The organism is Legionella sheltonii (assembly GCF_026191355.1).
GTDB classification, from domain to species: Bacteria; Pseudomonadota; Gammaproteobacteria; order Legionellales; family Legionellaceae; genus Legionella; species Legionella sheltonii.
Genome location: NZ_JAPHOQ010000015.1, coordinates 57,672 through 115,342, shown reverse-complemented (window position 1 = coordinate 115,342; position 57,671 = coordinate 57,672). Strand labels below are relative to the sequence as shown.

The window sequence follows — 57,671 nt, the reverse complement described above, 5'->3', positions numbered from 1 at the left end:
CGAATATGAGGCGCCTCTTGTACCAAAGGACTATTGGCAAATCGTTCATCATTTAATGCATCGCTAATAATTAATGGTTCATGTTTTTTTATTGTTACATTACAAAAAGAAATGTTTTTGGGGGTTTGTTTTACCTTTAAACCATGTTGTGATTTAAACCATTGCCTTTTTTCATCAAGAAATGCGATATAACAAATGGGTATATTAAATAAATCAATTGCAAGACGCACCAATCGGTCATAACTTTCTTCTGGACCCGTATCCATAATTTTTAATGACTGAAGTGCATCAAGGCGTTTATTCTCAAACTCTTGGGTAGTTTCTATTTCTTTCAATTTCGATGCCATAGTAACTCTCTGTTTCTATTATCTAATATCATATTAGATGCGCTGTACTAGTTCTCTATATAATCATTATAGATTAAATATGAACTACATTTTTTGCATTGGACATAATTCATGGTACTATCCATTTAACCTTAATTTGGGCTGTTAAAAATGTTCACAATGCAAAACAAACAGGAGCATAGACGATTAAGTAAAGTTGACGCACATGGTGAGTATGCACTATTTCCAGGGGTTACAGTGGTATCCGCCTGCTATCCTGAACATAAAGAATTTTGTGAAACTATCCATAAAGCCTTAAAAAACAATCCTTTGATTATGCAGCATTTTTCTCCCCTACCTGCCAATAGTTATCATATGACCACAATGAGTTTAGAGACGGAACAACAAGTAGGCGGCATATGGGAGCAATTTATTACTAATAACTTGTCTCACTACAAAAAAATAAAACAAGCTCTTCAAAAAACTCCTATTACCCCTTCCATTGAAAAGATGGAAGTCAACATTGGTCGGACAATTTCACTTGCTGTAAATTTACCCAGAGAGCATGTCATACAAATTGAAGAAATAGCAAAAGCGTTGAGTATTGAAGAAACAATTCCTAAGATCTTTCATATTACATTGGCTTATTCACGATCTAATAAGATTTCTATAGAGATTTCGGAACAACTTAAAGCGGAGATAACTAGAGAACTCAATCAAATTCTCGAAAAAACGATACTTCCAATAAAAATTGCTGAAGCCAAACTTTGCTATTTCAATGATATGAAGGCTTTTCTTCCTTGGGATGCTGAGCATAATCCATTTACCCAATCCAAACAGCATGTAGCTGTTTACATGCAAGTTAATGAAGAGAGCACAGAAGAATTTCAAAAAGAAGCGCTACATGAAACGAGTTTTTCTACTTAAAAATCATTTCTGTTGAAATAAACATTTTGATCTTATATTGTTGCTCCTTATACCATGAATTAGGGAGTTTTCATGAAAAATCATTCTGGGATATTTAGGTTAAGTGATTATGAGGTTCTTGAATATCTCGTTAAACACGTAGATTTGGAGATTGATCTCTCTAAAAGTCCAATTCAATCCAAAGCATTATTAACTATTGAGCCCAATCCCAAATCCTCATCTCACTCGGTTGATCTTGAGTTGGATGGAGAAAATATGCTCTTAGAATCTATTTTACTCGATGGTAAAAAACTGTCTCAAGACGACTATGAAATAACAAAAGACTCTATAATTATCAAAAACATCCCCCAAGGTCGCGCGTTTACACTCGAAACAGTGACTCGTTTAGGGGAGAATACGGATCTTTTTGGCTTATATGAAACAGAGGGAACAATTCTGGTTAAAGCTGAAACCGAAGGACTACGTCGTGTTCTTTATTGTCATGATCGGCCTGATAATTTAGCCACCTACAAAACAACAATTATAGCTAAAAAGGAAGACTATCCCGTATTACTTTCCAATGGATCACTCATTGGACAAAACAATCTCGATAATGGGTTACACAGCGTAACCTGGCTGGATAAAGTTCCCAAACCGAGCTATCTTTTTGCCTTGGTTGCTGGAAAACTAAAAAAATCAGTAGCTTATTTCAAAACCCGATCTGAGCGTGAATTACCAATTGAATTTTATGTACCCCCTGCAGCTACCGCAAAATGTGATTTCGCTAAAGAAGTTTTAAAAGAAGCAATGCGTTGGGAAGAAGAAGTCTTTAATCTGGAATGTGAATTACCACAACATATGGTAGCTGGCGTCGATAAATATGCTTCAGGTGCTTCAGAACCGACTGGCTTAAACTTATTCAATACTGCAAATTTATTTGCCACACCCGAAACTCGAACTGATGCTGATTTTCTCCGTGTCTTAGAGGTTGTTGCTCATGAATATTTTCATTATTGGACAGGTGATCGAGTAACCATCCGCGAGTGGTTTAATTTGCCATTTAAAGAAGGTTTAACTACGTTTCGAGCAGCAATGTTTCGGGAACGCTTGTTTGGAACCGACTTAATTCGGATGTTAGACGGAAAAAATTTTGATGAGCGTGCTCCAAGGCAAAATACATACACCAATGTTAGAAGTCTATATACCGCCGCTGCTTATGAAAAAAGTGCTGATATTTTTCGCATGATGATGCTATTTCTTGGTGAAAAAAGTTTTTATGAAGGAATGACCCAATTTTTAAAAACTAATGATGGTGGTGCCGTAACTTTGGAAGATGTATTGGACTCATTGAGTGAATCAACGGGTAAAAATATGGGCTCTTTCTTGTCCTGGTTTACTGAATCCGGTATTCCTCAATTAATGGTTACTGATGAGTATGATGAAAATACAAAATGTTATACATTAAAATTTAAAACCAAGGATGGGAAAGGTAGACCGATACCTGTTGTTGTCGGATTACTCGATAAAGATGGAAAAGAAATTCATGGTGATACAACCATAATAATTGATAAGCCTGAAATGGAATTTCACTTCAATCATGTTGATTTACGCCCTACTCCATCATTATTACGCAGCTTTTCGGCTCCTGTTCAACTTGAATTTGAATATAATTCAGAACAGCTTCTTCAATTAATGCAACATGACAGCAATTTATATAATCGTTGTGAGGCAGCAAATAAATTGATCACCAAGATGGTTAAGGAATATTGCTTGGGTAATTCGCTTAAACTCACCCCTGATTTTTTTAACACCTATCGAAAATTAATCCTCGAGGCATCTAGTTCATTAAATCATTGGATTTTTGCCGAACTAATATCCATACCTACAGAAGAAATTTTATTTTCCAACCTGCAAGACCAGGATTTTGAAAAAATTGCAGAAGCACGTCGACTTATTCAAGTCCAGCTTGCAAAAGAATTAAAGAACGATATTTTGTTAATGCAAAAAAATCTAGATAAATTACCTGCATCCAACAACTCACCTTTTAAATCATTTGATATCGTGTCTGCTGGCATAAGACGATTAAGGCAGGTTTGTCATACTTATTTAATTTCTGTACAACCTGAAAAAACAGAGAGTTCTTTAATAGAACAATTCAATAGTTCCTTAGGTAAAAACATGACCGACTGCCTCTCTGCGCTTATTTTGCTTATCAACAATAATTGCAGCCAATCGGGCAACCTCTTACAACGTTTTTATGATTACTGGCAAGGGGATGCCGGAGCTGTTAATTATTGGTTTAACGTGCAGACAGCAGCACACTCAGAGCATGTTGTAAAACTTGTGGAACAGTTAATGCAACATCCCGCTTTTGATTTATCTAATCCTAATAAAGTATATGCTTTACTTGGCACATTCATTAAAAATCCTTATGGTTTTCATGCTGCTTCAGGAAAAGGCTATCAATTAATCGTTGACGTCATCCTAAAATTGGAAAAAATTAATCCAACATTAGCTGCCCGGGTGGCTGAAGAATTCAATGGCTGGGAGAAGTACGATAAGAAAAGACAGCAAATGATGTTAAGTCAATTAGAATTCATGAGTATTCATGCGACAACTGATGATGTGAGAAACATGGCAAAAAAGGGGTTAGACAAGCGGAAGGCTGATCCACCTATTCCCATAGAACATATGTTTTTTTGTCCTTGCACCTCAGCAAATTCAGGTGCTTTGCATAAAGAAGAAGAAAAAACTTGTTCATACGATAATTAAGACAAAGTGCTAATCCATTTCTACATTGAATTCGCTGTATGGCGAAAAATATTCGCAAGGCGGATAAGGGGATAATTGCATCACCCTCACCCCTGCCCCTCTCCCACCTGTAGGATAGGGGATCTCTTAATCAGCGGCTCTATCGAATTTTTCCACCTCATTAAGGTAAAAATGTACCCTTCTCCCTATGGGGAGATAGTGCCCGCAGGGGCGGGTGAGGGAGAGATTGCGTCATCCTCACTCCGGTCTCTTGCCTACTTTGGGGAAAGGGAACTTATAATTAAGATTTTATAATTTTAAAAAAACTTCAGCACAACACTCAGGGGCAGTTTTCTTATCTATCCCCAATTCATCTTTACTTCGCTCTTGTTGCCGTTTTGCAGTAAAAAAAGCCGATATACTGCTAGAAAAATATTTTTCTGGAAGATAAGGTTTCCCAAAATGAGTATAAGCTGGTTTTCCTTCTAATACCCCCTGATTTAATAATGCACCTGGAACAGCCTGGGCTACATACTCAGCAGCTGCGGCAGCTTCATTACCAGTGACATTGGCCCGTATAAAAACATGCTCAAACTCAGGATTAGTTACAGTCAACTCAGGTTTTTTAAGTTTTTCAAATAAACTACTCGTTAAAATAATTTTAAATTGATTCTTACATGCATCTTGATGTTTTTTATAAACCTCAATTATTTCTGTTAAATAAGCATCAAGATTTTCAATACCAGGGTGTAGACCAAGACGAACTTCAATATTGGGATGCTTGGGAAGTACATCAAGTAAACTGTTTAAAAAAGTACTATCAATTACCAAGGGCTGAGTAGTACTACTTACAAAAGCAAATGAATTTCCTTCAGTGATTTGCAAAGTTTTCCGTGTCTTCAGAATTCGATCTCGTTCTGCATCTAATCTCTGTTCAAGATCTGTATCATTCACTGCGGGTTTTATGGCAAGGGCATTGTCAATACTCAGATGGCCAACAATATGTATTTTACTTTTGTCATTAATTTGAAAGTCTGCTACAGCCTGCTCCAATGGCAAAGCCCATTGCACATTTGGCTTGTTTTTTAGAATAGGTAAAAAATCCCATAAGTCATGGTTATCTGGCTTAAACATAAACTCATAAGCCATAAGTACAGGCACATCCTCTAATGCCGATGCGATTTGAAAAGGAACTTTATTGCTCACCGAGGGAACACCACAATATACTTGCTCAACCTTCTCCATTTCCAAGTATTTTATTACCCTATTAAGTTGCTCTTCATTGCAGGTACTCACTGCAAAAGAGTTATTTTCAGTTGTAATTAATTCGGGTAATGATATTTTAGTGGTTACTAAATTTGATTTAAAAACAGCGACTCGATCCTGTGCGGTTTTAGTTAATGAAATCAGTAAAACCTCATGCTTACCGTGAGACTCTAGGACTCTGATCGTATTTAATGCTAAGTCAGTATCTCCAGCACTACTAATAAAAAAAGCAAGTTTCATATAGTTTGTTACCAAGGTTATTAAATGAGCAATGATATCAAAAGAAAATCTGAAAGTCCTGAGTCAGAACTTGCATTTTCGTCAATGAGATGAACTGCTTAAGTTTTCTGAACTTAAGCATACACAGGGGCAATGTATCATTTAATTCCATTGTCTTTTAAAAAACCAAGTGCTTCTGCAACTTTTTTATTCATAAAACGTTTAGGTAATAACATGGGCAATATCCAATCTGCGAAGAGATTAGGAACCAAAACATAACTCGTTTTAGGATGTGGGTTAGATAAAATTTTATTTACAAGCTCGCCTACTTTTTTAGCTGGTAAAGCAGAGAGCTCTACTTTATGATAAATATAGCTTTTAAATTTTAGAAGAGACTTCGCATAAATAGACTGCCTCAGCGTATCCTCACTGACTTGATCTTCATTTTTATGCCAAATGGGAGTATCAACCATTCCAGGTCTAATAAGAACTACATCAATACCATAAATCATCAATTCAATGCGCAAAGTATCTGAAAATGCTTCCACTCCATATTTTGAAATAGAATAGGGACCAAAAAAAGGCCTACAAATTGTTCCGGATATAGATCCTATGTTGATGATTTTCCCCGGGGATCCTTCCAGTGTTTTATCGGATCCAAGCAAAGAGATGAACTCTTGGGTTACCCTAATTTGCCCAATAACATTTACTTCAAATTGACGGCGAAACGCATCAAGGGGCAATTCGGTCAATGGGCCAACAACAGCAACGCCTGCATTATTAATTAATCCCCAAAGTTTTTTTCCCTGTAATTGTGTACGAACTTCTTGTGCTGCTTTTTTAACTGCTATTTCATCAGTTATATCAAACAGAAGAGGAACAAAAAGAGTACCCAGCTCTTTTGTTATTCTTAATGCATCCTCTTCATTACGAACACTTCCAAAAACGCGAATATTATGAGTAACTAACTCTTGAGCAATAGCAAATCCAATTCCAGATGAAACACCAGTAACCACAGCAGATCGCATCTTTTTAGCTCCTTTGCTTGCTTGAATCTCAATTAAATGATTAGTGGAGAAGATTTAAGCGTTTTGCTTTTATCGAATAAATATCTGTATGTTGTAAGCACTCTATTTTTATGCATTAAACCAATATTTTCCATTTGTTGATGCATTTTATGATTCACTTCACCAATCCATTTCATCTCATACTCCGTGTACCTGAATTTTGGAGATTTATTTATTTTCTTTAATAATTCGATAGTTAAGTAAACAGTAATTCCTGTTTTTTGAAACTCTGGGATGATGGCATAAATTAAACCCATTATTTTGTTACAGGGTTTAAAATGTTTCAAACAAAACAGTTTCACAATTTGTACAATACCAAACTTCCCATTTAAATATTTAATTAATTGATTTAAATCTGGAATAGAAAACAATGCAGCTATTGGACGCTGTTGATATTGAGCTAATAAAACCAGTGGATTATTCCCAAATAGCAACATTTTTCTTAGCATATCAATTACAAGATCAGACTCAACTGGTCCATTAAGCCCTAAATCCAGTTTATCTACATAAAGCATCTTTGTAAAATCATAGGAACATTTTTTGAAGTTATTTGTATCAATCTGTTGAATCGAAAAGTCAGGATTATTTTCATATTCAGAATTAATTTTATGCCAGATTGGTTCTAAGGATGTATCTAAAGCGATGCTATAACCTAATTGATGATAAAACTCTTGAAATCCGTATGCTTCAAACAATTCTTGATAATAAGGTAGATTATAATTCATAAGGTAGGGTGGGTTCTGAAAACCTTCAACCAGTAATCCCCACCATCTGTCTTGTTCTCCGAAATTAATCGGCCCATCCATGGCTTCAATCCCCTGGAATTGAAGCCAGTCTTTTGCCGCATCAAAAAGAATTTTCGCAGCTTGATGATCGTAAATGCAGTCAAAAAAGCCTATTCCCCCCACTAAATAATTACCCGCAATAACTTGATATTGCAAATTAATAAAAGCGGCAATTCGACCAACTAGCTCACCCCGTGTATCACGTAAAATCCAACGTTGAATCCACCCATGTCGAAATGTATTGTTCCGTTGTGGATCAAATACATCATCGATGTCTTTATTCAAGGGGCGGATGTAATCAGCATTATTTTTGTTTATTTTCACATTAACTCGAATAAAATCCTTAGCATCTTTGGTAGTCTGGACTCTAGCTAACTTAAATTGCCCCATAATGATCTCCCTTTAAAAATAAGGAAGCGGGCCTATTTAAAATAAAAGAAGAAAGCTTATGGAAAAAAACAGCACAACATCTGAGCATTGATTTGCAGCCTGCTTTTTCTGCAAAGAATATAAGTTGAATATAAATTTTGTTAACAGAATACGGGTGTTCTGTGAATAGAGTCTTCATCACATGTCACATGCCCATACATTTCATATAGATGAGTATAGTTGATATTTATAACTTTGTTATCTTAAAGAAAATTAAGAGTTCAGTATGAGAAAATCGAGCTCTATCCGAGCTCGATTATTTAGTTCTTTTGCAGTTTTAGCTATTCATGTTCTGGGTGCACAACAAATATACCCGGTGCGTTCCGCAAGTATTCGTTATAATCCATTCCATAACCAAAAATATAGTGATCTTCTACTTGTAAACCTACAAAATCAGCCTTTTGAAGACCATTTACAACGCGCTTCCTATATTTATCAACCAAAACCGCGCTGTATACTTTTTCCGCGCCCAGTTTTTTTACTTCATCAATAATTGCAGCTAATGTGATGCCACCGTCAAGAATATCATCAACCACAAGAACAGTTCTTCCCTTTAAATTAGCCGAAGGTTTCGCTTTCCACACGATATCGCCTCCCGTTGTCTCGCCCTGATAACGGGTTGCATGGACATAGTCTACTTCTAGCGGAAAGTCCAAACGTGGCAATAAATTGCCTAAAAGAACTAAACCACCTACCATAACACAAAGAAGGACTGGATTTTGCTCTTGCAATTCTTTATGTATATTTATCGCCATACGATCAAGAGCGGCTTCAACTTCATTTGTAGTAAACAAGCAAGTTGACTTCTCATACACTTTTTTAATTTTATCTGGAATAGTCATTATTTGAATCCTTGGGACAAAGAGTGGGATATAAGGGAACGTTCATTTAATCTTTTATTTTTCCTGTGCCAGGAAAAGGGCTAACTTTACTTCCATAACCTGGATTATCTTTAACTTTAGCTGTTCCTTGTTTTGTCACTTCATCAATACGATAAATTGAGTGCATGGGAATAAATGTTCTCTTTACACCGTTAAATTCAATTTTTAATCGTTCTTCAGAAGGGTCAACAACCAATGCAGTTTGTTCACCAAACACCAGTTCTTCAACCTCGAGAAACCCAAACATGTCACTTTCTTTAACAGAGCGAGCATAAATTTCATAAATTGCCTCTTGATTAGCAAAAGTGATTCTGAATATTGTTTTTTTATTCATAAAATTAACCTGTTCTTATGACAAAGCGAAGTATACAAAAATAAGGGGACACTGTTCAAATTAAATTAACATGAGTTAATTAGCGTCTGAACTCGCATTTCATCCGATAAATGCTAACCTTTAAATTATTAAGAGTTTATTGGGGATAATATACTATGACACGAAACAAGCAGGAACAACCTATCCAATTTAATGAAATGATTTTTTTTCAAAATCTAGTTCCCGGCAAACAGCAATCTCCTTTAATCGATCATTATCGATCCAATGTTCTTGATGAGGAAAGGGATGAGCATATCAAGCAGCAGCGAAATGCGCTACTGATGGAGTTCCCTCCAATTCTTTCTTTTCGCGATGAGAAACAGAAAAAAAAATTCTATGATGATGAGGCAAAAAATTGTCAGCAATTTTGTTGTGGTGGTATGAACCCATTGAGTGCTGCATTTATAAGAGACATTGCTTTTGTCCCTAAAGATGATTATGTGTATTCTTCTGGAAATGGTGAACTCTATCAGGGAAGTCAAAAAGAAATAGGCAGCGCAATAAAAGAAGGTATCAGTCAAGTACCTTTTGGCAGTTCAGGTCAAAAAGAACTAATGGATAGTTTAAAAACCTTCGACGCAACAGCCACTCAAAGAAGTCAATCGACTGACTCCATAGAAACAGAATCTCCTACTTTAGGAGAGATGAAAAGCCCAAATCCGTTTAATATAACACCCAAACCCAAGGATCAGAAATAACATTCCATATAAATGACCACTCTGGATCAAGGGGTGTCCAAATTGAGAATATTTTATACCTGGGCTTAACACTTGATCGTTCTCTCAAGTTTTTGATATCCCATATGAGCTATTCATACATCATTTGATTTTATCTGATCGACGCAAACGAGATACTTGGGAAGAAAAAATAACAGGCTGCAATGGAGCCTGATAATCTTTTATCGGCTCTTCAACTGGTTTATATTGCAAATTAGGTTGTATAGCCTGATATTTTTGAGCAATATAACAATAAAATCCTGAAGGGAAAGGCCAAAGCATCTTGCCTATTTCATCCAGAAAAGTAAATTTTTTAATTAGTGATGAGTTATTGACTGGCGGGATATAACAAAAATTACTTAAAGAATACTGTCTATACCCTCTTTGTAAAAAAATTCGATTTATGTTGAATGGGGTTCTCATTTTAACTTTTTGATCGCTATAACAATGTAATAATCCAGTTTTTATTGCCCCACCCCAAAGGCTCCAAGGGTTAATACTTAATAAAACAACAAAGCCCATGGGATTAAGAACGCGATCGATTTCATCGATTAGACTCAAGCTGTTACTAAAAGGTTCCAGGGTAAGTGGGGCAATAATACAATCCACACTATTACGGTCGAGTGGAAGTTGATTTAAAGCACATTTAATTTGCACTTTATTAGCCAATAAAAAAGGAGAAGCAATCCATTTATGAGTGTAATTGAATTTTTTTAGCCAAATGTTATCGCCGCAATTTCCTAATTGCAGTAATGTATCGCCATGTGAATAATCACTTTCAGATTCAAGATTAACTAAAAACTCATGGGCTGCAAAAAGGCCCAGGGGTGATTGGAACCATTTATTCAGGGCGCGATATTGTTTTAATTGTCGTTCAATCAACAAAATAATGCCTTTTAAAATAGTGAATCCTGAATTAAACTACAATACAACGAGTTTCTTATACATACAATCCATTTTCTTTTTTTGAACTTAAATATCTTCCGTTGAGGTTGTTGACAGCTCATAAGACTGAGTCAAAATGGCCTGGATAGTCGAATTGTCCAGAGATGCTATTTAAATAAAAGGTATGATTGTTTTGGCATTGTTTTCGTCCAACCTGCACAACGTAAACAGCAATGTTGACTGAAACACGTGATTTTATTAAATGGATTAACTATAGTTAATATTATTATGAGCTGATAGAAACCTATGTTAGGAACGGATGAATTAAAATTACATGGAATAGGACAGCTATTTGTTCTTGAAAAGTTGTTAGATAGAGCTCAAGCTGTCGAATTCTGCAAACAAGCAGCTGCAGAAAAAATCTCTTTGGTTCAATATCTTGTAAAAAATAACATTTTATCAGCCACACAAATTGCACTTGCAGCGTCGCGAAATTTTGGCGTTCCCATTCTAGATCTTGACTGCATTGAAGTCGATTCTATCCCCGTGAATCTGGTTAATGAGAAATTAATTCGTCGACATTCAATGGTTCCCTTATTTTACCGAGGCAATAATTTATACCTGGCAACAGAGGATCCAAGTATCCAAGCATCTTTAAAAGAAATTCAATTCCATACTGGGCTTAATACTCATGCAATTGTCGTAGAGGCTGATAAGCTGAGCGCGCTAATTGATCACTTACTCACATTACAAGAAACTCAGGGTTTATCCGAGTTTGTTGGGGGGGAAAGTGATGAATTTGATGGGCTTATCATTAATGAGGAAGAAGAGCACGAAACAAATATAGCAACGTCACTCACCGAAGATGCTCCCATTGTAAAATTCGTCAATAAAATACTTCTTGATGCCATTAAACAAGGAGCATCCGACATACATTTTGAACCCTACGAGAAAGAGTATCGCATACGCTATCGACAAGATGGTATTTTACACGAAATTGCCACACCGCCAGGAAGTTTGGCTACGCGAATTACGGCTCGCATAAAAATCATGTCCAACTTAGATATTTCAGAAAGGCGAATCCCTCAGGATGGGGGCTTTAAAATGAAAATATCCAAAACTCGATCCATCGATTTTCGCGTAAGCACCTGCCCTACTACTTCAGGTGAAAAAGTGGTTATGCGGATCTTAGATCCTGGCTCAGCAAAACTTGGTATTGAGGCTTTAGGTTTTAGCCCGAACCAAAAAGAACATTTTGTCCGCTCTATTGAACGTCCTCAAGGTATGATTCTAGTGACAGGTCCCACCGGTAGTGGTAAAACGGTAACCTTGTATACCGCATTGAATATACTTAATACTAAAGAAGTTAATATCTCTACAGCTGAAGACCCAGTTGAAATTAAAGTGCCAGGGATCAATCAGGTTAATATTAATCCCAAAGCAGGTTTAACCTTTTCCAATGCGTTACGATCGTTTTTACGTCAAGACCCTGACATCATCATGGTTGGTGAGATACGTGATTTGGAAACCGCGGAAATAGCAGTTAAAGCAGCACAAACAGGACACTTAGTACTCTCAACATTGCATACAAACAGTGCAGCTGAAACACTGAACCGTTTGGTGAATATGGGGATTGCAACTTTTAATGTTGCCAGTTCAGTAACACTTATTATTGCACAACGTTTAGCTCGAAAATTATGTGAGCATTGTAAAGTATTGAGAGATGACTTCAATAAGCCAGGCTTGCTGGAATTAGGTTTTACTGAAGCAGATTTAGATGGAATTAAATTATATAAAGCTGGAGGATGTCCTAAATGTACCAATGGATACCGCGGTAGAATAGGTTTATTTGAAGTATTGCCTATGACCAGAACACTTGGCCAGGTAATCATGTCTGGAGGAAATTCCTTAGATATATTAAAGATTGCTCAGGAAGAAGGCATGATTACTATTTATCAATCTGGGCTTGAGAAGATAAAACAAGGTATTACAACTATAGAGGAAGTCAATCGGGTAACCGTTGATTAACTACACAAAAAATGAAAAAAAATGCCAATACTACTTTAACTTTTCATTACACAGGCGTTAATAAAGCGGCTCAAAAAATAAATGGCGATATCGACGCCAGAAGTCTTGCTTTAGCTAAAGTAGAATTACGCAGACAAGGAATTATTGTAAGTAAAATTGCTAAAAAACGCGCCCCTTTTTTCAATTTCAAAAGCAAAAAAATCAAGTCGGGTGATATTACGGTATTTAGTCGCCAACTGGCTACAATGATAGAGTCTGGGATTCCTTTAGTGCAATCTTTTGATATTGTTGCAAAAGGACAGTCAAATAAACGGCTTAAGGAATTAATTGAAAATATTAAACACGATGTTGAAACAGGATTAACCCTCTCAGAAGCATTGATGAAACATCCGGCTCATTTTAACGAATTATTTTGCAATTTGGTGGAAGCCGGAGAAAAATCAGGTTCTCTTGATATCATGCTCGATAAAGTCGCCACATATAAGGAAAAAATTGAAACAATCAAGAAGAAAATTAAAAAAGCGTTGACTTATCCTATGGCTGTTATGGTTGTCGCTCTGATTGTTACGACGGGATTACTTATTTTTGTTGTTCCTCAATTTGAATCATTATTTAAAGGTTTTGGTGCTGATCTACCTGCTATGACCCAAGCAGTAGTGAGCATGTCCAAATTTTTTCAATCCTTTTGGTATTTAATTTTTGGCGCACTAGGTGGGGGGATTTACGCGTTTATTTATGCAGAAAAGCACTCCCCTCAATTTGCACAAAATGTGGATAGAACTTTATTAAAGTTACCCGTTATTGGTCCTATTATTGAGAAAGCTGCAATCGCTCGATTTTCAAGAACACTATCGATTACTTTTGCTGCAGGTTTGCCTTTAGTTGAGGCACTTAAATCGGTGGCAGGAGCGACAGGAAATATTATTTTCGCCAAAGCCACTGATCAAATTAGAGAAGAGGTATCAACGGGGCAACAAATGAATAAAGCCATGGAAAACACTCAATTATTCCCCAACATGGTAATCCAGATGGTAGCCATTGGAGAAGAGTCAGGTGCTTTAGAAAAAATGTTAAGTAAGGTTGCTGATTTTTATGAAGAAGATGTGGATAATGCTGTCGATTCACTGAGTAGTTTATTAGAACCTGTTATTATGGTTGTTTTAGGTGTTTTGGTAGGTGGACTTGTTGTTGCAATGTATTTACCCATTTTCAAACTGGGATCTGCAATATAAGACGCTCATTATATTTCTTTGTAGTCTAGGGGATAAATGTCACTCACTTCCATTAAGTAAAAAAGAACTCTCCTCTCCCATTCGTGGGGGGTGTGATGAGGGCACATGAACTAAAACTAATACCCTTATCCGCCCTATCGAGCACCTTTTCCCCATGGGGAAAAGGTAAATGATTATCTTAATGTCAGTGTGCCTATCACCCAAGCTGCAATATTTTATGTGGGATCAATAATGATATATGACCTAATCATCAATCATACTTGGTTTATGTATGTCGTAGTTGCCCTTTTTTCCCTGGCTGTGGGCAGTTTACTCAATGTCATCATTTATCGCCTGCCTATTATGTTGGAAAGAGAATGGAAGCAACAATATAATGAGCTAGCGGGTATCAAGGAAGAGGAACAAAAACCGATTAATTTATTTTTTCCAAGATCATTTTGCCCTTCATGTAAAACCATGGTTAAGGCCTGGCAAAATATCCCTGTTTTAAGTTATTTATTTTTGCGTGGGCGCTGTTATCAGTGTAAAAATCCTATTTCTGTTCGCTATCCTTTAATCGAACTAGGTACAATGGTTCTTTCCCTATACGCGAGCTGGCATTTTGGCTTTACGTTACAACTCATTTTTGTATTGGCTGCGATTTGGATTTTAATTTGCTTATTTTTCATTGACTTAGATTATCAAATTTTACCAGACAGCCTAACTTTGAGCCTGTTATGGATAGGACTTATTGCCAATACGGAAAATCTATTTGCGCCCCTGCCTCAAGCAGTACTCAGTGCAGCTGGAGGTTATATAGGACTATGGTTATTTATAAAAATATTTTATTTATGTACTGGTAAGATTGGCATGGGCAATGGCGATTTTAAATTGTTTGCTGCCTTTGGAGCCTGGTTTGGTTGGGTATTTTTGCCGTTAATTCTTCTTCTTTCCTCAATAAGTGGTACAATTATTGGTTTATTGTATTTGCATTTGCAAAATAAATCCAAAGATACCACGATTCCTTTTGGTCCTTTTTTATGTATCAGTGGATTAATTTCTTTATTTTGGGGGCATAGTATCGTGAACTGGTATTTGCATCTTTGGATGTAAGATGGCAATCAGTTCCCAGGTATGTCTGAACATTTAATAAATTCTACCCAATACAGCTGTTCATTAATGCAGAATGACCCTTTAAATAAGATGAAGAACAGGATTCATAAATGCCCTATCAAGTTATTTTATTTGACTTAGACGACACACTTATCGATTTTGCATACTCCCAACGAGCGGGCTTAAAAAATATATATGAACTATATTACTCATCAGTTGAATATCCAATTTTTGAGCGTCTTTATAAAGAAATAAATACCCATCTATGGAATCAAGTTGGCGCCAAAAGCAATGCGCTCACCCCACGCGAAGTAAGATTGTTACGGTTTATACAATTAAATCAAAAAATTCCAAGTTCTGCTTCTGCAGAAGAAATAGCGGCAGAATATGATTTAAATCTTAGCGTGCATGCTCACTGGATACCCAATGTTAAAACCGCCATTGAGTTTTTACATCACAAAGGACATATTTTAGGCATTATCACCAATGGTTACGTTGAACAGCAGGGAAAAAAGCAGCAACGCCTTCAACTAAATAACTGGTTTGACTGTTATATTGTCTCTGATGAGGTTGGTGTTGCAAAACCTAATGTTGAAATCTTTAATATTGCCCTGCAAGAAATTGCGAACAAGCACAAACTATCAATTAACAAACGCTCCATATTAATGGTTGGTGACTCAATGGTTAACGATGGGTACGGAGCACGAAATTTTGGGATTGATTATTGCTTTATTAATAATCAATCATTAGTTAACATGTCTTTAGAGGCTCCCGTTAAATACAACATCCGTTCAGTTGCGCATTTACCTGCATGCATAGGATACGAAACAGAGTATGAGCAATTTTTAAAATCATCTGTGACTGAGGAAGTAGGCGTATAATTCTAAGGGATGGATATGGATATTAATTTAATAGTATTTGCTGCGCCAATATTTCTTATTTTAATCGGTATCGAATTTTTCTTAAAATCAGAAACGTATCAATTCAACGACTCCATAAATAATTTCAGTACGGGCATCTTTGAGCAAATTGCTACACTGCCAGCAAGAGGACTCATAATTTTCGGTTATTACTATATCTACGAACATAGTGCTCTTTTTTCTATTAACCCTCACTTTATTGGTTCTTGGATTATACTTTGGCTTTGCGTAGACTTTTGTTACTACTGGTATCATCGGACAAGTCACCGATGCAATTTCTTTTGGATAGGACACTCTGTTCATCATCAAAGTGAGCGTTTTAATTTATCGGTTGCCTTAAGGCAAGGCTATTGGCAAACCCTTACATCCTGGATTTTTTATCTACCTTTGGCCTTTATTGGTTTTCCGACTTGGATGTTCTTAATCGTTTCTTCTTGCAATACGATTTATCAGTTTTGGATTCATACGCAATCAATCAACAAAATGGGATGGTTTGAAACCCTCTTCAATACCCCTTCTCATCATAGAGTACATCATGGTAAAAACCCACAATATATAGACAAAAACTACGCGGGAAGTTTAATTATCTGGGATAAACTGTTTGGAACTTTCGAACCAGAAAATATTCCTGCTGAGTACGGAGTTACTGAACCATTAGACTCATGGAACCCTTTTTATGCAAATATTAAAGTGATTAAGGATGTATTGTATTATGGAAAAAACCTGAAAAATAAGCTGGATGTCATCCGTGCTTTTCTTATGCCTCCGGAGTGGATAATAAATCGCTTACAACAAGAGAATATAAACATCCCTAAACGAATCGTTCAGCAAAAAAACAGCAAATCACCTAAATTTTACATGTTATTCAACACCGCTCTTGCAATCGTCTTATATGCCTATCTTTCATTAATATTTACATTGAATTCATTGAATTCATGGCTTCTTGGAGTTTTCATATTATTTACCCTCTATATTCTTGGAGCGGTCGCCAATGGAAAACAAAAAATTTTAATTACTGAGATAATGCGTTCGATTTTAATCTTATTTATTTTGATTGCATCAAATATGCATCTATTTTTATCTTTGGCCTTAATGATATTGTTTTTATTCATTAATCTAAGTTTGTTCTATTTTGAGTTCCTCAAAAATCAGCAGTATACCAACTCCATTTCAGCATAAATAAAAGGATTAACTCGTTCAACTCAACCGAATACAGGTTTTATATACTATACTAAAAACAGTTAATAAATATTTAATATTTGTTTTCCTGCGGTCAATTCATAGTTCGATGGGGTAAAGATGAAGTGTTTTTTTTTCTAAAAAGTACTTTATTTACGAGGTAAAAACTAAAAAGGCATTATTTTAGGAGACCTCTATGAGAGTTGGCGAATACTGTAACAGGGATGTAGTGGTTATCAATAGCAATGAATCGGTAAAAAACGCTGCAGAGCTCATGCGTACCCACCATGTCGGAGATTTGGTTTTAGTTGAAGAACATAATAACCAAAAAATACCCATAGGCATTGTTACCGATCGTGATTTAGTCATTGAAGTTATGGCAGTAGGAGTTCAACCAGAGTCACTATTAGTCCGAGATATTCTCACCGAGCCTTTTAGCTGTGTTTTTGAAAACGATAGTCTTTTTGATGCACTAGAAATAATGCATTCCAAAAGAATTCGTCGCTTACCTGTTATCAGTGAAAACAAAACGCTTATAGGCATAATTACCTTAGATGATCTTATTGAAATTCTGACTGAAACAATGACCCATATAGTTGATGTAGTTAAGCTTCAACAAAAAAAAGAAGCGAGACAAAGAACATAGCTTTAAAAAACGATATTGATGTCTGTGATATAAGGAGCAAGCAATGAACAATTCAGTACATTTTCCTATAAAAATTGTATTCAATAATCTAAGGCACTCTCGAGCTATTGAGGGTAATGTTCGTAAGCATGCTGAAAAATTAGGAACGTATTGTGATCGGATTATGAGTTGTAACGTAGGGATTGAAACGCATCGACATCATAATAAAGGGAAAATTTATCATATACGTATCGATCTTTCGGTCCCCAACGCAGAACTCGTAGTAAATCGTGATCTTGCAGATAATCATGCACATGAAGACGTCTATGTCGCAATAAGAGATGCTTTTCTAGCCATGACACGACAACTTAAGAAATATGTTCACAAACAGCGAGGAAAAGTAAAATACCATGAACTACCACCAGTAGGACTAATTCGCGAAATCGCACCTGTTGCGGATTACGGTTTTATTGAAACCATTGATGGAAGAAGACTCCGCTTTACCAGTAAAAGTGTCATTGATTATGATTTCAGTAAATTAGAAGTCGGAAAAAGAGTTCTCTTTGTTGAAGCCAAAAGCAACGATGGTCCCGCAGCGAGCACTGTTTACGTACAATAATTAACTTTGATGGAAAAGACATTCTGTCTTTTCCATCAAAAATCTTAAATTCTTATCTTGCATGTACTAATCTCAGGCCATACCACCATCGATTCCGAGCACTTTTCCTGTAATATAAGATGCCTTATCCGAAGCCAAAAAAACAATAGTATGAGCGACTTCCTCAGGAAGACCTGCACGTTTTAAAGGTACCATCTCGAGAAAAGCTGCTTTATTTTCCTCAGTGCCTGTAAAGCGCTCAAACATATCTGTACTAATCGGGCCAGGAGCAACTGCGTTGACGCGAACATTAGCTGCAGCGGCCTCAAGTGCGGCGACTTTTGTAAACCCTTCCACTGCATGCTTTGTTGCACAATAAATCGATGCACCTGGCACTCCGGTGTGACCGGCGATTGATGAAAGATTAATGATACATCCAGAACCTTGTTCCATCATCACTTTAAGCTCATATTTAAGGCACAAAAAGACACCGAGTACGTTTGTGTCAAAGGTAGCCTGATAGTTTTCCAAAGTCTCATCAATAATCGAAACCGGTTGTCCCTCTGTGCCAGCATTATTCACAGCAACGTCCAACCCCCCAAAACGTTTGATTGTAGTGTCTATAAGGGATTTTACTTCTTCTTCATAACGAACGTCAGCTCGAATGAACACAACATCAACTCCACTAGTGCGTAGCTCTTTTGCTAAAGACTCCCCTATTTCGTTTTTACGGCCAGAAATTACGATATTTGCACCTTCTTGCGCAAAAGCAAAAGCAGTTGCTCTACCAATTCCAGCAAGAGCACCTGTAATTAGAACCGTTCTCTTTTTCATTTTAAATTCCCTTTTGTATTGAAAACATCATTCCATCGAGTATAGTACAAATAAATTCAAAGTCTCATCACGTGGTATATTATTGTATTTAACTAAATACTACTCGTTTCCCATAAAGTCATAATGGTAAGATACCGCTTTTTTTAATCCAATTTTTAGGTTCAATTCATGGAAAACAAAATTGCTGCAATTTATGTCACCAAACCCGATTTTCTTTCACTGCTTTCAGAAGAGTTAGGTGATGTTTCAAATATTGCGGAAGATTTGGTCTGTTCACCTCATAAAAAATTGGATGTATGTTTTGCACAAGATATTTGGTTAGAACCTCAGGTAGTAACATTCCAATCCATTTCTGAAGCGGTAAAAATTCTACGCCAAGCGGGAAAATTCTGGTACTTACATCCCATTTCCCATATTAGACGCTCTCGATTAATTGCAGAACAATTACGTGTCATTCCTCCGCTCATGCGGCATTTCCCCCTGGAATCTGAGATTCCACCCATAGGTGCTTTCAGTTTGCTGGATAAAAACACTTTGATTTATAGCGCCACACGTCAAAAAAAATGGCCTCAAGGAACATGCTATTTTATTGAAGATAAAATCAATCCTCCAAACCGTGCCTATTTAAAACTCTGGGAGGCACTCACTCTTCTTGAAAAATATCCAAAGTCAGGAGATAAAGTTCTGGATTTAGGCGCTTCTCCGGGAGGATGGACTTATGTCATGCAATCATTAGGTGCCTCAGTCACTGCTGTTGATAAGGCTTTATTAGATCCTCAAATAGCCAAGTTACCTAACATAAACTACGTACAACAAAGTGCTTTTGCTATAGACCCGGCCAAATTGGAGCAAAACTATGATTGGGTTTTATCAGATGTTGCATGTTACCCTGATCGTGCTTATGCACTCATTATGAAATGGATAGATTCTGGAAAAGCGAAGCAAATGATTTTTACGATTAAATTACAAGGTAAGGTGGAGTTATCTACAATAAAACTATTTCAAAAAATACCCAATTCTTTTACCACTAACCTGTTTTATAACAAACATGAAGCAACGTTTTTTTATCCTTATCCCAAATAACAACAGAATTTCATCCAAAGCACACTTTCTTCATATTTTTTTAAGGAAAATCAACTAAACTATATATATCACAAGGGTGTTCAAATAGTTATTCGAGATTAATATATGTCTGGTTCTAAAGAAGAAACAAACAAGTCAATTACCAGTGATCAGCTGCATAATAGAAACTGTTTTAATTACTTAAGAAATGTTAAGTTTCCTGATTTGATACTAGATAAGCTTCCCGCCGATCTGGCTAAAGATTTAAAATCGCTTCGTGGTAAAGAGAAAAAGGACTATGATCCAAATTTCCCATACGGTGATTTGTACACTAAATTTTTTGATTATCTTGATGAACATATTAAGACAATTTATGATGCCCCTCGATCAGCCCTAGGTAATGCCCTCGAGCAAATTAAAAACTATCAAAATCTACCTAAAAAAGAAAATGATAAGCTACAACAATCTATACGATTTTTTGTCAAACAGGTAGGCGTTTTAGATTACATAAAAGATTCCCATACTGCCCTCCATTTGCTGTCTGAGTTACCTAAGGATGCTACAAAATATAATGGAAGCTATATATACTGCAATAACGCCGACGGAAAGAGACTTTATTATATTAGTCCAGATGGCACTCGAAATGAACTGAGTATTAATGATAGAAAATTTAACGAAAATCTAGCCAAGATTAACGAACAGCAAATTACTCCATTTCTTCTTAAAGAGGATCAAGTTACCACCTTGATAACAGATAACCTACAGGATCAGAATGCTGACCTCCATGTGTTACCTGAATTACCTGAGGATCTTACAACATATATAGGAAGCTATATATATTGCGAGGACTCTAAAAACAACAATAAAAACAAGAAATTGTATCATATTGAAGCAGATGGTACTTGTAAGATAATAAATATTAACGATTTAGAGCAATTTGACCTTAATTTAAAAGAGATTAATAAACAAAAAAGTAAACTGCTACATCTTAATAACGATGAAGTGACTCAATTAATAACTACAAACATCTGTAAAAAAACACTTGAACAAAAGCTTGACCTAAAAGTCGAACGTCTTGGAAAAGAAATCGAAGTTTTAGAAGACTTTATTTATTCTCTTTATGCTAATGATAATGACATTTTAGAAGATACTTATAAAGAAATTGAGCACATTGCATTAGGCCATACCCCAAACTCACCTGGCATTCAAAAATCCATTGCTCATCATGTAAGCGATAAAGGGGAGTCAATTAACAGTGAAACCCAATCACCAGCGGAGCAAGAATCAACAACAAGCAAAGTCTCAGCACTTTATGCTGATGTTTATAAACCACAACATGGTACCAGTTTGGCAACCATAAGACGGTACCGCTCTAATTTAGGTTTTACTGAATACCGTTTTGGAACACAGGGGCAACGTCACCACGGCGAGGCCCGAGTTAGCCCTTTATTCGAACGATTCCTAGCCATAGAAGAAAACAGAGAACAAGCGAGGATAGAACAAATCAAAAAAGAACGCGCTGAAAAAAAATTAAAGCAGGAAGATCAAGTTAAGTTAGACCAGCCCGCACTAATCCAAGCTGAAGTAGATCAAGCCTTATTACAAAAGGAAGAAGCTGCTGATGAGGATGAAGATAGAATAACCCATATTTATTTTAATGTGCTGGGTCGTGATATTGTCCCGGGAATAAAGGAAAGCATAGCACATGAGAGAGCAAAGGAAAGCGCATTAACCGAACAGTTAGAAAAGCTTGAGTTCGATCCTATAAATAATCCAGCAGGCCATAAAAATGTGGCTGTCATCACACTTCCTGCCGACAAGGGGCTAATGAGCCACGAACATTATGCAAGTACCCACGCAAAACATAATATTGTCGATGTGAAAGAAGAGTTTTTACGAATTGCACGAGAGGGTCGTGACCTTCATTTGATGGACCAGTTACCTCGAGATCTTACAAAATATAAAGGGAGCTATATATATACCGACAGCGGTAAAGATAGAAAACTATTCTATATCAAATTAAATGGTGAAGAGGAAGCAGTAAACATTAAGGATAAGGATTTTTCTATATTTGAGAAAATCAAAGAAAGGAAACTTGAGAGCCCTATATTACTTGATGATTACCGAGTTAAAAAATGGATCACAGAAAATGGTGGTCACACCCCTCCTCTAACCAAAGTTAAAGATTTTCATATTAGTAAGCGGGTTCGTGAGAAAGTATTTCGTAATGAAGATGGAAAATATACACCTGAAACTGAAACCGAAATCATCAATAAATTACTGGACAGGAGCTTCAAAGCATTAGGATATTCTAACGAAACTGTGTTATCGGATGCTCAACGACAAGCGGTATGGTTTCATTTTTTAAAATATGAACTGACAAATCACATTATTGAATCCTTAAAACCTAAAAGTATCAACTTTACCTGTAAAGATGCAATTGACCGCGGTGGGGTTGCTTCTGCTTATTTCAATTTAATGAAATCATTTGAAGAAACAACTGAAGAGGAAGCAAATGCCGGAATAGTGAAAGTCCCAATGAGTAGGGAGGAGTTTGAACAAGCCTTACATGCTGCACCCACAATGGTTAAAGGTCGTGGTATGAATCATCATATTGACCTTATCTGGAACGCTGTTGATGCCTATGTCAATAAACATTATGATCAATTGATAGATAACAAAGATCAAGCATGGTTGATTGAATGGAGAGATTATAATTGCCCTCATGAACGTGTCGAGGCTTTATTAGAAAAACGCGTAGGTGAGTGTATATCCGTATTATCGAATCACCAGGACAAGCTTTTACAAGAGCTACACACAAAACTACAAGAGCTAGAAACAGAACTACAAGAATCACTAGAAGAACCACAAAAAGAACCAACACTAGAAGAACCTCAGAAAAAACCAACACTAGAAGAACTTCAAAACAAAATTGACGAACTTCAAAAAAAACTACAAGCGCAACAAGAAGAACCAGAACTAGATGAACTGCAAGCAAAACTTAACAAACTACAAGAGCAAACCAAAACCATATCAAAAAAATTAGATGCTCTCTCAAAAGGAGTTGACGTTTTAGATGAAGTAGCTAAACAAAAAAATTGTAGTGGGAAACGTTTATTATTAGAAACTACCCTTAGGACAACTTCAATGGCAATTAGTCCCGAAACTCAGTCAATCAATAGTTGCAAACAATATGAAAAACTTCATGATGAACTTTCGATTAACTTCCCAGATTTAAAAATTTTAAGAGGTGCAATGAAAATATTTGCGGGTACTATCATAGATGCTGTCTTATTAGCAGTATCCAAAATTTCTGGTGGAAAAGTAAATGTTAAATCCGACTTATCATCCCGCGGATGGGCTACATTTAATGCGGGTCAAGAACATAGTGCGCGAAAAACATTGCAAGAGCAAATGAGAGGACATTTGTTTAAAATTAGGGCCGATAAGGAGGATCCTGCTCAAGATACATCTGAAGCTCCTGTAGATAATACATTTCATTGAAGTGAAATAAATCCATACCTTTTTATTAAACCTCACTCCTCTTAAAATATGTCGCTATAAAAAATAGATTAAAAGAATTGAAAAATTTGTTAAGCTGAGCATTAAAACTAATGTGTCACTCGTAATATTCTTCAAATTGATTTCAGGGAAAAAATAATGGATCTACAACTCAAAGGTAAAACGGCTTTAGTAACCGGCTCCACAGCGGGAATAGGATTTTCAATTGCACAAATATTGGCTCGTGAAGGTGCAACAGTGGTCATTAATGGTCGCACCCAAGACCGAGTGATTCAGGCAATGCAACAGATTAAAACAAGCAATCCTGAAGCCAATTTGATCGCCGCCCCTGCTGATTTAAATCAAAAAAAAGATACCGATGAATTGATTAAACAAATTCCTAGAGTAGATATTCTTATCAATAATGCGGGTATTTATAATGCCAAACCTTTCGTTGATATCTCGGATGACGAGTGGTTGCAGATGTTTGAAGTCAATGTAATGAGTGGTGTCCGTTTAAGCCGTAATTACCTTACCCCAATGCTGAAACAAAACTGGGGCAGAATCATTTTTATTTCCAGCGAATCTGCATTACAAATACCTAAAGAGATGATACATTATGGTATGAGCAAGACAGCACAACTCGCAGTTGCCAGAGGTATCGCGGAACTAACAAAAGGAACTCATGTCACGGTCAACTCAGTTCTCCCTGGACCTACAAGCAGCGAAGGTGTTAGCCAGTTTGTGGCCGATCTTGGAAAACAGCAAAACAAAACAGCAAAACAAGTCGAAGAGGAACTTTTTGAAAACTTAAGACCCACTTCATTAATCAAACGATTGGCTCATACTGAAGAAATTGCGAATATGGTTGCATTTTTATCTAGCCCGCTGTCTTCCGCAACTAATGGTGCTCCTATTCGCGTGGATGGAGGCCTTATTTTATCCATCGCATAGTCTCTTATTCTTGGAATATTGGTCTCATGAAATGATGCATCTGATACGAGGGATCTCTACAAGCCATGGAGATCCTCGCTATGCTCGGGATGACGGGAGAATCTTTTTTCTTCTTACCTCACTATAGACACCTACAATCAATTTCCAGAAAAGTAAGTTTTTTATTTAATTGCGGGCCTTCTATCGTCTCGATAACTTTTTCTAAATCTATTCTTTAATACCAATATAGACCGCACATTGTTCTTGCTCCATATACACTTCAAAATCAGTCTCATACGCTCTAGCAACGGTAGATTGAGTATCAAAATAGTGCCAAATTGCTTGCCAGATTTCGATGATTGCGTTGGGCATCGGACCAGAGTTTTTAAAAATAAGATAATTCCCTTTTTTGATGTTGAGCTTATCAAAATCATTTATTTCTGGATCATGGATCGCGACTCCAGCAGTGACGGTATAAAATCCATGATGATCTGACTCATACGCAGAATACACTCCATAAATCGGTGATCTCGATTTTATTGATATGGGTGAGGCATAAAATCTTTGCCAAAGTTCTGGTAACTTTGCTGTTTCAGAATTAAATTCATCGGCATTTTTAGTGCGTACACTCAGTCCCGTCACGGTAAATGCTTCAACTTTAATTTGTTGTGGTTTAATGTGAATCATCTCATTCTCTCTTTTAGTGGATTATAGCCATTGAGCCTGCATGGCAGTAGCAATAATTGACTTATCGTGGTCACTAATTGGAATTAGCCCAAACCGCAATGAATAACCCCAGTTTTTATTGTTTCTAGTGAAATCAAGATCAAAAAGCAAAGGCGCGATAGGAGTCTCAACTGACTTGGCCCACTCTACATCCCGTCGAAAAGGATAAAAATCGTCATCCATCTCTACTTGATAGGGCTCACCAGCCTTAACAATCCCTATAGCGGTTAATGATTGCAGCTTATCCTTTGCTTTATAAATACGCGTTGGTGAATAATAAATGACAAAGTCATTGGGTTGAATTCGTTTTAAAGGAGCAAGCCTACCATGGCAGACCTGCATTATTCCCATTTGCTTGCCCAAACGCACATGCTCTGCCGAAGCAACAGTCAACCAACATTTACTCATGATTTTTTGCCAGACGTTCAAATAAACGATGAGTATAATCTACCTTAGTGACAGTTTGTGTCAGTAGAAAACCGGTTTAGCCTTTATTAATTTCCTCTATAAATTTCACTCAATCTACGGTAAGCGCAAATGAATCTAAATCCAAATCCTCCATCATGTGTTGTTGATTACTTGTGCCTGTCAATGGCAGCATGCCTATTTGCAATGCAAAACGGAATATAATTTGTGGTATTGTCTTCTTGTATTGTTTCGCAAGTGCATGCATCCGATCGGTAAGCAAATCGGATTGGTTTGCAGTAAGCAAAGAAAATCCCTGATAGATTAATCCATTTTTTTTACAAAATTCTCGAATCGATAAATCCCATTGATTGCTGGCAAAACATCGATTCTGTACAAATGAGGGTTTCACAGTGGCAATGCGATATAGGGTTTCCAATTGTTCTAGAGTTACATTGGAAATACCAAGCAATCTAATTTTTCCTTGATTGTATAAATCCTCCATTGCAGCCCAAATATCTAAATCATCTTGAACGAGTCCAGAACGAAAGGTAGGTCCATGAAGAATATAGGAGTCAAGGTAATCTGTTTGTAAGTGATTTAGAGAACTTAAAAAAGATTGATGCACCTGATTTTGAAGTGAGTCTGTTTCATCATAGGGTTTGCGATGATCCTGACCAAGGGCAGGTGTGAATTTTGTTTGTAAAAATAATTCACTACGACTTTTTCCCGTTACGTTTAAAAATTGTTGAATTCCATGCCCAACACCTTCTTCAAAATAGTGCATTCGTTGATTTGCGGTATCAATTCCAACAAATCCGCTTTTTAATGCCTGAAAAATTAATTCTTGGGTACTCTCTTCTTTCCATGCAGTACCTTATATAAAGGCTGGAATATCAGTCTGATCCAGTTTGTGTGTAAATTCTTCAAGCATGAGCTAGTCTCTTAAGCGTATGATTATAAATTGCTTTATAGTATCATTTAAAAATAAATCAATTAGTGCATCAATTGATAAAAATCAAACCTTATTGTTACTAAAAAACTGCGTTTTGCTCCAGACCTGTTGGTCTCGAATTTATGGCGCCAACGAATCAAAGTGAGTTGATAGACTCAGCTGATGTAATGTACTGGCGTCTTCGACCCTTCGTCGTCATCATTGGGATGACGGAGGGCACGAAATACTTGTGCTTGTCATTTTCAGGGTAAGCTTTTTCCATTTTTTTAAAAGCGTTTGACGACGCTCAGGATAACCTGTGTCCATTAGACTTATTTCAAGAATACGATCAGTTCGAAAATGACGGAAATCTTGTCTTAGCTCGCACCAGGCAATAAGAATACGAACTTGGTCAAAAAAACCTAATGCTAGTGGCCAAATCGTTCGTTGTGATGCTGTTTCATTGACATCCTGATAACCTAATTGAAGTTTCTTTTCCAATCGCATTGCTTTTCTGATTAAAATTAAATCAGAGTCCTTGCTTGCAGCAACCGATCCTGGGGCAATAAGTAGACCTGGAAGTTCTAAGTGTTCACGTAATTCATTTGGAAGTACTGAAGCTATTTTCGCCAAAGCGTTTTGCGCAGCAAATTTGAGCTGTGTATCTGCTCGGTCAATTACCCAACGCGAACCAAGTACGAGGGCCTCGATTTCATCTGCAGAAAACATAAGCGGAGGCAGTGTAAATCCTGGACGTAGCACATATCCTATGCCTGACTCCCCTTCAATTGGAGCCCCTTGTCCTTTCAGCATCGAAATATCTCTGTATAAAGTACGAAGGCTAATCCCTAACTCTTGTGCTAGAGTTACGCCGCTTACAGGAAACCGGTGACGTCTTAATATCTGAATTAAGTCCAATAATCGCTCAGTTCGTGACATAGTCAGTAAAATCTGCATAAAATTTTACTGCTATATTATTCAAACCGCACTTTAAATGCCAACAATTTAAGACACTGTTTCATTAATGCGAATACACTTCAACTCGCCCACAAAGAAACAATATTTATCCACTAAGTACTATTAATACTCCCTTAATACTCTTTTGATAAAATTACGAGCTATATGTTCGAATAACATCCATAATGATGAGGTAAATAATGGGTAAAGATGCTGTTCCCCAAGATATAAGACAAAATGAAATAAATTATATTTGTAAAGTGTTAAATCATAATCGCATCTCTACCACCCAGGATTTAATAGCTAATTTTGACAAACTCATTGAACAAATTCGTTTAAATCCGCAAATTTTCAAAGAAAAATATACTTCCCAGCAATGTTTTCAAATATTAAAAAAAGCGATAGCAACCTACAGTGACATATATGTATTTAAAATAACATTAAAAGAAGAGCTTATGACCAAGCTTATCTTGGCTAGAAACAAAAAAAACACTTTGGAATCAACCACTGACTCAGTTGAAGATGATTTGACTAAAGTTACAAAAGGTTATGATCGACTTGAATTACTTCATCTGAAAAAAAAGAAAATCAATCAAGACATCTTGCGTGTATTAAAAGATAAAGAATTCGCTATCGTTCCGCAAGTCATTATAGGTTCAGGTGATACTGGAACAACACTCTGGCTTGAAAAATTCAAAGCACATCATGGAACCTGCCAGGCCCAATTAGCAAATGGAGAACTTCCTTCCGTGCTCATGCTCGGTGAACATTCAGGAAGTTGGAAACATGATTATACCCTTGCACAACCGCACAGTATACTTGAGCGCACAACTGCCAAAGAAAATCCATCTATATATTTACCATCAGATTATTATCGAAAAAATCCTCATGCCAATGGTCGACACGTCTATCAGGCGAATCAAGCAACCCTTGCCTTGACTGAGGCGCCATTGTTGCGTGCGACCGTATTAATGATTGAAAAAAGAACTAATCATATGGATTGGAAAGTTCCAGATCAGGAATATCGGTTAGTAGTGAAAACTCCTGATGGAATAAAAAATATCTATACCAATGAATTAAATATTTGTACTGGCCTCGGTCCTGCACGAAACTTACTTTCAGGCACGTTACTAACACAGAATGAATTCCATATCCTTAACCAAATTGATCCTCGTAAGGGATTTACTCCCGTCGTAGATGGCAATCAATTCATTTTATCGGATACAGAAGAACACGGAAAGGAACCCAGAAAAATTGTGATCTATGGAGGTGGTGGAACCGCAGCTGCATGTTACAGAAAAGGATTTTTTGGTCATGATATTCGTACTGAGGATCGGGCATTCTGTAAAGAAAATCAAAAAAACTCTGTTGTTTGGATAGCAAAACAATTTGAGAAAGCAGGCACCGGTAAGCTTGCTACTACGGCCTTATACACTGCAAAATCACGTAGCGAATTGATGGAAGCTGAGTTAATTAAAATCGAACCAAAGCCTAGCGGCAAACTATTATTATTTTTTAAAACAAATAATTCCAAAGCACCTACTTTTGAAATTGAATGTGACCAATTGATATACTCTGTCGGACAAGATGACAAAGTTAATAGAAACATTTGCCGGGAAGTTGAAACTGATCTATCACTTAACTATGACAAAAATGGCATGGTACTTAATGTATGCTCAGCGGATAAAAAAGTAATTTTCTTCGGTGCAGCTGCAATGGCCGTTCGAGAAAAGGAATATATGGATGCAACCTGGAAATGGCTCCATTCAGAAAATATTGGTGGTGACGTAGGTCCTGGCTCAATGCCTCCTACCCGAGCACAAATCAAGTGTTATAATTTTTGGAGTGGCATTAATCCAACAAGCATCAATGCGAATATTGATAGCCATCAACTCATTATAAACTATCTCGAAAAGGCCGGAATTGAAAAAACCATTGTTGCGAATTTTGTAGATGACTTATTAAAAGCAAGAAAATCGAGTACCAGTGGCGCATCTCATTCAATGATTCTAGAACTTTTGAAGAAACACAAACTGGACACTATTATTGAAATTAAAGGACATGCGCACTTGATATTGAAGAAGATGGACAGTACCGCTAAAGCAGGCATACATGACGCTGGTAAATCCAAATCCCAACTCTTATCTTGGATGGGTACTCAACGAGAAACAGAAGACGCGAGTATCTTTATTTCATCAGCTACAGCTGCAAAAACCACCAAAGATACTGTGGAAAATGAAGAATACGGTGTACAATTAATTACTGAAATTAGATCATAAGTGTCTTCTTATGTTCTTATTTGTAAAAGAATCAGTAACTTACTATCAGTATATACTCATTTCAATTGGAAGTAAGCATGAAACTAGCTAAGTTTCTTGAGTTAAATGATCGAGAAAAAAACCAACAAATTAAAATTTTGACCTTAAAAGATAACCTGAACGCCGGTTTTTTTTATCGAGTCATTAAAAATCTCGATCATGACGTACTGTTCAAGCTTGCAATGATGAATCCAGAAATTGATAAAATCTGTAAATCACCTGAATTAAAATCACACTGGGAAGATTTATGGCGTCTTTGTGGCGTTAACCCTAAAGACAGTGCGGAACAAAATGGTATGCCAGTTCATGAATATCAACCAATGTGCACCGTACCCTCATGTTTTGATCTATTAAAAGGGCTATATCTCTATGAGATTTATAGGAAGACTTTTAAAGATAAAGAACGCACAGATGAATTTTATAGAGATGCAGAAGAGTATTTAACAGCATCAGGTCTCTATGGGTGTTTTTTTGCCTTAAACGCCCTATGCCAGGGTGGATTAGATTTATTAAAAGATGAATTCAATGAAGAAATTGCTAGAAAAGCCATACTCTATGCTCAAGTCGCTGCAAAATACTATTTATCACCGGGTTATTTACTCTTGGCAAATACTTACCAAGAATTACTCAAATACCAAAATCAACCCAGCCTAGTTGGGCTTAATTTACGTCTTCTATCATTTCAAGCAATAAGTGTTGCTAAAAGATTGGAGTCATACTCTAATTCAATGCTCAACAATGCATATCAGGGAAAAACATTATCAGAAGCCAGTAATGGACAAATAACCAGTTTTTCACAAGCATTACTCCGATCACAAAAATATTTACAATTGTCACCACTAGAATTGGAGATTGCTACAAGTGAAGCGAAAAATGAGGCTGCCTTAATTCAAAAGACTTATGATCATGAAATAAAATCAGATGCTGAAGCCGAAATATCATCTGAAACACCAAAATTTGCCATATAACATAGACACTATTCACTGTAAGCATGGTTGTAAATACTCAACTCATTTCCAGTATAACGCTTTAGCATATCCAGTCAGGAGGCGAAGGTAGTTTCTCCAATTCAACTACTTATTTCATTATGGATTTCTTCTAAAATAATTCGCGTACTTAGCATAATATTTTGAATTTCTTGAGTAATTTGATATAGGCGCGGTTTTTTGGACGAAAAAAGGTAATTTTTAAGAGCTATTCTTCTAAGTAACAGAGGAGAATAGAATGAGCAAAAAAAGAAACTATTACACGGCATCAAAAAAATCAAAGATAGCAGTTGCGGCAATTGAAGGAAAATTGACTCAGGCTCAACTGACCAGCGAATACGGTGTGCATCCTACCCAAATTAAAGCATGGAAGCAAACAGCATTGCAGGCTATTTCAGATGCTTTTTCCAATTCTCATGATAAGGATAAAAAAGAGCAAGCCGAGCTTGTTGGTGCTTTGTATGAGGAAATTGGTCGACTTCAAGCCCAATTATCATGGTTAAAAAAAAAGACTGCCACTGAGCTTGGATGAAAAGCGTAAGCTGATTGATAGCAACGCTGAAATATCAATCCGAGAACAATGCATGCTACTCGGATTGAGTATTTCCAGTTATTATTACAAAGCGTCTCCTATATCAGCAGAGGACGAGCGGCTCATGGCGCTGTTAGACGAGCATTATCTCCAGTATCCATGTGAAGGTAAAGTGAAGCGCGCACAATGGTTGTCCCTTGAAGTTGGCTATCCTGTTGGTAAACGACGCATCAAGAGACTCATGGAGGCTATGGGATTAGAAACCGTCTACCCAAAGCCAAATACAAGCGTTCCCAATAAAGAGCACACCGTGTACCCCTATCTATTACGTGACATCGATATCACTAAGCCTAATCAGGTCTGGGCTGCTGATATTACCTACGTGCGTATGAAGGGAGGCCATGTTTACTTGGTTGCCATCATGGACTGGTATAGTCGGTATGTGCTTCAATGGGCGGTGTCCCCAACATTAGAAGCAGAATTTTGTGTAGAGGCGCTAAAAAACGCGTTATTACAGGGGCGGTGTGATATTTTTAATACCGATCAGGGTGCTCAGTTCACGTCTAATGATTGGATCAATACCTTGAAGGCCCACAAAATCTCTATCAGTATGGATGGGCGCGGCCGATACCTCGATAATATTTTCATAGAACGTTTATGGCGCAGTGTTAAGCAAGAAAAACTCTATCGGTATGATTTCGAAACAATCGAAGAGATAGAGCTGGAATTAGCTGAGTATTTTGAATATTATAACAACCGAAGACTCCATCAGTCTTTTGGATATTTAACACCAGCTCAAGTGTATTTCGGACACCCTAGTACGGTTTCTAAAACATAGTTCGGTGTGTCATGGCTTACCCACAGGGGTAAGCGCTCCAAGAACCACAGGCTTACAATTTACAACTTAGGGGTATAATCTAAGCCAATATTCCAAGGCAACAGTTTTTCATAATCATCAACACTGTTGCAAAGAGGAGCGTTCTTTAACAACATGACATAGTAATGATAAGGGTCGAGATTGTGTAATTTAGCCGTTCTGATGATACTGAAGTGTAAACACAAGGCCTCAGCACCTTCAACAGAGGCGCAAAACAAGAAGTTCTTTCGAGCAATGACCAAGGGTTTGATTTCTTGTTCAGTAAGATTGTTATCGATTTCCAGACGCCCATCATCTAAAAAGCGCATCAGTCCATCTCTATATTTAACACAGTAATTGAGTGCTTTCCCAAGCGGTGATTGGGGCAAAGTTGTAGGATAGACCTTATCAACCCATGTATTAAAGGCTTCCATGAGTGGTTTGGATTTTTCCTGACGCAACTGGTGACGTTGGTCTGGATTCAGTTGATTATTTTTAGCCTCACGCTCTATTTTATAAAGCTCTTTAAAAAAGCGCATGGCTTCTTTGGCAATGCCTTTGCCTTTATTAGATTGGGCAATAGGTTCAAATTTTCTGCGCGCATGCGCGTTGCAATTGACAATGTGCGCATTGCTGCTACCCACAAGTTCAAAAAAATTGTCACCATCGACATGTAAATAGCCATTGAATCCGACAAACCAATCGTAAATAAATTGTTTGTGCTCCACATCGTTGTAGTCATAAAGAATAACGGATTTATCCGGTGGTCCACCCCGAATGCAATACACATAGGATTTGGTTTCTGCTTTTCTTCCAGGCTCATGCAAGACCTGCAAGGTCGTTGCATCACAACTGGCCACATCATACTCAATCACACTGTCTTTCAACAGATTATAAATGGGACGCAGTGGTGTCATTAACTCAATGAGCCAGCGCGCCATGGTTTGGCGTGAGCAATCAATACCATGTCGTTCGCTGAGTTGTCGCTCCAGATGGTACAGTGGTTGCCTGTCATCCAGCTTGCTGACCACCAGGAATGATAAAAACTCTTCTGTTGCTTTAATTTTGGGGAGAATTTGTTTGGGCGCTGCTGCGGTTACGATTTGATTCTCGCATCCTTTAGTGCAAGCAACTACTTCACGTCGTTGCTCCACAATTTCGATGACGCAAGGTTGGTAATGCAGTAGCTCTTTGGTTTCATAACGAATCACTGTTTTGCATGCACCACAGGCACATTGCTTGTCTTCATCAGATACCGGAATAATTTCAATGCGACGGGGTAGTTCTTTCTGCGCTTTTTTATTCTTCTTTCTTGTATGGGCAGCCACTGGTGTCATTTCTTCGGTCTGCTCACCGCTTGCTTCAGCCTGAGAAAAAATGCTCTGATTATTTTCAAACAAAGACAGCTGAGGATTTTCAGGGTCAATATAACGCTCAGAGCGCTTGCCAAAACGGTGACGGCGTAGCTCCATGATTTGTGCTTTTAAAGAATCATAGGCTTCCGCGTAGTGTTCATTGCGTGCTTGAGATAGAGCAAGCTCTGCTTTTAATGCGAGTATTTCGTTACTTAATTGCTCTATTTTTTCTTCGTACATCATGTTGAAATGGCACCTGTTTGCTGAGTCAATTATATCACATTACGTTGATTTTAAAAACAAATTAATCGTTTTTTGTAAATTATTTCTAATAGAAATTCGTAGCCAATACTTCCGGCAACAATGTGTGTTTTGCAAAATCCAATCCTGAGAGCAGCCAGCTTAATTGGTCATTGGTAAGGCTCATGACCGCGTCATCGTGTTTGGGAAATTTTAGTTTTCCTTGCTCCAATCGCTTATAACAGAGCCAAAACCCATTTCGCTCCCACCACAGCATTTTTATTTTATTGGCTTGGCGGTTTCTGAAAAGAAAAATTTGCCCTGATGTGGGGTTCAACTGAAGATGGTCGGAAATCAACATCACCAGTCCATCAATTTGTCGCCTAAAATCAATAGGCTTTGGATAGAGCCATATGCTTGCATTAAATGATAAAAACATGGCTAACCCCACAAGGACAACAACATTGGCAATAAAGTCTGGTCGTGAATTTTTAGCTCATGCCCATTGTTCAATACCAAGGTGCATACTGTCTCTGGAGCTCTTTGTGTCAGCTTATTTAATTGAATCGGTACTAATTTGGATGAAGCTATTTCTTCCCGATACTTTCGCTCCCAATAGCCAAATTGATGGTAGTTTAATTGATGCTTTCGACAGTACGTTACTCGCGACAAACCACTTTCTTTTTGATGCGTTACATGCTCCATCCATCTCTGTTCTTTCGTGCCATCTGTTTCTTGGGGGGATATAATTTGTGGGGATATATTCATCGTACTCTCCTCTCTAAATTGATGTTGCAGAGTATGACGAAACGGAGATAATTATTAAATTATGTAGTTGCTGGCGCGCTTACCCACAGGGTCCACAGGCCTATCCGAGACGATGAAGGCTCTACTGGCCTATGGACTTGTGGATAAGCCATTCTGTGAGAGCAGGAGTTAATAAACCAATTCGGAATAGCTCTTATTTTTCCTGAATTTTGTTCCAGATTACCAGACCTAGATTAATTTCCTCTTGTCGTAATAAGTTAATACTATGCGTAAGACAAGTCACTTTTTTTCGTAACCGTTCTAAAGCGCTATCTAAGTGATTTGCACGATTATAGTTTTCAGCAAAAAACGATTGATAAAAAAGTGAATACAACATAAAGAAAACGTACTGATTCATAAACTCAATCATGAATTGTTGGTGAGATAAATTGAGCTGAGGTGAAATGGTAAAATCAGATTGTTTTATATTTCTAAACTCCATAAAAGGTTGTTTAACGGTAGCTTCTACCCTAGTTTTAATTTTCTTATTAAAAACTATATTCCATGAACTGATCTTGAGCTGAGTAAAAACCAAAGTTAATGCATTAATTACATTTAAAATAATATTTGAAATTTCATCTACTGTATTTGGACCTGCTATGACTTGGATTACTCGTTGGTCATTTATCATTTTAGCCGCTAATTTTTGTCCAACTATAATAATTTTTGGATTATTTATCGAATGATGAAGTAAATGTGTCTCCAAATAACGTACAAGATTATCATTAAACCCCCCACAAAATCCTCGTTCTGCCCCTATAAGTATATAAAGATTGGACTCAACAACTTCCACCTGAGTGAGTAATTGTGGATAACTTGATAAAAAATCGCTCCCCATCTGTTGAATCATTGCATTCATTCTTTCTTGAGTCGCAAGACATTTAGTCACCCTATTCATTTCAATGAATGAAAGATTTCTCATGGCAGTCATCATGGTACCAATTTTGTTTAGAGTTTGCAGGTGCGCTTTAAAACGTGTTTTTTTTGTCATGATTGGTTCAACCAGCTAAACACTTTATTTTTCCATTGCTCTCTAGGGGTATCTAATGTCAAATCACAGTGAGATAGCTGTTGTTCTATCCTTTTTAAATATTTTGCTATTTCATCAAGTTTTATTTCATTAAAAAAACCCTCGTTATATCCAATAAGCCAAGCAAGCTGAAACTCAATAGGGAGTGGGGATAATTGATTTTGTTTTAAAATTTCGCGTAATATCCGTCCACGCTGGACCTGAAGTTCCATGTTTTCATCGAGCTTCGAGCCAAAGCGAGTAAACACCTCCAAATCAATAAATTGCATATAATCCAGTTTGATTTTACTCGCTTCCCGTTTGATTTGTGGATGTTGTGCACTTCCCCCTATACGTGAGACAGAGCGGGTAATATCTATTGCCGGTAAGAATCCACCTGAAAAAAGCTGTTCATTAAAAAATAATTGCCCATCAGTAATTGAAATCAAATTGGTTGGAATGTACGTAGCAATCTCCCCTTCCTTGGTTTCGATGATGGGAAAAGCGGTCATGGTGCCCCCACCCAGTTCGGGAGAGAGACAGCTCGAACGCTCAAGTAGTCGTGCATGCAAGTGAAAAATATCTGCTGGAAATGCCTCTCTCCCAGGGGGTTGTCTTAACAAGAGAGAAAGTTCTCGATAACTATTCGCATGGGCACTCAAATCATCATAAATAATTAATGTATCACAACCATTCTTCATCCAATATTCGGCAACAGCACAACCACTAAAGGGCGCGAGATAATGCAAACCAGGCAATGCAGACGCCTCCGCAACAACAACGGTTGTATATTCAAGTGCTTGTGCATCCTTTAGCAATTGAATGGTGGTAAGAACAGTTGATCTTTTTTGTCCAATTAAGACATAAATACAACGTACATTTTTATTTTTTTGATTAATAACAATATCGATCGCTAACGAACTTTTACCTAGGCCATTATCACCAATAATTAATTCTCGCTGTCCTTTGCCAATGGGAATGAGGTTGTCAATTATCTTGTTACCCGTATAAAGAGGCTGATTAATAAAATCACGATGTGTTATTGGTGGTGAAAGAACATCAAGCAAACCATACTCAAGACACTGAGGTACTTCATAACCATCAAGAGGTTGCACTAGTGGATCAATAACTCGTCCTAAAAGACAATCACCAACCGGAATACTTAATGATCGACTGTAATGAAAAACTCGCATCGATGCTTTAATTGTATCCGATTGCTCCAACAAAATAGCACCAATCAGATGCTCCGTTAGATGGAAAACCATGGCCCTACTTCCGTCTTCGACAATCAAAATTTCATCAATTGCAGCTGAAGGTAACCCTTGTATCCAGATAATTCCATCACCAACAGAACTAATGGAGCCAAACTCTTGCATACGTAGCTTAAAAGCATATGAGTCCACCTTCTTCTGCTGCATTCTCAAATTGTGTGGCGTTCCTTCACCTCCAAGATGAGCGTGCCTGAAGGTAGGTGTTCCCTGTTTAGCCTTTTTCATTTTCAGTTTCCGCAAAAAAGGCTAATTCATCACGCAAGTTGGCTTGTAAAAAAAAATGTCCTATTTTAATGCTTAATCCTGCAAGCAGATCGGGATTTTGTTTAAATACTAACACTATAGGCACAACAAATTTATTGTGTATTGTATGAGCTACCGTATTTTTCTGCTCTTCCTCTAAAGGAAATGCACTCTCAATAATTATCTCTTTATTTTCATTTAAACCCTGCTGTAATAAGGTTGTTTTCTCATCTGATAAAGAAGACAACTCAGCAAGGGTTTTATCAATACATTTTTTTTCAAGATGAATATCAGCAAAATTCAGCAAAAATTTTGTAGAAAACCTGCTGGCGTTTAATAAAGCTTCATGCGCATTTTGATTGATTATGGAGGATAATTTTTGCTTTTCTTGCTCTATCATTTTTTCTTTTTCTTGAGCCAAGTAATCTAGGTCTGGTAATCTGGAACAAAATTCAGGAAAAATAAGAGCTATTCCGAATTGGTTTATTAACTCCTGCTCTCACAGAATGGCTTATCCACAAGTCCATAGGCCAGTAGAGCCTTCATCGTCTCGGATAGGCCTGTGGACCCTGTGGGTAAGCCATGACACACCGAACTATGTTTTAGAAACCGTACTAGGGTGTCCGAAATACACTTGAGCTGGTGTTAAATATCCAAAAGACTGATGGAGTCTTCGGTTGTTATAATATTCAAAATACTCAGCTAATTCCAGCTCTATCTCTTCGATTGTTTCGAAATCATACCGATAGAGTTTTTCTTGCTTAACACTGCGCCATAAACGTTCTATGAAAATATTATCGAGGTATCGGCCGCGCCCATCCATACTGATAGAGATTTTGTGGGCCTTCAAGGTATTGATCCAATCATTAGACGTGAACTGAGCACCCTGATCGGTATTAAAAATATCACACCGCCCCTGTAATAACGCGTTTTTTAGCGCCTCTACACAAAATTCTGCTTCTAATGTTGGGGACACCGCCCATTGAAGCACATACCGACTATACCAGTCCATGATGGCAACCAAGTAAACATGGCCTCCCTTCATACGCACGTAGGTAATATCAGCAGCCCAGACCTGATTAGGCTTAGTGATATCGATGTCACGTAATAGATAGGGGTACACGGTGTGCTCTTTATTGGGAACGCTTGTATTTGGCTTTGGGTAGACGGTTTCTAATCCCATAGCCTCCATGAGTCTCTTGATGCGTCGTTTACCAACAGGATAGCCAACTTCAAGGGACAACCATTGTGCGCGCTTCACTTTACCTTCACATGGATACTGGAGATAATGCTCGTCTAACAGCGCCATGAGCCGCTCGTCCTCTGCTGATATAGGAGACGCTTTGTAATAATAACTGGAAATACTCAATCCGAGTAGCATGCATTGTTCTCGGATTGATATTTCAGCGTTGCTATCAATCAGCTTACGCTTTTCATCCAAGCTCAGTGGCAGTCTTTTTTTTTAACCATGATAATTGGGCTTGAAGTCGACCAATTTCCTCATACAAAGCACCAACAAGCTCGGCTTGCTCTTTTTTATCCTTATCATGAGAATTGGAAAAAGCATCTGAAATAGCCTGCAATGCTGTTTGCTTCCATGCTTTAATTTGGGTAGGATGCACACCGTATTCGCTGGTCAGTTGAGCCTGAGTCAATTTTCCTTCAATTGCCGCAACTGCTATCTTTGATTTTTTTGATGCCGTGTAATAGTTTCTTTTTTTGCTCATTCTATTCTCCTCTGTTACTTAGAAGAATAGCTCTTAAAAATTACCTTTTTTCGTCCAAAAAACCGCGCCTATATCAAAAAGCCCATTAATTATTCCAGTGAGTGAATGGATTATTAAAAATGTATGCCGTCAGGCGAAAAACTGGCAAGATAAAAAAATACTCTCTGGGCCTATTGCGATTAATATATCCACCGTTCAATTTATTCGACATTCACTCAGTAAAATTATTGCTGATGCTTTGGCTGAAAATCAACTTGATACATCCTCTATTGAATTGGAAATCACAGAATCTGTGTTCATTGAATACAGTGATAAGTTATATAAAGAAATTAATTTATTAAAAGAAATGGATATTAGTTTAGTGATAGATGATTTTGGTACTGGTTATTCCAGTTTATCTTATTTAAAACATTTACCCGTGAAAAAAATAAAAATCGATAAAGCGTTTATTAATAACTGTGATAATGATTATTTAGATCAAACGATTATTAAAGCAATTGCAACAATCGCACATAAGTTAAATATAAAGGTTGTTGCTGAAGGCGTTGAGTATGAATCACAACTTCACTTTCTACGGGAACAAGGTATTGATGGAATCCAAGGCTTTTATTATTACCATCCATTATCAGTAGAAGAATGTAAAATATATTTGCAAAACAAAAAATAAAAAATTTGAACCATGGATTCGTCATAGCTCAAAAAGCTTTTTTTTATCTCATTTATTTTTCACAAAAATCATTTAAAGCATCTATACTTACCTATGGTTTTAATCATTTTAACTAAGGAAGGGACTTATCATGTATAAGAAAATCATACAAGCAGCTGCATTTACTTTTACGTTAGCACTTAGCCCAGTAGTACTAGCCCATTCTTGGGGCTGCGGGGAAGGATTAAAAAATATGGTTGAATCATTAAAACTCGATGACAGCCAAAAATCTAAGATAAAACCTATTTTAGAGCAACTAAAATCAACAATACAAAATGATGCAGCTCAAATGAAGGGCTTACATGACCAACTCAATCAACAAGCTGAATCGGCTAATATGGATCAATCAACAGTTGACAGTTTAATTGATAAAAAGACAAAACTGATCGGCGACATGATGAAAGCTAAGATCACAGCTAAGAATCAAATTTATGCAGTACTTAACCCACAACAAAAAACAGAACTTCAAAATAGAATGAAAAAAGTGGAAGAAAAAATGGAAGAGAAATTTAAAAGCTGTCATGAAGAATAAACGAAGTATCCTGGGATCTGTTTTGACAATTCGCTAGACTGAGCCAAAATGTCGTGATTTTAGAATACGCAATACAGCGTACATCGACAAAGCATTTAAAATCACGACATTTTTCCAGGGTAGTAGGAGCCGCAACAGATCCTGTTTTAATGCAGAATCAATAATTATTATTCGTGAATTCTTAATCCGAACGGGCAAGAAATGTTATTAAAAGAATATCTATGTTGTGATGCAACCGAACTGGCAAAACGAATTAAAACACGCGAAATTAGTCCCCATGAAGCGTTGAATTGTGCTCTTTCGCGGATAAATGACGTCAATACAACACTCAATGCGGTAGTGAGTGACTGTTCCGATTTTGCAAAAAAATGTCTCACCACTCTTCATGGTGATGAGCCCTATTATGGTGTTCCTCTATTAATAAAGGATTTGGGGCAACCCATTGCGGGAATACGAGGTACTGAAGGATCACGTTTTTTTGCTAAAAATATTCCTCAAATCACCAGTGATTTAGTAAGTAAGATGATTTCATTAGGTTTCATTCCTTTTGCTAAAACAAATACACCAGAGTTAGGCCTTTCCTATGTTACTGAGTCTGCATTATTAGGACCATGTCACAATCCTTATGATCTTAATAGAACTACAGGAGGATCTTCTGGGGGGGCTGCTGCTGCAATTGCTGCAGGTATTGCGCCCATCGCTACAGCAAGTGATGGAGGTGGCTCCATTAGGATTCCTGCTGCATGTTGTGGCTTATTCGGTTTTAAACCAACTAGGGGCTTAACTCCAACAGGTCCTTTAACCGATGAATTATGGTCTGGCTTAGCAGTAAATTTTGTGTTAACTCGCTCTTTACGAGATTCTGAGGCATTATTCAAGCAATTGGCGGATCAATCTCGAGTCCATCCACTTATTCCAAATAGAAAATTAAACATAATATATTTAGATGGCGTTTTTGCACCAGTACCTGTTGCAGAACCATGCCTTGAAGCGGTACGCATAGTTGAGGAATTGTTAAAAAGTTTAGGTCATACAATACAAAGAAAAAGTTTGGCATTAGATCTTCAAACTATCGGTGATTGTGTGATAACCCTTATTGCCGCAAATACATCTACTGTTATTAAAATCCAAGAAATTCAATCAAGGAAAAAAGCAACGCGTGATGAACTTGAACCTGTCACATGGGAATTTTATCAACGAGGAAAGAAACTTTCTGCTTGTGAGTATTTAATTGCCAAGAGTCATTTATACCAGCTCATTCAGCCCCTTCATCAGTTACTCAATCAAAATGATTTAGTACTAACGCCTGCTTTAGCAAAGCTTCCATTACTTATAGGAGAATTAAGTACTCATGATGAATTTGAGCATTATTTACAAAAAAATGTGGAATTTTCTCCTTTTACCTCATTGTTTAACCAAGCGGGCTTACCGGCGATGACCCTGCCAGTTATGTTCCATAATCAGCTTCCGATATCAGTACAAATGGGGGCTGCTCAAGGAAATGACTTATTGCTGTATTCTGTGGCAAAAAAATTACACTCCATGCTGCCTGATTTGAGTCAAGTAATGCCCTTCAAGTTAAGCGAATAAAGGTGCCAGGCAAAAAAATATACAGCTTAATAATTGATGATTAATAAAACGCTTCCGGCAGAATCTGATCTGCTTCTGCTCCAACAATTTGCAGTCTCTCATGAAAACGAATGATTATAACGAATTTACAGGTTCGAGGCCTTTGCGTTTCAGAGTTTCCAAACTCGTAAGTAAAACGACTTATTTGATTATTTTTGTACGAAATATATACTAAATAATGGCCGTACATTTGATAATGAAAAGTTGAGAAAATCTCTACAACCCAGATCTTGATTTACGTCAAGCTGCAAAGGGCTAAAAGCTCCACCAGCAAGGGTAAATATCGGGATGGTCCAGATGATCCCCGCAAATTATTGGTCAACTGGTTCAAAATAAACCTGAGCCAACCCCGGGCCGTCCCCACTAAGATGCTTTATGCTATGAGCTTTTTGGTGCTGATATTTCACCCCATGTTCCAAACTAAAAATTGATACAAACTTTAAAATCTTCGAGGCTATAGGCTAAACAATAACCCTGTCTTTAGTCACGCACGGTTGTCGAAAACTCGAGAGTAATAACTCTCTAACTTACGAAATAGAGGTAATGAGTGATATAAAAGCCCTGATGATGCGCAGGGCTCATAAGCTATGATAATTATCTTTTAGGAAATTGGTTTGGCATAGGATTACCCTTTCCTATATTTTGGATATTTATATCCTTAGCACCACTTTTTTCGGCCATAGCACCTACTTGTGACATGTTACTACTGCCAGTCATACTCGTAGGCTTTGCCGCACTTTGATTGATGGGCGCATTATGACTCATTGGTGCAGTAGAATGCATTATAGTGGGTTTGGATTCAGGTTTTCTAGATTCTTGTTTTGCTTTTACGGCAGGAGTTGTTTTACTTTGAGAAGCGGTTACCTTGACGTTCTTTTTCGTATTTGCCATTTTTGTAGATGAAGATACTTTTTTCGCAGCAGGCGCCGCGGCTTTTTTGGTTGGTGAAGATACTTTTTTCGCAGCCGATGTTGCCGCTTTTGGGGCAGATGAAGATGCCTTTTTCACAGTAGATGCGGCTTTTTTTGCAGAGGAAGATGCTTTTTTTGCTGCAGTTTTAGCTGCGGTAGCAACTTTTTTTGTGCTTTTTGTCATGAACGATGAAGTTTCGTCCATCATCTCGTTCGCACGTTGATCCATATCACGAGAAATATTTAACCATTGCCGCTCAAGGATATTGAAGGTTTCTCTCATATAATTCATAGTCATCTGACTGTTTTGGATAAATAGCTCCATATTTTTATTAAAAAACTCTTCGGGTCTTTTTATATTGAATAAATCCATTGGCTTAATTAAAGATAAGTTCTGCATCATTTTAACGTTCAGTTCCATTAGTTTTTGCATTGGATTATCCATATTGTTAAAAATCTTTTGCTCAAAAAATTGGTTCTTCATAGCATCTCCTTATGTTGCATTGCACAATTAAGATTAGTTATTATTGCCGCGTTTGTCAAATAAAGCCATTTTTGATTCACATAGTTATCACCGAATTTAGAGTAATATCATTTTGATTTTTTTGTGATTTTTCCCTATCACTAAAAAAACTAAGCGTATAACTGGAAGTAGAAGACTCAATATGACTTTTAGGTGGCATTGTAAAAGCTGCTTCGTTCTGTTCCTGTTTTAAGCGAGACAAGAATAAATCTTCTTTCAAGTGTATAGAAACACTATCTGAGGCCAACTCTTGAATATAAAATAAATCACGATGTTCGCTATTTTTTATATATTTTGCAAATTCATCGAGATGCTCTATTTTCGATGAGACCAAATCGATATTTGCTCCTCGCATCATTAAATAAGTACTTAACTTAAAATGACTATGTTCTAAGGCCGTACAAAGTATCGGATCAAGATTTATTGAGAAAAGCATTTCTTGACTGCCTTTTTGTTTATCTAAATGCTGAAAATAAAGCTTCAATAGCAATTCTACAGTAGGTAAATAACCCTTTTCTGCCGCCACGTTTAATAAAGATTGGCAGTCTATTTGTTCAAAAGAAGGAAAAATATCAAATTGCAGTATCCCCTTAATTAATTGGGTATTACCTAATTTTACCGCCTCTTTTAATAGTTTGAATTTATACTTTTCATTAAAAAATTTATGTCTTTCTTCCTTGGTGATTTGATTTATGATGACTGTTAATGCGTCGAAATTCTCAATTTTCAAAGCACAAAGTACGGCTTCTTTTTTATCATCAATGTTGAGTACTTTTTGTTCCAATAATAACTTTAAAATACTCACATCAGCCTGTCTGCAGGCAAGATATAAAGCGGGAACCCTTGCTTTCAAACCTCCTTTAGCTTTTTGTGCTCTTTTTACTACAGCACCTCCATTTAATAAAACTTCTGTGGTTTTAAAATGGCTGTTTTTGATAGCAAGTTCTAGGGATGAAAGTCCATCTACTTGTTTTTGGATATTCGCACCGGCAGTAAGAAGCATTTTTACGTGTTCGGTCTTACCCATTTGAGAAGCGACCATAAGCGCAGTCCAATCTTTGTAATTTGGAGTATCTATATTTTCTCTGCCCAGAGTATGAATCAATTGTTCAAGATCATGCAAGTCTAGATACACTACTGCAGAATGCAGCGTCATTTGTTCTTGGGGGGCGCTTAAAACGGGTATACGTTTCTTTTTAAATTCAGCGTTACTGATTTTTTTAGATAAAATAACATGCAAATAATTTCGTGTCGCATACAATGCTTTTTCATAGGCATCACTTTGGTCCAGGCAAAGCCATTTGTACATCATCTTATCTTCTTCTAAAGCTTTTACTAATCCAGGCTCATCTTCAATCAATTCACGGCACAATGGAAGTTTAAATACTTCAAAAACCTCAAAAAAAGAATGGCCACCACTGTTGTATACCATCAGAGCAGCAAATGCAGTCATATATTTTTGAAATGAACCCTTATGATAAATGTGACCTAAACGTTTCTCTAATATCATATTCCTAATTTGAGCCAATGTAGTGCTGGAAATACCGTTAGAATATGGTTGTGTCATTCGTGAAAATAAAAACTGTGTCCATTGGCTTTCTATCATGAAACTTGCTTGATCTGCGGAGCGTTGAAAAGGTGATACAGTTTGTTCTTTTGTTTTTTCATCATAGCGAGCATCTACGGCATTGACTACATCATGATACAGAGGAAGTGGTGAGGTGGATTTCATTAAACCTTTTGCAGTCGTTCGTACTTTATCATGATCCTTTTTAATTATTCTTCCTCTTCCATCCATACCCATGGTAAATACAGTATCACTACAAAAATCAACCGGCATCGTTTGATCAATCTGAGTATTTAATGTGGACAAACTCGTACTGCACGCAATTTCCAACAAATTTGCACAGGCCTTTTTAGATAAACCGTAAAAATTATTTTTGGCTAACATACAGATTATTTGTGCATATTCCGTTTCATATTTATTAAGTATTGAATCCATCTCTCCTTTAAGAATTTTTTCTGCTTTTTTAATATGAGTCTTATCAGGGGTAGGTAAAGCAAATAAACGCTTTTTTAAATTTTTAGTAAACTCAATTAATTCGCTTTGATTCAGATCTTCTGCATTATTTTGAAGAAGATAATAAGCAAGTTGTGTTTCAAAATAGCGTCGAGTGGGATCTTCATTAATAGTAATAGGATCGGATTTAACCGTATATTTTTTAGATAATAATATTCCCCGAATTTCTTTAATAAAACCAAATTCCTCTTGTGACTTAATCCCTTCAATATAAAGCAGATTTAATTGATCGATGATCGCCAAATCAACCTTTGCTTGAATACAGGCATCCATAACAAGTAATAAACTTTCACCAACCGATAAAATAACTTCACCATCGGATTTATTTTCCGGTATATACTGAATTAAATATTTTTTTATTAATTCTAAAGGAATGCTCATAATAATCGTCCTTAATTTTTATGAGTAATCATCCAATATACTGCGTAATTATTTTTGCTTCAACTTCTGGCTATTTAGTGTTTTTTGAAAACTGAAATTGATATGGGTTGGACCCTAGCTCTAATTTGATTAGTCAAATGCATTAGGAAGTTTTGTTGGACCAAGGTCCATCCCAGGTCTCTATGTCTTATATGCTACATAACCATTATTTGTATGAGACAGGATAGTACTTATTATACTTATTTTGCTTAAAACATACTTTTTGTAAAAAAAACGATAGCATAATTCCTGTTTTTTCAGGTAGGATGAAAAGGGTTTTTATTGTTATTTTTTTCAAGGAGAGAGTATTGTGGGCAAACTTACTGTTGATGGAATGAGCGCTGTTGAAAAAGCAAAAAAAGACCGTGCGGAAGCACTAAGATCACTAACTTCCACACCATTTAATGTCAATGATGAGAAACAACAAGCTGCATTAAAGAAATACATAAATGACTTCGAGTACAATGCCAATCTCATGTATCTTTTCCAAGGAATGAGTACTGGACTAACCGCTTGGGGTGGCTCTTGGCTTGCAGGGTTTCTTCTACCGATCCCCGAATTTGCGAAGTACTTCCTAAGTATGTTTCTGTATTGTGGCGCTGCTGGTTATATTCTCCAAAATTTTAGCCTCGCTGACTTCCATAATCAACTCGACGAAATGAAGTTAATTTACAACTGGTGCTTGAAGAAAAATCAACCTGAATATGATGGAACCGATAATACCGAAATACTCTCCAACTCGGATGTCCAACGTATGATTAAATTAATGGCCCCACTCTGCCCTACTGAATTTATGTGCGTATGGAAAAAAGTAACTTCGGCAGAAGAAACTAAAACTTCTATTTGGAGTGGTTTCTATCATGCTTATTCACTCTTTTCTGCACCTAAAACCGATGTTGATCTTAATCGTCTTCAAGATTTAAAAGCCAGTGTAGAGCGCCGAGAACTTGATGTGGGTATATATAAAGGTGTAGAGAGTGCCGTTCGTTACTTCGCAACAGACTCTCATTTTAGAGAACTTTTAATTGCCAAAGTACAGCAACCTGTGGAGCAAATAAAAGGGATGTTGCCATCAGTACTTAGCTTAGGACATTCAAAGTCTGAGTAATAGACTTGCAGCTGGTGTCAATTGTATCCTGGGTGAAACGCAGCAATAAGGGATTTTTTACTATTACGATTTTACCGAGGGACCTCTTGGATATAGCACTCGTGTTACGATCAGAGATCCCTCGCCAAACTTGGGATGACGCCAGCTCCTCTATACTTTACCTACACTGACGATAAAATTTTTGTAGTGAAACTACTTCTTAAATAAAACCCGCGCGGTAGGGTTTTGATTTTATTGCCTTGAATATCATAACCGTAACATAAAGATTTTCCATTTGCGGCTTTAGGCCGTACTTGCAAATACTCCCCTTCTTTTGCATCGACGCTTTCAAGATGCCCAGTACCGATTTGTAAAGACAAATAATTCCAATCTGCTTCTAAAATACTCTCTTGTAATCCATCTGGTGACCATATAAATCCTTCTCCAATCCTTCTTTGTGGATATGGAATGTCTGTATCTCCTTCTACGGGAACCCACAGAATTCGTTTTAATTTAATGTAGCATTGGGAGGTCTTCCATTCTTGTCTATGAATTGTTAACAGAGGAATAGAGGTAATGAATGTCGATTCGGTGGGTTTTCCAGATTGATTTAAAGGAAGTGTTTTAAGTTCTACGCCGAGAAGTTTGAAGTCAGGCAATGATTTATTTTGGGCATCAGTGCCTAAAGCTAACTCAATGGCCTGGCCGACCCACCCTTTTCGCTGATTTGGATTAGCTGGAATAGATAAGCCTAGACTTAAAGCAAGTTGTGCAAAACTAAGACCAGCAATGCTGGAGCAGCGTTCAAGTAATTCCGCTTCAGTTTTCGGTGCTCTGTTTTTTAGAGATGAGATCACCTTGTCCCTCTTTAATTTCAATGGAAATCGGTTCTATAGGCGGTTTAATATTTGCTGCTTTAAACTGTGTCATTATGGCAAACAATACTTTAGATTGGACTTCAATTCGAGTATGTATTTGCACATTAATGAAATACCGAACCTCAAACTCAAGCAAGGCTTCATCAATTTTTTTAAGAAACACTTGAGCCGGTGGATCGCCAACAATTTCTGGGGTCGTTGCCAAAATATCCTGTATTAGTTGCTGAATCATTACGGGATCATCAGAACGACTGACTTTTATAGGAATAACTGTTCTGACAATACCGTCCTGATGTGTCCAGTTAGTAAAAGGCTTATTAAATGTTTCTGCATTAGGAATCAATACTTCCATATTGTCCCAAGAAGAAACTCTCATAGACCGAATGCCAATATGAGAAACACGTCCTTCATGTTCTCCTACTGTAACTAAATCCCCTTCTCGTACAGGCCGCTCAACAAGTAACATGAGACCACCAACAACGTTGCTGGCAAAATCACGTAAACCAAATCCCATACCAACTGCAAGTCCCCCGATAATCATTGACATACCGCTAAAATCAAATCCAAGCACATGGAGAGAAACAAAGCCACCTAAAAGAACTATTGCATATTGACTAAAGACCGAAAGACTATTTCTTATCCCAGCATCTTTAGCATTTTTATACAACCAACGATAACAAAATTCACGCGTCCATTTGGCAGCCCAAACACATACTGCAAGTAGAATAAAAAACCCTATTGTACTGGTGATAGTGATATGGATACCTGGGATATTAACAATGGTATATTGCGCAAATTTACCCAAGCTGATCATAACCCACGAATCAGAATGCCAGCCAAATAATTGAAAAAGAACCAACATGCTCGCAACAAGTAATAGAATCCGCAGAATTTTATCTAAGGGTTTTAAAAAAACCTCTACCCATAACCATCCATTACGCAACGAGGAAATCATTAATTCTGAAAACAATTCCAAAGCATCGAATAACAGGCCTCTTGAAAGGATGTAACCCACGAGAACAAGTAAAGCATAGGCCTGATATTGACTCATATTCCATGCTAAATTGATAAATCCTAATAAGCCGATTACAGCAGTAGTAAATAATGTTATGGGTACAAGGATCACCAATAAAGAAATTGCATTTTTAACGTATCTTTTTTGACTTTTTAATAATGGACGAAGAAGATACGGAATGACGTCCTTACTTTTCCATATCACCAAGGACACCGTTAAAATAAAGAGCATAAATAAACGGTTAAATATGTCTTGAAGCAGTATCGATAAGGGTAATGAATGACCGAGGGTCATTAAAGCTGTAGTCCATCCACCAAAAAGTAATAACCATTTTAAACGGTAATAAAGTTTGACATCCTTACCTGATGAGTCAGTAATTCGCTCTAGTAACACTAAGCGCGCTATCAAGATTAAAATCTTAAAAGTAAACCATACTGCAATTAATTTAAACAACAACTGATAATTAGAAAAGGAAATATGGGTTACATAGAGCAATGCCCATAACATAGAAACGATACAAAAATAAGGTATGTTTCTTTGCACTAAAACCAAAATACCATCATATAGATAACCGGTTAGACGGGAGCGCTCTTTATCTCTACGAAGCGTTCTTAAAAAACGGCTTATCATGAAGAAAAAACCGGCTATAAAGACAAATCCACCCCATAAGATCACCATAGATAAAGGACTTAACCATAAATAGCTATCGTATACTTTTAAACTCAATGTGTTGATGTATTTATAAAATAAACCGGGAATCGCTGCAATTTTATTAAGGATAATAGGCCAACTGCTAATATTGTAATCCGCAAGAGTTTGTCGAGCAGACATTAATTTCTTAAGCTGGGCTTGATAATCAGACAAATTCTTAATGAGCAGTTGTTTTTGGGCATTCGCCTCTTTAAGTTGCAGAGCTAAGGTAGCTTGTAACGATCGTATCGATTTTTTTAAATTAAGGGTACCAATAAGTTTCGTTTCATTATTCAGAAAATTGCTTATTTGTTGGATTGTTTTTTCAACTTTAGAATATTGATTTATAGCATCTTTATAAATATCAGTGATTAATTGTAAATTTTTTGTATCTGGATTTTTAAGATAAATAATATCTGCTCTTACTACGGTCTTCTGGATATTTAAAGCATTTAAATGATTTTGAATCGCTGCAATATTTTGATTGTTCATTAATAACATTGCTTCATAATCTGCCGCAGAAAGTGGTTTTGATGACCTGGAATTTTTATCGGATTGATTTTTGGTATTGGTTTCATAAAGTACAGCCAAACGCTTATTAAGTTGTTCTTTTAATGCCTTAATTTGCGCTAGTTTTTGCTCAAGAACAAAATTCGAATGCCACAGCTCCAAGTGTTTTATCTCTTCATTCAATGATGATTGATATTCTTTGGCAAGCTTTAAATTTTCAATTATGAGTTGAGTGGTTTGTTTATTGATGTTAAGTAGGTTTTCTACTTTTTCTACGCGCTCAGGAATCGTTGTATTTTCTTTCGATATTGGCATCTGCTGGAGATGCTTTAAACGCTGATTTAAATTATTTTGTTCTTTATACTGATGGTCGAGAAAACTTTCCAAGCTTTCAATCTTAACGCGGCTCATCGAGAGAATGGCGGATACTTGCTTCATTTTGACATTAAACTCTTTCTCACTTTGAAGCATGATGGGCTGCTTTGTTTCCTGAATGGATTTTGTTAAATGCGCTTTTTCTTGGGTTAAATATTGAGTAAAAGTAGCCGGTTTCTTGGCCGGAGCAGCTAGCGCCAAGGAAGAACAGAAAAAAAAGAAAAATAAGAAACTTAAATATCTTCGACTTTCAGAGAGTGATTTTATTTTTATTAATAAAGAACTCTTGCTATACATACAGGGATCCTTCTCCAAATTAATTTTGATATCAATTGAATGAGAGATCCCTGTCTTTGCAGGGATGATCAATTTTTTTGCGAGGCTAGCTAGACTTCTAACCAGCTTGTTATTTAGTCTGTGTCGTTGGAGCAAGTCTTATTCCTAATTCAGTTAATTGCGTGTTACCCGTAGGAGATGGCGCGCTCGTTAAAAGGCACGATGCTGTTTGAGTTTTAGGAAAAGCAATAACATCTCTAATTGATGTTGAATCTGTAAGTAACATCGCTAGGCGATCGATACCCAGGGCGATACCACCATGCGGTGGTGCTCCATATTGTAAAGCATCCAATAAAAAGCCAAACTTTTCCTGAGCCTCTTGCTCATTAATTCCAAGCAACTCAAAAACTGCTTTTTGTAAATCTGATTGATGAATACGAATGGATCCCCCTCCGATTTCATAGCCATTAATTACAATATCATAAGCCTTGGCTAAGGTCCGTGTCGGATTAGCACGTAAGTTCTCAGGTGATAGATCTTTAGGTGAAGTAAATGGATGATGCATCGGATTGAGTTTGTTAGCGTCATAATCCATTTCAAACATTGGCCAATCAACAACCCATAATAATTCCCACCCATCTTTAAGCAGTTTTCTATCATGGCCTAATTTTATTCTTAGTGCTCCCATCGCTTCATTAACAATATGGTTTCTATCCGCACCAAAGAAAATAACATCTCCAGTTTTAGCTTCTGTGCGTCGCAGAATTGCGAGTACTGCATCTTCGGAGAGAAATTTTAAAATAGGAGATTGCAAACCGGTCATTCCTTCATCCAGATCATTTACTTTAATGTAAGCAAGCCCCTTAGCTCCATAAATACCGACAAAACGGCCATAATCATCCAAATCCTTTCTGCTTAGATCACAGCCGCCTGGGAGTCGTAATGCAATCACTCTGGATTCAGAATCATTTGCAGCAATAGAAAATACTTTAAAATCACAGTCTTTAACTATGTCAGCCACATCAATGAGTTCTAAAGGATTGCGTAAATCCGGTTTATCACTACCAAAGCGCCGCATTGCTTCAGCATAAGGCATTCTGCGTAATTTTTCAGGTAAATCCACATCAAGAATTTGTTTAAATACCGTTTTTAATAAACCTTCGATGAGATTGATGATGCTTTCTTCATCAATAAAAGACATCTCGATATCAAGTTGTGTAAATTCAGGTTGTCTATCGGCTCGTAAATCCTCATCACGAAAACAACGAACGATTTGATAGTACTTGTCAAACCCAGAAATCATAAGTAACTGTTTAAAAAGTTGTGGTGATTGAGGCAACGCATAAAATGACCCAGGATGAACTCTGGATGGTACCAAATAGTCGCGTGCTCCCTCTGGGGTTGCTTTGGTTAGCATTGGTGTTTCAATATCAAGAAAATTCTGCTGATTAAGATAGGTACGAATGCAACTGTTTAACTGATGTCTTAATGTGAGTTTGTGCTTCATTGATGGACGGCGCAAATCAATGTAACGATATTTATAACGTAGATCTTCATTCACAACTTGAAAATCATCAGGTAAAAATGGAGGTGTTGGTGATTGGTTAAGAATTTCAAGCTTGCTGCCAATTACCTCGACTGTACCTGTAGCCATCGCTGGATTAATCATCCCTTCGGGTCTTTTACGCACCACTCCGGTAATTCGCACCACAAATTCGGAGCGTAATTTTTCTGCATCAGAGAAACATTCTTTATTTTCTGGTTCATAAACTACTTGCAAGATACCTGAGCTATCACGTATATCAAGGAATATGACACCACCATGATCTCGACGATGATGAACCCAACCACAGACAATAACTTCTTTACCTAAACTTGACTCATCGACGCCCAAACAGTAGTGTGTACGCATATAAAAAACCGCCTATTTAAATTTTTACAAATTGTTTGTTAATGCTGCCTCGGACATTGGCGGCATCACTCCTAAAGAAATTATAAATTTAAGTGCCTCATCAATACTCATATCTAACTCAATAACATCACTTCTTGGAAGCATCATAAGAAAACCTGAAGTGGGGTTAGGTGTAGTAGGGATAAATATAGAGACTAATTCTTCTTTTGTTTTATTATTTATTGATGAACTTGCTGCACCGGTTTGGAAAGCAATGCTCCACAATCCTTTACGTGGATACTCAATTAAAACTACTTTTCTAAAAGCCTCACTATTTGTTGATAATACGGCATTAATGACTTGTTTTACTGTTTTGTATATTGAGCGGACTAGCGGAATTTTAACAAGAATTGATTCCCCCCACTCTACTAATCGCTGTCCGAAATAATTAGTAGCAATTATTCCAGTAACAAGAAGAATAATAAGCGATAAAATAACGCCTAAACCTGGAATATAATGGCCAATTAATTGTTCGGGTTGATACGCTTTAGGGATCAAAGCCAAGGTATTATCAAGTAAGTCAATAATAAAACGCAAAACTCCTATCGTGATGAGTATCGGTAACCATACCACCAATCCAGTGAGTAAATAACTTCTTAATGACAATGGTTTCACTTAGTGTCACCGTCTTTAGTAGTTTTTGAGGAAGAAGTATCATTTGCTTTATCTGCAGTACCGGAATTATCATTTTTAGTAGTAGCTTCTGCAGGTTTAGTATTTTTGTTTTTAAAATCAGTAGCATACCAACCAGTACCTTTAAGTTGAAAGCCAGCGGCAGAGATCAGTTTGACCACTGTATCTTTATAACATACAGGACACTGTTTGACCGGCTCATCACTAATTTTTTGCATTAAATCAAAGTGATGATTACAACTGGTACATTGGTATTCATAAATTGGCATCGAAAACGACTCCACTAACTTCAGATAGTTCAAACTAACCTATAATTATAACGAACTCCGAAAGGATGAACAATATGTAAGCCCTATGACATGGGTTTAGATTTTTGGGTATTCCTTTGAGTTATCTAAATTTTTATAAATATTTTTCGTCGATATAAAAAGGCAGCCACAAGAAAATTTAAAAAAAGAAACACTATGGCATAAAAAAGCCCTGCATTTTCTTGACTAAAAGTTCCAAATAGATATTCCGCGATGACTACTCTTAAGACGTCTTGAGATCCATCGGGTAAGTGAAAAACAAACATGGATTGAATCTTCAGTAAAACAACATGAAAAATAAAAATAAAGAGTGCATTCATGCCAAAAATCTTAAATGGAATAGACCATTTTGTATAACCCAATACATCGATAACAAAAAAACATAAGCCAAAAACGATAAGGGAAAAACCACTACTCCATAAAATAAAAGTGCTTGTCCATAAATTTTTATTAATAGGAAAGCTATAACTCCATATCCAGGCGATTAACAGTGACAGCAAACCCACTGCGATTAATATTGCGCTTTTCTTTTGTTTACTGATACGAGTTAATAAAAAATGTCCTGTTAATAGGCCAGAAAGTGTTGTAGCGACTGATGGGATAGTACTTAAAAGACCCTCTGGATCAAAAGTCTTAAATAATAAATGTGCAGGAGAAAATATTTGACTATCGATACAAGCGCCCCAGTTGTTTTCCATACTTAATTGATCTGTTCCAGAACCAGGAAATGGAATTTGAGTTAGGAAAAACCAATAACCGATAATAATCCCGAAAAAGATAATAATTTGTGTACGGATGGAGGTACGAAGATAAAGAACCGAACAGATGAAGTAACATAAAGCAATACGTTGCAAAATTCCATAATACCGTATCGTTGATAAATTAATAATTTTTGGAAAAACACTAAGAAATAATCCAAAAAAAATTAAAAGGAATGTACGCGTTAAAATACTTCGGTAAAGTTGGGCATTGCTTGCCTCATTAATGTTTTTCTTTAGACTGATAACCGTTGTGATCCCGACTATAAACAAGAAAGCAGGAAATACTAAATCAGCTAAACTGCAACCATTCCACTCAGCATGCATTAATATGGGATAAGAAACCCTGGTTCCAAGGCTGTTAACTAATACCATTAACGCCATAGTTAGACCGCGGAATACATCTAAAGACAAGATACGATGATTATCAATTGGATTACTAATCATAAAAGATTTTCATTGAAAAAAGAAATATGATAGCAATAATATGCTAAGTTGTCTTCAAACCGCGCACAGGAACATCCATATGATACACGTAATGTTTGATAATTTGTTCTGCTTGTTCACAAGTTAATGGCTTGCTAATTGCTCCCTCCATAAAATAATGTTGGCAATCATATTTGACCACATCCGCTTCAAAACCAGTCAAAGCGATAATGGGAACATGATGATTTGTATTTTTTTCCTTTTGACGTAGTTGTTTTGCAACCACATATCCTGAGGAGTCTTCAAGACCAATATCCATTAAAACGAGATCATATTTTCCTGGATGAAATAATTTTATAGCGCTATCTGCAGAATCTGCTATATCGACGTGACAATGTAATGCAGTTAAGAGTGCTTTTTCAACATTTTGCGCAATGATATTATCTTCCACCATAAGCACAGTAGGCAAGTAACCTTCTTTCAGGGAGCTATGAACGTTTTGATTATGTTCCTGTAGTGCATTAACATGGGTTTTAAGTTCTTTATTTAAAGTAACGTCGTTCAAAATAACAATTAGTCCAATTATTTTTTTATTGCGGTCATGCATTGGTATTCGCGACAATTGAAAGTAATAAGCTGTACCCGAATTGTCTTCAATTGGTTTTTCTTCGACATGATGTTGTGGAACACCCGAAAAAATTACCTTCATATCCTCTAGTTTTAATTCTTCTACCCGTTGCTTATCCCAGTGCGCAAACTCCTCCATTTGCTGATAAGGTGAACCCTTCAGATCTTTGAGCGTATTTAGTCCAAGCAATTTGATGAAATTATTATTACATCCTTTGAGATTACATTCAGTATCAATCCAGTACACAATGTGGGGCATTGAATTGATAATTTCCATGTAATATTGATGAATGGAATCAATCTCATCTTGAGATCTGTTTTTAGCGTGGGGTGACATGCAAATACTCCAATAATTTATCGTTTCGCATGTAAATTATAGTACAGGTATCGTATTTTGAGTTTTTAGTTTAAATGTGCAAGAAGTTAAGCATTACCCTCGGACATATCCTCATCCAACAGCCCATTGAAGAAATTTATTGTAGTAATAGTGACCATTAAGAGCAAATATTGAATTAACATGGCCTATACTAAAACTATCAGTGATGTAATTCCATCAGATCTATGATCGATTCAAATAAATTTCAGCGGCTATATAGGATTATTGATTTATTAATAGCATCCGATTCGGCTCCCTCTTTTTGGAAGGGTACTATTCCAAGTTGGAAGGGTACTATTCCAAGGACACAAAATCTCCCTGCTACCGTTTTCTCTATGAGGGAACTGTTCGAAGAACATCAAAGTAGCCCTTTTAAAAGCGACTTTTCAGAACAATTAAGATTATTGATTAATTTAGGAAAAAAAGCAGATGATGCATTAAATGCCGAAGAAAATAGTGTTAAGGAAAAATTGAGTACTTTTAAAATGTTCAAAAGCCTTTCAAGAGATCCTATAACACAAGATTTTTATGAAGCGATTGCTCAGTTGAAAGATTTAGATAACCTTCCTGAGAATGAGCAAAATATCTTAATCAATGAGGTTAAAAATAAATTATTAGATATAATTCAGGAGAGAAAGAGTGTTCATTACAAATCTCCACGCTTAATGACGGACATATTACACGAAGAACAACAGGAGCGATTGCTAAAGTCTCAATTAAAGCTCCATGCTGCCGAAGATAGAACAATAACCTATATTTACAGTGATATCCCTCCATCACAAGTGTTTAGGCAAGGATTTAAATCAAATGGATTAGATCGAGTACTTTTTGATGGAGTATTGGGACGATCTGTTGATAAAGAATCAAGTATGTATCTCATCTCTCAAAATCACTTGGATTTAAAAAAAGCCCAGAAACATAAATATGTTTATGTTGTAGATGTTTTTTCTTCAGCAATAATAAATACAAATGATTTCTCGAGAAACCCTGTTCCCAATCTGAGTTTGATACCGCGTGCGGTTGAGCCTGGCGAAGTCGTTGGTTGTTTTCAAGTAACTAGTGGAGAAAGGCCTCAAATTGTGGGTGTGGAAGGGAACAAAGAGTATAAAAAATCAATAGCTCCAGGTGAGAAGCTTTTATTTAGAGCGGATAGCCGTCATCATTCTGGTGATCCTTCCAAAGATTTAGCATTAAATAATTTTAAAGAAGGTTCAATGAAGCCCAAACCAAGCAATATATTTAACTCTGGGATGAAGCCATGGACTAAATATTCTGATGATTACGAAGGACATATTGATAAACGAACACCAACCATTTTTATTTCTAGCACTGACGACATTGAACGGGCACTAAAATTTCCTGAAGAGGTGAAAGCAAATGAAAAGCGTTATATTTATGTAATGTATAAACCTGAACGAACAATTAAATCAAAAGACCTATATGCAAATAGTCTACATGCAATCAATGATAGTGAATATTTGGTTCCAGGCGGTATTTCAGGTGAACATATTATCGGTATGTATACCTATGAAAATGGCAAATTCACTTCCTTTGATCATAATCCTAATTGTACGGTAAATATCGGTAGTAGTCCTAAAGATTTTTTAGAGGAGCGTGGCTTACCGATAACTGAAGATATGGAGAACATCGAGGAAAAGCATTCAAAATTCGAGCTGTGATTAGATTAGGGCGTGTTGACAATTTATCCCCACCGGCTACGTGCCGCGACGTGTTCGCGGCATCCAGGAAATGGTCAAGTTAAAGATGAACTTAATTCATTGCTCTAATCGATTGATGAATAAGAGCAAACTCATAATATATCGATTTCAATATCAAGTATAAAACGAGTTTGCAATGGCTAGACTGATGCTCAGTGATGAGCTATGGTCTAAGCTAAAGGATATGATAGCGAGGAAATTCGAGATCAGATTAGGCAAAAATCATCTACTCCAATGATTCCTCGGAAGACGAACTCTAAAACTGGGA

General features: G+C 36.8%; 51 protein-coding genes and 2 pseudogenes (2 of these 53 cut by a window edge). 23 read left to right on the top strand and 30 right to left on the bottom strand.

Annotated elements, in window-relative coordinates:
• On the bottom strand, positions 1-347 hold the 5' end (the start) of the coding sequence (locus tag OQJ26_RS16350) for an adenylate/guanylate cyclase domain-containing protein (RefSeq protein WP_265704789.1). It extends 874 nt beyond the left edge of the window; only the first 347 of its 1,221 coding nucleotides appear in the window; the start codon lies at positions 345-347; its stop codon lies off the left edge, out of view.
• Between the two features lie 159 nt (positions 348-506).
• On the opposite strand from OQJ26_RS16350, the gene OQJ26_RS16345 reads away from it, so the two are divergent.
• Both OQJ26_RS16345 and pepN read left to right on the top strand, forming a co-directional pair.
• A complete protein-coding gene (locus OQJ26_RS16345) occupies positions 507-1,253 on the top strand; it encodes a DUF1868 domain-containing protein (protein WP_265704787.1) in 747 nt (248 codons plus the stop codon).
• Between the two features lie 72 nt (positions 1,254-1,325).
• On the top strand, positions 1,326-4,004 hold the full coding sequence (gene pepN, locus OQJ26_RS16340; protein ID WP_265704786.1) for an aminopeptidase N: 2,679 nt from the start codon (positions 1,326-1,328) through the stop codon (positions 4,002-4,004).
• A 288-nt stretch (positions 4,005-4,292) separates the two neighbouring features.
• On the opposite strand, the gene OQJ26_RS16335 is transcribed toward pepN, so the two are convergent.
• From OQJ26_RS16335 to OQJ26_RS16315, 6 genes are all read right to left on the bottom strand, one after another.
• Positions 4,293-5,489 carry a hypothetical protein gene (locus tag OQJ26_RS16335; RefSeq protein WP_265704785.1) on the bottom strand — a complete coding sequence of 399 codons (1,197 nt, stop codon included), beginning with the start codon at positions 5,487-5,489 and terminating at the stop codon, positions 4,293-4,295.
• A gap of 137 nt (positions 5,490-5,626) precedes the next feature.
• On the bottom strand, positions 5,627-6,496 hold the full coding sequence (locus tag OQJ26_RS16330; RefSeq protein WP_265704784.1) for an SDR family NAD(P)-dependent oxidoreductase: 870 nt from the start codon (positions 6,494-6,496) through the stop codon (positions 5,627-5,629).
• 32 nt (positions 6,497-6,528) lie between these two features.
• The gene (locus OQJ26_RS16325) at positions 6,529-7,710 is read right to left on the bottom strand and encodes a hypothetical protein (protein ID WP_265704783.1); all 1,182 of its coding nucleotides are present in this window, start codon (positions 7,708-7,710) and stop codon (positions 6,529-6,531) included.
• Positions 7,697-7,888: a DUF6356 family protein gene (locus tag OQJ26_RS19495; RefSeq protein ID WP_416209968.1), complete on the bottom strand. Its 192-nt coding sequence runs from the start codon at positions 7,886-7,888 to the stop codon at positions 7,697-7,699. The genes OQJ26_RS16325 and OQJ26_RS19495 overlap by 14 nt, the downstream gene beginning before the upstream one ends.
• Positions 7,889-8,030: 142 nt before the next feature.
• A complete protein-coding gene (locus OQJ26_RS16320) occupies positions 8,031-8,591 on the bottom strand; it encodes a hypoxanthine-guanine phosphoribosyltransferase (RefSeq protein ID WP_265704782.1) in 561 nt (186 codons plus the stop codon).
• 46 nt (positions 8,592-8,637) lie between these two features.
• Positions 8,638-8,964, bottom strand: a complete 327-nt coding sequence (locus OQJ26_RS16315) for a DUF1820 family protein (RefSeq protein WP_265704781.1) — start codon at positions 8,962-8,964, stop codon at positions 8,638-8,640.
• A 155-nt stretch (positions 8,965-9,119) separates the two neighbouring features.
• Here OQJ26_RS16315 and OQJ26_RS16310 point away from each other — a divergent pair, with 155 nt between their 5' ends.
• Positions 9,120-9,701, top strand: coding sequence for a hypothetical protein (locus OQJ26_RS16310; protein ID WP_265704779.1), 582 nt, complete (start codon positions 9,120-9,122; stop codon positions 9,699-9,701).
• A 120-nt stretch (positions 9,702-9,821) separates the two neighbouring features.
• On the opposite strand, the gene OQJ26_RS16305 is transcribed toward OQJ26_RS16310, so the two are convergent.
• A complete protein-coding gene (locus tag OQJ26_RS16305; RefSeq protein ID WP_265704777.1) occupies positions 9,822-10,604 on the bottom strand; it encodes a methyltransferase domain-containing protein in 783 nt (260 codons plus the stop codon).
• Positions 10,605-10,910: 306 nt separating this feature from the next.
• Between OQJ26_RS16305 and pilB the strand changes: the two genes are divergently transcribed.
• The 7 genes from pilB to OQJ26_RS16270 all read left to right on the top strand — a co-directional run bounded on the left by pilB (position 10,911) and on the right by OQJ26_RS16270 (position 18,299).
• Complete coding sequence (gene pilB / locus OQJ26_RS16300) at positions 10,911-12,632, top strand: type IV-A pilus assembly ATPase PilB (RefSeq protein WP_265704776.1); 1,722 nt, start codon at positions 10,911-10,913, stop codon at positions 12,630-12,632.
• A gap of 11 nt (positions 12,633-12,643) precedes the next feature.
• Positions 12,644-13,864: a type II secretion system F family protein gene (locus tag OQJ26_RS16295; RefSeq protein ID WP_265704775.1), complete on the top strand. Its 1,221-nt coding sequence runs from the start codon at positions 12,644-12,646 to the stop codon at positions 13,862-13,864.
• A 231-nt stretch (positions 13,865-14,095) separates the two neighbouring features.
• On the top strand, positions 14,096-14,956 hold the full coding sequence (locus OQJ26_RS16290) for a prepilin peptidase (RefSeq protein WP_265704774.1): 861 nt from the start codon (positions 14,096-14,098) through the stop codon (positions 14,954-14,956).
• Positions 14,957-15,066: 110 nt separating this feature from the next.
• A complete protein-coding gene (locus OQJ26_RS16285) occupies positions 15,067-15,837 on the top strand; it encodes an HAD family hydrolase (RefSeq protein WP_265704773.1) in 771 nt (256 codons plus the stop codon).
• A gap of 15 nt (positions 15,838-15,852) precedes the next feature.
• Positions 15,853-17,055, top strand: a complete 1,203-nt coding sequence (locus OQJ26_RS16280) for a sterol desaturase family protein (protein WP_265704772.1) — start codon at positions 15,853-15,855, stop codon at positions 17,053-17,055.
• Positions 17,056-17,251: 196 nt separating this feature from the next.
• Entirely contained in the window at positions 17,252-17,701 is a 450-nt protein-coding gene (locus OQJ26_RS16275) for a CBS domain-containing protein (protein ID WP_265704771.1), read from the top strand.
• A 43-nt stretch (positions 17,702-17,744) separates the two neighbouring features.
• Positions 17,745-18,299 (top strand): HPF/RaiA family ribosome-associated protein, encoded by a 555-nt coding sequence (locus OQJ26_RS16270; RefSeq protein WP_265704770.1) that lies wholly within the window; start codon positions 17,745-17,747, stop codon positions 18,297-18,299.
• A gap of 72 nt (positions 18,300-18,371) precedes the next feature.
• Here OQJ26_RS16270 and OQJ26_RS16265 read toward each other — a convergent pair whose 3' ends face one another.
• A complete protein-coding gene (locus OQJ26_RS16265; protein WP_265704769.1) occupies positions 18,372-19,112 on the bottom strand; it encodes an SDR family NAD(P)-dependent oxidoreductase in 741 nt (246 codons plus the stop codon).
• A gap of 168 nt (positions 19,113-19,280) precedes the next feature.
• Here OQJ26_RS16265 and OQJ26_RS16260 point away from each other — a divergent pair, with 168 nt between their 5' ends.
• From OQJ26_RS16260 to OQJ26_RS16250, 3 genes are all read left to right on the top strand, one after another.
• Positions 19,281-20,195 carry an SAM-dependent methyltransferase gene (locus OQJ26_RS16260; protein ID WP_265704768.1) on the top strand — a complete coding sequence of 305 codons (915 nt, stop codon included), beginning with the start codon at positions 19,281-19,283 and terminating at the stop codon, positions 20,193-20,195.
• Positions 20,196-20,300: 105 nt separating this feature from the next.
• Positions 20,301-23,678, top strand: a complete 3,378-nt coding sequence (locus tag OQJ26_RS16255; protein WP_265704767.1) for an OmpH/Skp family outer membrane protein — start codon at positions 20,301-20,303, stop codon at positions 23,676-23,678.
• Positions 23,679-23,834: 156 nt separating this feature from the next.
• Positions 23,835-24,629: an SDR family NAD(P)-dependent oxidoreductase gene (locus OQJ26_RS16250; RefSeq protein WP_265704766.1), complete on the top strand. Its 795-nt coding sequence runs from the start codon at positions 23,835-23,837 to the stop codon at positions 24,627-24,629.
• 207 nt (positions 24,630-24,836) lie between these two features.
• Here the strand turns inward: OQJ26_RS16250 and OQJ26_RS16245 are convergent, their stop codons facing one another.
• The 4 genes and pseudogenes from OQJ26_RS16245 to OQJ26_RS16230 all read right to left on the bottom strand — a co-directional run bounded on the left by OQJ26_RS16245 (position 24,837) and on the right by OQJ26_RS16230 (position 27,612).
• Positions 24,837-25,295, bottom strand: coding sequence for a GyrI-like domain-containing protein (locus OQJ26_RS16245; RefSeq protein ID WP_265704764.1), 459 nt, complete (start codon positions 25,293-25,295; stop codon positions 24,837-24,839).
• A 21-nt stretch (positions 25,296-25,316) separates the two neighbouring features.
• Positions 25,317-25,742: an EVE domain-containing protein gene (locus OQJ26_RS16240; protein WP_265704763.1), complete on the bottom strand. Its 426-nt coding sequence runs from the start codon at positions 25,740-25,742 to the stop codon at positions 25,317-25,319.
• Positions 25,743-25,851: 109 nt separating this feature from the next.
• Positions 25,852-26,673 (bottom strand): annotated as a pseudogene (locus OQJ26_RS16235) (aldo/keto reductase family protein).
• Between the two features lie 219 nt (positions 26,674-26,892).
• On the bottom strand, positions 26,893-27,612 hold the full coding sequence (locus OQJ26_RS16230) for a helix-turn-helix transcriptional regulator (RefSeq protein WP_322783977.1): 720 nt from the start codon (positions 27,610-27,612) through the stop codon (positions 26,893-26,895).
• A 218-nt stretch (positions 27,613-27,830) separates the two neighbouring features.
• Here OQJ26_RS16230 and OQJ26_RS16225 point away from each other — a divergent pair, with 218 nt between their 5' ends.
• The 4 genes from OQJ26_RS16225 (at position 27,831) to OQJ26_RS16210 (ending at position 32,304) form a co-directional block, all read left to right on the top strand.
• Complete coding sequence (locus tag OQJ26_RS16225; RefSeq protein ID WP_265704761.1) at positions 27,831-29,909, top strand: hypothetical protein; 2,079 nt, start codon at positions 27,831-27,833, stop codon at positions 29,907-29,909.
• A 77-nt stretch (positions 29,910-29,986) separates the two neighbouring features.
• Positions 29,987-30,916, top strand: a complete 930-nt coding sequence (locus tag OQJ26_RS16220; RefSeq protein WP_265704760.1) for a DUF5630 domain-containing protein — start codon at positions 29,987-29,989, stop codon at positions 30,914-30,916.
• Between the two features lie 256 nt (positions 30,917-31,172).
• Positions 31,173-31,466, top strand: a complete 294-nt coding sequence (locus OQJ26_RS16215; RefSeq protein WP_065235619.1) for a hypothetical protein — start codon at positions 31,173-31,175, stop codon at positions 31,464-31,466.
• A complete protein-coding gene (locus OQJ26_RS16210; protein WP_082650874.1) occupies positions 31,459-32,304 on the top strand; it encodes an IS3 family transposase in 846 nt (281 codons plus the stop codon). The genes OQJ26_RS16215 and OQJ26_RS16210 overlap by 8 nt, the downstream gene beginning before the upstream one ends.
• Positions 32,305-32,363: 59 nt before the next feature.
• On the opposite strand, the gene tnpC is transcribed toward OQJ26_RS16210, so the two are convergent.
• The 8 genes from tnpC to OQJ26_RS16170 all read right to left on the bottom strand — a co-directional run bounded on the left by tnpC (position 32,364) and on the right by OQJ26_RS16170 (position 38,974).
• The gene (gene tnpC, locus OQJ26_RS16205; RefSeq protein WP_265702303.1) at positions 32,364-33,920 is read right to left on the bottom strand and encodes an IS66 family transposase; all 1,557 of its coding nucleotides are present in this window, start codon (positions 33,918-33,920) and stop codon (positions 32,364-32,366) included.
• A gap of 85 nt (positions 33,921-34,005) precedes the next feature.
• Positions 34,006-34,356 (bottom strand): IS66 family insertion sequence element accessory protein TnpB, encoded by a 351-nt coding sequence (gene tnpB / locus OQJ26_RS16200; RefSeq protein ID WP_265702305.1) that lies wholly within the window; start codon positions 34,354-34,356, stop codon positions 34,006-34,008.
• Between the two features lie 2 nt (positions 34,357-34,358).
• Positions 34,359-34,685, bottom strand: coding sequence for an IS66 family insertion sequence element accessory protein TnpA (gene tnpA, locus OQJ26_RS16195; protein ID WP_265702306.1), 327 nt, complete (start codon positions 34,683-34,685; stop codon positions 34,359-34,361).
• A 193-nt stretch (positions 34,686-34,878) separates the two neighbouring features.
• On the bottom strand, positions 34,879-35,715 hold the full coding sequence (locus OQJ26_RS16190; RefSeq protein WP_265704759.1) for a F0F1 ATP synthase subunit gamma: 837 nt from the start codon (positions 35,713-35,715) through the stop codon (positions 34,879-34,881).
• Positions 35,712-37,151 carry a F0F1 ATP synthase subunit alpha gene (locus tag OQJ26_RS16185; RefSeq protein ID WP_322783976.1) on the bottom strand — a complete coding sequence of 480 codons (1,440 nt, stop codon included), beginning with the start codon at positions 37,149-37,151 and terminating at the stop codon, positions 35,712-35,714. Before OQJ26_RS16185 ends, OQJ26_RS16190 begins: the two co-directional genes overlap by 4 nt.
• Before the next feature lie 64 nt (positions 37,152-37,215).
• Positions 37,216-37,668 (bottom strand): F0F1 ATP synthase subunit delta, encoded by a 453-nt coding sequence (locus OQJ26_RS16180; protein WP_265704757.1) that lies wholly within the window; start codon positions 37,666-37,668, stop codon positions 37,216-37,218.
• A gap of 174 nt (positions 37,669-37,842) precedes the next feature.
• Positions 37,843-38,688: an IS3 family transposase gene (locus OQJ26_RS16175; protein ID WP_082650874.1), complete on the bottom strand. Its 846-nt coding sequence runs from the start codon at positions 38,686-38,688 to the stop codon at positions 37,843-37,845.
• Entirely contained in the window at positions 38,681-38,974 is a 294-nt protein-coding gene (locus OQJ26_RS16170) for a hypothetical protein (protein ID WP_065235619.1), read from the bottom strand. The genes OQJ26_RS16175 and OQJ26_RS16170 overlap by 8 nt, the downstream gene beginning before the upstream one ends.
• A gap of 70 nt (positions 38,975-39,044) precedes the next feature.
• Between OQJ26_RS16170 and OQJ26_RS16165 the strand changes: the two genes are divergently transcribed.
• From OQJ26_RS16165 to OQJ26_RS16155, 3 genes are all read left to right on the top strand, one after another.
• Positions 39,045-39,641, top strand: coding sequence for an EAL domain-containing protein (locus OQJ26_RS16165; protein ID WP_322783975.1), 597 nt, complete (start codon positions 39,045-39,047; stop codon positions 39,639-39,641).
• A gap of 130 nt (positions 39,642-39,771) precedes the next feature.
• A complete protein-coding gene (locus tag OQJ26_RS16160; RefSeq protein WP_265704755.1) occupies positions 39,772-40,212 on the top strand; it encodes a Spy/CpxP family protein refolding chaperone in 441 nt (146 codons plus the stop codon).
• A gap of 201 nt (positions 40,213-40,413) precedes the next feature.
• Entirely contained in the window at positions 40,414-41,802 is a 1,389-nt protein-coding gene (locus OQJ26_RS16155; RefSeq protein WP_265704754.1) for an amidase, read from the top strand.
• A 633-nt stretch (positions 41,803-42,435) separates the two neighbouring features.
• On the opposite strand, the gene OQJ26_RS16150 is transcribed toward OQJ26_RS16155, so the two are convergent.
• Together OQJ26_RS16150 and OQJ26_RS16145 are read right to left on the bottom strand one after the other, a co-directional pair.
• Entirely contained in the window at positions 42,436-43,236 is an 801-nt protein-coding gene (locus OQJ26_RS16150; RefSeq protein ID WP_265704753.1) for a hypothetical protein, read from the bottom strand.
• Between the two features lie 76 nt (positions 43,237-43,312).
• Positions 43,313-45,736 (bottom strand): ankyrin repeat domain-containing protein, encoded by a 2,424-nt coding sequence (locus OQJ26_RS16145; RefSeq protein ID WP_265704752.1) that lies wholly within the window; start codon positions 45,734-45,736, stop codon positions 43,313-43,315.
• A 349-nt stretch (positions 45,737-46,085) separates the two neighbouring features.
• On the opposite strand from OQJ26_RS16145, the gene OQJ26_RS16140 reads away from it, so the two are divergent.
• Complete coding sequence (locus OQJ26_RS16140; protein ID WP_265704751.1) at positions 46,086-46,883, top strand: hypothetical protein; 798 nt, start codon at positions 46,086-46,088, stop codon at positions 46,881-46,883.
• 161 nt (positions 46,884-47,044) lie between these two features.
• Here OQJ26_RS16140 and mutH read toward each other — a convergent pair whose 3' ends face one another.
• From mutH to OQJ26_RS16105, 7 genes are all read right to left on the bottom strand, one after another.
• Complete coding sequence (gene mutH / locus OQJ26_RS16135; RefSeq protein ID WP_265704750.1) at positions 47,045-47,719, bottom strand: DNA mismatch repair endonuclease MutH; 675 nt, start codon at positions 47,717-47,719, stop codon at positions 47,045-47,047.
• Complete coding sequence (locus OQJ26_RS16130; RefSeq protein ID WP_416209967.1) at positions 47,682-50,627, bottom strand: mechanosensitive ion channel domain-containing protein; 2,946 nt, start codon at positions 50,625-50,627, stop codon at positions 47,682-47,684. Before OQJ26_RS16130 ends, mutH begins: the two co-directional genes overlap by 38 nt.
• Positions 50,628-50,736: 109 nt before the next feature.
• Positions 50,737-52,518, bottom strand: a complete 1,782-nt coding sequence (gene aspS / locus OQJ26_RS16125; protein WP_265704748.1) for an aspartate--tRNA ligase — start codon at positions 52,516-52,518, stop codon at positions 50,737-50,739.
• 24 nt (positions 52,519-52,542) lie between these two features.
• Entirely contained in the window at positions 52,543-53,172 is a 630-nt protein-coding gene (locus OQJ26_RS16120) for a DUF502 domain-containing protein (protein ID WP_265704747.1), read from the bottom strand.
• Positions 53,169-53,459: an FmdB family zinc ribbon protein gene (locus OQJ26_RS16115; RefSeq protein WP_265704746.1), complete on the bottom strand. Its 291-nt coding sequence runs from the start codon at positions 53,457-53,459 to the stop codon at positions 53,169-53,171. Before OQJ26_RS16115 ends, OQJ26_RS16120 begins: the two co-directional genes overlap by 4 nt.
• Positions 53,460-53,584: 125 nt before the next feature.
• Positions 53,585-54,703 (bottom strand): acyltransferase family protein, encoded by a 1,119-nt coding sequence (locus OQJ26_RS16110; protein ID WP_265704745.1) that lies wholly within the window; start codon positions 54,701-54,703, stop codon positions 53,585-53,587.
• A 43-nt stretch (positions 54,704-54,746) separates the two neighbouring features.
• Entirely contained in the window at positions 54,747-55,646 is a 900-nt protein-coding gene (locus OQJ26_RS16105; RefSeq protein ID WP_265704744.1) for a response regulator, read from the bottom strand.
• A gap of 224 nt (positions 55,647-55,870) precedes the next feature.
• On the opposite strand from OQJ26_RS16105, the gene OQJ26_RS16100 reads away from it, so the two are divergent.
• Positions 55,871-57,364 carry a scabin-related ADP-ribosyltransferase gene (locus tag OQJ26_RS16100; protein WP_265704743.1) on the top strand — a complete coding sequence of 498 codons (1,494 nt, stop codon included), beginning with the start codon at positions 55,871-55,873 and terminating at the stop codon, positions 57,362-57,364.
• Between the two features lie 216 nt (positions 57,365-57,580).
• Positions 57,581-57,671 (top strand): annotated as a pseudogene (locus tag OQJ26_RS16095) (transposase) (its annotated part continues 164 nt past the right edge of the window); the annotation flags it as partial.

Bases quoted from the DNA above. Each gene is read 5' to 3' on its own strand.
- OQJ26_RS16185 (WP_322783976.1), bottom strand. From the start codon at position 37,151: ATGCAGCAGAAGAAGGTGGACTCATATGCTTTTAAGCTACGTATGCAA.
- OQJ26_RS16320 (WP_265704782.1), bottom strand. From the start codon at position 8,591: ATGACTATTCCAGATAAAATTAAAAAAGTGTATGAGAAGTCAACTTGC.
- OQJ26_RS16105 (WP_265704744.1), bottom strand. From the start codon at position 55,646: ATGTCACCCCACGCTAAAAACAGATCTCAAGATGAGATTGATTCCATT.
- OQJ26_RS16275 (WP_265704771.1), top strand. From the start codon at position 17,252: ATGAGAGTTGGCGAATACTGTAACAGGGATGTAGTGGTTATCAATAGC.
- OQJ26_RS16115 (WP_265704746.1), bottom strand. From the start codon at position 53,459: ATGCCAATTTATGAATACCAATGTACCAGTTGTAATCATCACTTTGAT.
- OQJ26_RS16325 (WP_265704783.1), bottom strand. From the start codon at position 7,710: ATGGGGCAATTTAAGTTAGCTAGAGTCCAGACTACCAAAGATGCTAAG.
- OQJ26_RS16215 (WP_065235619.1), top strand. From the start codon at position 31,173: ATGAGCAAAAAAAGAAACTATTACACGGCATCAAAAAAATCAAAGATA.
- OQJ26_RS16255 (WP_265704767.1), top strand. From the start codon at position 20,301: ATGTCTGGTTCTAAAGAAGAAACAAACAAGTCAATTACCAGTGATCAG.
- OQJ26_RS16260 (WP_265704768.1), top strand. From the start codon at position 19,281: ATGGAAAACAAAATTGCTGCAATTTATGTCACCAAACCCGATTTTCTT.
- OQJ26_RS16150 (WP_265704753.1), bottom strand. From the start codon at position 43,236: ATGAAGAACCAATTTTTTGAGCAAAAGATTTTTAACAATATGGATAAT.
- OQJ26_RS16220 (WP_265704760.1), top strand. From the start codon at position 29,987: ATGAAACTAGCTAAGTTTCTTGAGTTAAATGATCGAGAAAAAAACCAA.
- OQJ26_RS16190 (WP_265704759.1), bottom strand. From the start codon at position 35,715: ATGACAAAAAAAACACGTTTTAAAGCGCACCTGCAAACTCTAAACAAA.
- OQJ26_RS16130 (WP_416209967.1), bottom strand. From the start codon at position 50,627: ATGTATAGCAAGAGTTCTTTATTAATAAAAATAAAATCACTCTCTGAA.
- pilB (WP_265704776.1), top strand. From the start codon at position 10,911: ATGTTAGGAACGGATGAATTAAAATTACATGGAATAGGACAGCTATTT.
- OQJ26_RS16155 (WP_265704754.1), top strand. From the start codon at position 40,414: ATGTTATTAAAAGAATATCTATGTTGTGATGCAACCGAACTGGCAAAA.
- OQJ26_RS16295 (WP_265704775.1), top strand. From the start codon at position 12,644: ATGAAAAAAAATGCCAATACTACTTTAACTTTTCATTACACAGGCGTT.
- OQJ26_RS16230 (WP_322783977.1), bottom strand. From the start codon at position 27,612: ATGTCACGAACTGAGCGATTATTGGACTTAATTCAGATATTAAGACGT.
- tnpB (WP_265702305.1), bottom strand. From the start codon at position 34,356: ATGTTTTTATCATTTAATGCAAGCATATGGCTCTATCCAAAGCCTATT.
- OQJ26_RS16310 (WP_265704779.1), top strand. From the start codon at position 9,120: ATGACACGAAACAAGCAGGAACAACCTATCCAATTTAATGAAATGATT.
- OQJ26_RS16330 (WP_265704784.1), bottom strand. From the start codon at position 6,496: ATGCGATCTGCTGTGGTTACTGGTGTTTCATCTGGAATTGGATTTGCT.
- OQJ26_RS16285 (WP_265704773.1), top strand. From the start codon at position 15,067: ATGCCCTATCAAGTTATTTTATTTGACTTAGACGACACACTTATCGAT.
- OQJ26_RS16290 (WP_265704774.1), top strand. From the start codon at position 14,096: ATGATATATGACCTAATCATCAATCATACTTGGTTTATGTATGTCGTA.
- OQJ26_RS16315 (WP_265704781.1), bottom strand. From the start codon at position 8,964: ATGAATAAAAAAACAATATTCAGAATCACTTTTGCTAATCAAGAGGCA.
- OQJ26_RS16345 (WP_265704787.1), top strand. From the start codon at position 507: ATGCAAAACAAACAGGAGCATAGACGATTAAGTAAAGTTGACGCACAT.
- pepN (WP_265704786.1), top strand. From the start codon at position 1,326: ATGAAAAATCATTCTGGGATATTTAGGTTAAGTGATTATGAGGTTCTT.
- OQJ26_RS16170 (WP_065235619.1), bottom strand. From the start codon at position 38,974: ATGAGCAAAAAAAGAAACTATTACACGGCATCAAAAAAATCAAAGATA.
- OQJ26_RS16110 (WP_265704745.1), bottom strand. From the start codon at position 54,703: ATGATTAGTAATCCAATTGATAATCATCGTATCTTGTCTTTAGATGTA.
- OQJ26_RS16280 (WP_265704772.1), top strand. From the start codon at position 15,853: ATGGATATTAATTTAATAGTATTTGCTGCGCCAATATTTCTTATTTTA.
- OQJ26_RS16225 (WP_265704761.1), top strand. From the start codon at position 27,831: ATGGGTAAAGATGCTGTTCCCCAAGATATAAGACAAAATGAAATAAAT.
- OQJ26_RS16240 (WP_265704763.1), bottom strand. From the start codon at position 25,742: ATGAGTAAATGTTGGTTGACTGTTGCTTCGGCAGAGCATGTGCGTTTG.
- OQJ26_RS16270 (WP_265704770.1), top strand. From the start codon at position 17,745: ATGAACAATTCAGTACATTTTCCTATAAAAATTGTATTCAATAATCTA.
- tnpA (WP_265702306.1), bottom strand. From the start codon at position 34,685: ATGAATATATCCCCACAAATTATATCCCCCCAAGAAACAGATGGCACG.
- tnpC (WP_265702303.1), bottom strand. From the start codon at position 33,920: ATGATGTACGAAGAAAAAATAGAGCAATTAAGTAACGAAATACTCGCA.
- OQJ26_RS16250 (WP_265704766.1), top strand. From the start codon at position 23,835: ATGGATCTACAACTCAAAGGTAAAACGGCTTTAGTAACCGGCTCCACA.
- aspS (WP_265704748.1), bottom strand. From the start codon at position 52,518: ATGCGTACACACTACTGTTTGGGCGTCGATGAGTCAAGTTTAGGTAAA.
- OQJ26_RS16145 (WP_265704752.1), bottom strand. From the start codon at position 45,736: ATGAGCATTCCTTTAGAATTAATAAAAAAATATTTAATTCAGTATATA.
- OQJ26_RS16335 (WP_265704785.1), bottom strand. From the start codon at position 5,489: ATGAAACTTGCTTTTTTTATTAGTAGTGCTGGAGATACTGACTTAGCA.
- OQJ26_RS19495 (WP_416209968.1), bottom strand. From the start codon at position 7,888: ATGAAGACTCTATTCACAGAACACCCGTATTCTGTTAACAAAATTTAT.
- OQJ26_RS16100 (WP_265704743.1), top strand. From the start codon at position 55,871: ATGATCGATTCAAATAAATTTCAGCGGCTATATAGGATTATTGATTTA.
- OQJ26_RS16160 (WP_265704755.1), top strand. From the start codon at position 39,772: ATGTATAAGAAAATCATACAAGCAGCTGCATTTACTTTTACGTTAGCA.
- OQJ26_RS16265 (WP_265704769.1), bottom strand. From the start codon at position 19,112: ATGAAAAAGAGAACGGTTCTAATTACAGGTGCTCTTGCTGGAATTGGT.
- OQJ26_RS16245 (WP_265704764.1), bottom strand. From the start codon at position 25,295: ATGATTCACATTAAACCACAACAAATTAAAGTTGAAGCATTTACCGTG.